The sequence below is a fragment of the Candidatus Thorarchaeota archaeon genome (assembly GCA_021498125.1).
Classification (GTDB): domain Archaea; phylum Asgardarchaeota; class Thorarchaeia; order Thorarchaeales; family Thorarchaeaceae; genus B65-G9.
Genome location: JAIZWL010000001.1, coordinates 1 through 57,671, shown reverse-complemented (window position 1 = coordinate 57,671; position 57,671 = coordinate 1). Strand labels below are relative to the sequence as shown.

The 57,671-nt window shown below is 47.9% G+C and carries 56 protein-coding genes, 4 tRNA genes, 1 other RNA gene and 1 pseudogene (1 of these 62 running past the window's edge); 28 read left to right on the top strand and 34 right to left on the bottom strand.

Going from position 1 to position 57,671, the window contains the following annotated elements:
* On the top strand, positions 1-265 hold the end of the coding sequence (locus tag K9W43_00310; GenBank protein ID MCF2135666.1) for a translation initiation factor IF-2 subunit alpha. It extends 530 nt beyond the left edge of the window; 265 of the gene's 795 nt are visible here — the last part of the coding sequence; the start codon falls outside the window, past its left edge; it ends in the stop codon at positions 263-265.
* 9 nt (positions 266-274) lie between these two features.
* Positions 275-451, top strand: coding sequence for an RNA-protein complex protein Nop10 (locus K9W43_00305; GenBank protein MCF2135665.1), 177 nt, complete (start codon positions 275-277; stop codon positions 449-451).
* Positions 452-620: 169 nt separating this feature from the next.
* On the opposite strand, the gene K9W43_00300 is transcribed toward K9W43_00305, so the two are convergent.
* The 4 genes from K9W43_00300 to K9W43_00285 form a co-directional block, all read right to left on the bottom strand.
* Positions 621-3,404: a glycosyltransferase family 39 protein gene (locus K9W43_00300; protein MCF2135664.1), complete on the bottom strand. Its 2,784-nt coding sequence runs from the start codon at positions 3,402-3,404 to the stop codon at positions 621-623.
* Positions 3,405-3,532: 128 nt separating this feature from the next.
* On the bottom strand, positions 3,533-3,928 hold the full coding sequence (gene gcvH, locus K9W43_00295; protein ID MCF2135663.1) for a glycine cleavage system protein GcvH: 396 nt from the start codon (positions 3,926-3,928) through the stop codon (positions 3,533-3,535).
* Between the two features lie 61 nt (positions 3,929-3,989).
* On the bottom strand, positions 3,990-5,138 hold the full coding sequence (gene gcvT / locus K9W43_00290; protein ID MCF2135662.1) for a glycine cleavage system aminomethyltransferase GcvT: 1,149 nt from the start codon (positions 5,136-5,138) through the stop codon (positions 3,990-3,992).
* A 149-nt stretch (positions 5,139-5,287) separates the two neighbouring features.
* A complete protein-coding gene (locus K9W43_00285) occupies positions 5,288-5,704 on the bottom strand; it encodes a hypothetical protein (protein ID MCF2135661.1) in 417 nt (138 codons plus the stop codon).
* A 108-nt stretch (positions 5,705-5,812) separates the two neighbouring features.
* Here K9W43_00285 and topA point away from each other — a divergent pair, with 108 nt between their 5' ends.
* Complete coding sequence (gene topA, locus K9W43_00280) at positions 5,813-7,918, top strand: DNA topoisomerase I (GenBank protein ID MCF2135660.1); 2,106 nt, start codon at positions 5,813-5,815, stop codon at positions 7,916-7,918.
* Positions 7,919-7,927: 9 nt separating this feature from the next.
* The gene (locus tag K9W43_00275; protein ID MCF2135659.1) at positions 7,928-8,164 is read left to right on the top strand and encodes a hypothetical protein; all 237 of its coding nucleotides are present in this window, start codon (positions 7,928-7,930) and stop codon (positions 8,162-8,164) included.
* Here K9W43_00275 and K9W43_00270 read toward each other — a convergent pair.
* Positions 8,133-8,471, bottom strand: coding sequence for a proteasome assembly chaperone 4 family protein (locus tag K9W43_00270; protein ID MCF2135658.1), 339 nt, complete (start codon positions 8,469-8,471; stop codon positions 8,133-8,135). The two genes, K9W43_00275 and K9W43_00270, sit on opposite strands and share 32 nt — an antisense overlap.
* Before the next feature lie 108 nt (positions 8,472-8,579).
* Here K9W43_00270 and K9W43_00265 point away from each other — a divergent pair, with 108 nt between their 5' ends.
* Positions 8,580-10,508, top strand: coding sequence for a DNA repair helicase (locus tag K9W43_00265; protein ID MCF2135657.1), 1,929 nt, complete (start codon positions 8,580-8,582; stop codon positions 10,506-10,508).
* Here the strand turns inward: K9W43_00265 and K9W43_00260 are convergent.
* Positions 10,487-11,263: a hypothetical protein gene (locus K9W43_00260; GenBank protein ID MCF2135656.1), complete on the bottom strand. Its 777-nt coding sequence runs from the start codon at positions 11,261-11,263 to the stop codon at positions 10,487-10,489. The genes K9W43_00265 and K9W43_00260 overlap by 22 nt on opposite strands.
* A gap of 66 nt (positions 11,264-11,329) precedes the next feature.
* Between K9W43_00260 and K9W43_00255 the strand changes: the two genes are divergently transcribed.
* From K9W43_00255 to K9W43_00245, 3 genes are all read left to right on the top strand, one after another.
* Complete coding sequence (locus K9W43_00255; GenBank protein ID MCF2135655.1) at positions 11,330-12,022, top strand: AAA family ATPase; 693 nt, start codon at positions 11,330-11,332, stop codon at positions 12,020-12,022.
* A gap of 34 nt (positions 12,023-12,056) precedes the next feature.
* On the top strand, positions 12,057-12,617 hold the full coding sequence (locus K9W43_00250) for a CDP-2,3-bis-(O-geranylgeranyl)-sn-glycerol synthase (GenBank protein ID MCF2135654.1): 561 nt from the start codon (positions 12,057-12,059) through the stop codon (positions 12,615-12,617).
* Between the two features lie 136 nt (positions 12,618-12,753).
* Entirely contained in the window at positions 12,754-13,602 is an 849-nt protein-coding gene (locus K9W43_00245) for a CBS domain-containing protein (GenBank protein ID MCF2135653.1), read from the top strand.
* Between the two features lie 30 nt (positions 13,603-13,632).
* Here K9W43_00245 and K9W43_00240 read toward each other — a convergent pair whose 3' ends face one another.
* Positions 13,633-17,178, bottom strand: a complete 3,546-nt coding sequence (locus tag K9W43_00240) for a DNA polymerase II large subunit (protein MCF2135652.1) — start codon at positions 17,176-17,178, stop codon at positions 13,633-13,635.
* A 166-nt stretch (positions 17,179-17,344) separates the two neighbouring features.
* On the opposite strand from K9W43_00240, the gene K9W43_00235 reads away from it, so the two are divergent.
* Positions 17,345-19,111 carry a hypothetical protein gene (locus K9W43_00235; GenBank protein ID MCF2135651.1) on the top strand — a complete coding sequence of 589 codons (1,767 nt, stop codon included), beginning with the start codon at positions 17,345-17,347 and terminating at the stop codon, positions 19,109-19,111.
* A 48-nt stretch (positions 19,112-19,159) separates the two neighbouring features.
* On the opposite strand, the gene K9W43_00230 is transcribed toward K9W43_00235, so the two are convergent.
* Both K9W43_00230 and K9W43_00225 read right to left on the bottom strand, forming a co-directional pair.
* On the bottom strand, positions 19,160-20,401 hold the full coding sequence (locus tag K9W43_00230) for an aminotransferase class V-fold PLP-dependent enzyme (protein ID MCF2135650.1): 1,242 nt from the start codon (positions 20,399-20,401) through the stop codon (positions 19,160-19,162).
* A gap of 4 nt (positions 20,402-20,405) precedes the next feature.
* Positions 20,406-20,639 (bottom strand): hypothetical protein, encoded by a 234-nt coding sequence (locus tag K9W43_00225; GenBank protein ID MCF2135649.1) that lies wholly within the window; start codon positions 20,637-20,639, stop codon positions 20,406-20,408.
* Positions 20,640-20,809: 170 nt separating this feature from the next.
* Between K9W43_00225 and K9W43_00220 the strand changes: the two genes are divergently transcribed.
* From K9W43_00220 to engB, 4 genes are all read left to right on the top strand, one after another.
* Positions 20,810-21,061: a transcription elongation factor gene (locus tag K9W43_00220; GenBank protein ID MCF2135648.1), complete on the top strand. Its 252-nt coding sequence runs from the start codon at positions 20,810-20,812 to the stop codon at positions 21,059-21,061.
* 200 nt (positions 21,062-21,261) lie between these two features.
* Complete coding sequence (locus K9W43_00215; protein ID MCF2135647.1) at positions 21,262-21,501, top strand: hypothetical protein; 240 nt, start codon at positions 21,262-21,264, stop codon at positions 21,499-21,501.
* Entirely contained in the window at positions 21,501-24,344 is a 2,844-nt protein-coding gene (locus tag K9W43_00210) for a DEAD/DEAH box helicase (GenBank protein MCF2135646.1), read from the top strand. Before K9W43_00215 ends, K9W43_00210 begins: the two co-directional genes overlap by 1 nt.
* Positions 24,316-24,942: a GTP-binding protein EngB gene (engB, locus tag K9W43_00205; protein MCF2135645.1), complete on the top strand. Its 627-nt coding sequence runs from the start codon at positions 24,316-24,318 to the stop codon at positions 24,940-24,942. Before K9W43_00210 ends, engB begins: the two co-directional genes overlap by 29 nt.
* A 13-nt stretch (positions 24,943-24,955) precedes the next feature.
* Here the strand turns inward: engB and K9W43_00200 are convergent, their stop codons facing one another.
* Together K9W43_00200 and K9W43_00195 are read right to left on the bottom strand one after the other, a co-directional pair.
* Positions 24,956-26,053: a hypothetical protein gene (locus K9W43_00200; protein MCF2135644.1), complete on the bottom strand. Its 1,098-nt coding sequence runs from the start codon at positions 26,051-26,053 to the stop codon at positions 24,956-24,958.
* A 105-nt stretch (positions 26,054-26,158) separates the two neighbouring features.
* Entirely contained in the window at positions 26,159-26,545 is a 387-nt protein-coding gene (locus K9W43_00195; GenBank protein MCF2135643.1) for a hypothetical protein, read from the bottom strand.
* Between the two features lie 62 nt (positions 26,546-26,607).
* Between K9W43_00195 and K9W43_00190 the strand changes: the two genes are divergently transcribed.
* Both K9W43_00190 and K9W43_00185 read left to right on the top strand, forming a co-directional pair.
* Positions 26,608-27,423 (top strand): metallophosphoesterase, encoded by an 816-nt coding sequence (locus K9W43_00190; GenBank protein ID MCF2135642.1) that lies wholly within the window; start codon positions 26,608-26,610, stop codon positions 27,421-27,423.
* Positions 27,424-27,456: 33 nt separating this feature from the next.
* A tRNA-Pro gene (locus tag K9W43_00185) sits at positions 27,457-27,533 on the top strand.
* A 41-nt stretch (positions 27,534-27,574) separates the two neighbouring features.
* Here the strand turns inward: K9W43_00185 and K9W43_00180 are convergent.
* Both K9W43_00180 and K9W43_00175 read right to left on the bottom strand, forming a co-directional pair.
* Complete coding sequence (locus K9W43_00180) at positions 27,575-28,042, bottom strand: RecB-family nuclease (protein MCF2135641.1); 468 nt, start codon at positions 28,040-28,042, stop codon at positions 27,575-27,577.
* Positions 28,035-29,000 carry a DNA cytosine methyltransferase gene (locus K9W43_00175; GenBank protein ID MCF2135640.1) on the bottom strand — a complete coding sequence of 322 codons (966 nt, stop codon included), beginning with the start codon at positions 28,998-29,000 and terminating at the stop codon, positions 28,035-28,037. The genes K9W43_00180 and K9W43_00175 overlap by 8 nt, the downstream gene beginning before the upstream one ends.
* A 146-nt stretch (positions 29,001-29,146) precedes the next feature.
* On the opposite strand from K9W43_00175, the gene mvk reads away from it, so the two are divergent.
* The 4 genes from mvk to K9W43_00155 are packed head-to-tail and all read left to right on the top strand — an operon-like array spanning position 29,147 to position 32,993.
* Complete coding sequence (gene mvk, locus K9W43_00170; protein ID MCF2135639.1) at positions 29,147-30,088, top strand: mevalonate kinase; 942 nt, start codon at positions 29,147-29,149, stop codon at positions 30,086-30,088.
* Positions 30,089-30,107: 19 nt separating this feature from the next.
* Positions 30,108-31,415 carry a UbiD family decarboxylase gene (locus tag K9W43_00165; protein MCF2135638.1) on the top strand — a complete coding sequence of 436 codons (1,308 nt, stop codon included), beginning with the start codon at positions 30,108-30,110 and terminating at the stop codon, positions 31,413-31,415.
* Between the two features lies 1 nt (position 31,416).
* Complete coding sequence (locus K9W43_00160) at positions 31,417-32,604, top strand: aconitase X catalytic domain-containing protein (GenBank protein ID MCF2135637.1); 1,188 nt, start codon at positions 31,417-31,419, stop codon at positions 32,602-32,604.
* Positions 32,601-32,993: a DUF126 domain-containing protein gene (locus K9W43_00155; GenBank protein MCF2135636.1), complete on the top strand. Its 393-nt coding sequence runs from the start codon at positions 32,601-32,603 to the stop codon at positions 32,991-32,993. The genes K9W43_00160 and K9W43_00155 overlap by 4 nt, the downstream gene beginning before the upstream one ends.
* Here the strand turns inward: K9W43_00155 and rpsB are convergent.
* From rpsB to K9W43_00120, 7 genes are all read right to left on the bottom strand, one after another.
* Positions 32,990-33,625: a 30S ribosomal protein S2 gene (rpsB, locus tag K9W43_00150; GenBank protein MCF2135635.1), complete on the bottom strand. Its 636-nt coding sequence runs from the start codon at positions 33,623-33,625 to the stop codon at positions 32,990-32,992. The two genes, K9W43_00155 and rpsB, sit on opposite strands and share 4 nt — an antisense overlap.
* Position 33,626: 1 nt before the next feature.
* Positions 33,627-33,842 (bottom strand): DNA-directed RNA polymerase subunit N, encoded by a 216-nt coding sequence (locus K9W43_00145; GenBank protein MCF2135634.1) that lies wholly within the window; start codon positions 33,840-33,842, stop codon positions 33,627-33,629.
* Positions 33,843-33,855: 13 nt separating this feature from the next.
* Positions 33,856-34,254, bottom strand: a complete 399-nt coding sequence (locus K9W43_00140) for a 30S ribosomal protein S9 (protein MCF2135633.1) — start codon at positions 34,252-34,254, stop codon at positions 33,856-33,858.
* Position 34,255: 1 nt separating this feature from the next.
* On the bottom strand, positions 34,256-34,708 hold the full coding sequence (locus tag K9W43_00135) for a 50S ribosomal protein L13 (GenBank protein MCF2135632.1): 453 nt from the start codon (positions 34,706-34,708) through the stop codon (positions 34,256-34,258).
* Between the two features lie 10 nt (positions 34,709-34,718).
* Entirely contained in the window at positions 34,719-35,081 is a 363-nt protein-coding gene (locus K9W43_00130; protein ID MCF2135631.1) for a 50S ribosomal protein L18e, read from the bottom strand.
* A 14-nt stretch (positions 35,082-35,095) separates the two neighbouring features.
* Positions 35,096-35,896 carry a DNA-directed RNA polymerase subunit D gene (locus K9W43_00125; protein MCF2135630.1) on the bottom strand — a complete coding sequence of 267 codons (801 nt, stop codon included), beginning with the start codon at positions 35,894-35,896 and terminating at the stop codon, positions 35,096-35,098.
* Positions 35,897-36,150: 254 nt separating this feature from the next.
* Positions 36,151-36,648 carry a 50S ribosome-binding GTPase gene (locus K9W43_00120; protein MCF2135629.1) on the bottom strand — a complete coding sequence of 166 codons (498 nt, stop codon included), beginning with the start codon at positions 36,646-36,648 and terminating at the stop codon, positions 36,151-36,153.
* A gap of 233 nt (positions 36,649-36,881) precedes the next feature.
* Here K9W43_00120 and K9W43_00115 point away from each other — a divergent pair, with 233 nt between their 5' ends.
* The 4 genes from K9W43_00115 (at position 36,882) to K9W43_00100 (ending at position 38,799) form a co-directional block, all read left to right on the top strand.
* The gene (locus K9W43_00115; GenBank protein ID MCF2135628.1) at positions 36,882-37,871 is read left to right on the top strand and encodes an iron-containing alcohol dehydrogenase; all 990 of its coding nucleotides are present in this window, start codon (positions 36,882-36,884) and stop codon (positions 37,869-37,871) included.
* 105 nt (positions 37,872-37,976) lie between these two features.
* Positions 37,977-38,348 carry a 50S ribosomal protein L7Ae gene (gene rpl7ae / locus K9W43_00110; GenBank protein MCF2135627.1) on the top strand — a complete coding sequence of 124 codons (372 nt, stop codon included), beginning with the start codon at positions 37,977-37,979 and terminating at the stop codon, positions 38,346-38,348.
* 24 nt (positions 38,349-38,372) lie between these two features.
* A complete protein-coding gene (locus tag K9W43_00105) occupies positions 38,373-38,597 on the top strand; it encodes a 30S ribosomal protein S28e (protein MCF2135626.1) in 225 nt (74 codons plus the stop codon).
* Between the two features lies 1 nt (position 38,598).
* Positions 38,599-38,799, top strand: a complete 201-nt coding sequence (locus K9W43_00100) for a 50S ribosomal protein L24e (GenBank protein ID MCF2135625.1) — start codon at positions 38,599-38,601, stop codon at positions 38,797-38,799.
* Positions 38,800-38,858: 59 nt separating this feature from the next.
* On the opposite strand, the gene K9W43_00095 is transcribed toward K9W43_00100, so the two are convergent.
* Entirely contained in the window at positions 38,859-39,524 is a 666-nt protein-coding gene (locus tag K9W43_00095; protein MCF2135624.1) for a nucleoside-diphosphate kinase, read from the bottom strand.
* A gap of 150 nt (positions 39,525-39,674) precedes the next feature.
* Here K9W43_00095 and infB point away from each other — a divergent pair, with 150 nt between their 5' ends.
* Entirely contained in the window at positions 39,675-41,468 is a 1,794-nt protein-coding gene (gene infB / locus K9W43_00090) for a translation initiation factor IF-2 (GenBank protein ID MCF2135623.1), read from the top strand.
* Positions 41,469-41,579: 111 nt separating this feature from the next.
* On the opposite strand, the gene tuf is transcribed toward infB, so the two are convergent.
* The 3 genes from tuf to K9W43_00075 all read right to left on the bottom strand — a co-directional run bounded on the left by tuf (position 41,580) and on the right by K9W43_00075 (position 43,703).
* Positions 41,580-42,887 (bottom strand): translation elongation factor EF-1 subunit alpha, encoded by a 1,308-nt coding sequence (tuf, locus tag K9W43_00085; GenBank protein MCF2135622.1) that lies wholly within the window; start codon positions 42,885-42,887, stop codon positions 41,580-41,582.
* Positions 42,888-43,043: 156 nt separating this feature from the next.
* Positions 43,044-43,445 carry a hypothetical protein gene (locus tag K9W43_00080; GenBank protein ID MCF2135621.1) on the bottom strand — a complete coding sequence of 134 codons (402 nt, stop codon included), beginning with the start codon at positions 43,443-43,445 and terminating at the stop codon, positions 43,044-43,046.
* A 39-nt stretch (positions 43,446-43,484) separates the two neighbouring features.
* Positions 43,485-43,703 (bottom strand): hypothetical protein, encoded by a 219-nt coding sequence (locus K9W43_00075; GenBank protein ID MCF2135620.1) that lies wholly within the window; start codon positions 43,701-43,703, stop codon positions 43,485-43,487.
* An 81-nt stretch (positions 43,704-43,784) separates the two neighbouring features.
* Between K9W43_00075 and ffs the strand changes: the two genes are divergently transcribed.
* Both ffs and K9W43_00065 read left to right on the top strand, forming a co-directional pair.
* Positions 43,785-44,096, top strand: an RNA gene (ffs, locus tag K9W43_00070) — signal recognition particle sRNA.
* A gap of 157 nt (positions 44,097-44,253) precedes the next feature.
* A tRNA-Ser gene (locus K9W43_00065) sits at positions 44,254-44,339 on the top strand.
* On the opposite strand, the gene K9W43_00060 is transcribed toward K9W43_00065, so the two are convergent.
* The 9 genes and pseudogenes from K9W43_00060 to K9W43_00020 all read right to left on the bottom strand — a co-directional run bounded on the left by K9W43_00060 (position 44,318) and on the right by K9W43_00020 (position 55,130).
* Positions 44,318-45,250 carry a DMT family transporter gene (locus K9W43_00060; protein MCF2135619.1) on the bottom strand — a complete coding sequence of 311 codons (933 nt, stop codon included), beginning with the start codon at positions 45,248-45,250 and terminating at the stop codon, positions 44,318-44,320. The genes K9W43_00065 and K9W43_00060 overlap by 22 nt on opposite strands.
* 168 nt (positions 45,251-45,418) lie before the next feature.
* The gene (locus tag K9W43_00055; GenBank protein ID MCF2135618.1) at positions 45,419-46,078 is read right to left on the bottom strand and encodes a 30S ribosomal protein S7; all 660 of its coding nucleotides are present in this window, start codon (positions 46,076-46,078) and stop codon (positions 45,419-45,421) included.
* Between the two features lie 10 nt (positions 46,079-46,088).
* Positions 46,089-46,532 (bottom strand): 30S ribosomal protein S12, encoded by a 444-nt coding sequence (locus K9W43_00050; protein ID MCF2135617.1) that lies wholly within the window; start codon positions 46,530-46,532, stop codon positions 46,089-46,091.
* 111 nt (positions 46,533-46,643) lie between these two features.
* Positions 46,644-47,078: a NusA-like transcription termination signal-binding factor gene (locus K9W43_00045; protein MCF2135616.1), complete on the bottom strand. Its 435-nt coding sequence runs from the start codon at positions 47,076-47,078 to the stop codon at positions 46,644-46,646.
* A 10-nt stretch (positions 47,079-47,088) separates the two neighbouring features.
* A complete protein-coding gene (locus K9W43_00040; protein ID MCF2135615.1) occupies positions 47,089-47,376 on the bottom strand; it encodes a 50S ribosomal protein L30e in 288 nt (95 codons plus the stop codon).
* 155 nt (positions 47,377-47,531) lie between these two features.
* A complete protein-coding gene (gene rpoA2, locus K9W43_00035; protein MCF2135614.1) occupies positions 47,532-48,698 on the bottom strand; it encodes a DNA-directed RNA polymerase subunit A'' in 1,167 nt (388 codons plus the stop codon).
* Between the two features lie 64 nt (positions 48,699-48,762).
* Positions 48,763-51,485: pseudogene (locus K9W43_00030) on the bottom strand (DNA-directed RNA polymerase subunit A').
* A 1-nt stretch (position 51,486) separates the two neighbouring features.
* Positions 51,487-54,861, bottom strand: a complete 3,375-nt coding sequence (locus K9W43_00025; protein MCF2135613.1) for a DNA-directed RNA polymerase subunit B — start codon at positions 54,859-54,861, stop codon at positions 51,487-51,489.
* A gap of 163 nt (positions 54,862-55,024) precedes the next feature.
* A tRNA-Lys gene (locus K9W43_00020) sits at positions 55,025-55,130 on the bottom strand.
* Positions 55,131-55,829: 699 nt separating this feature from the next.
* Between K9W43_00020 and K9W43_00015 the strand changes: the two genes are divergently transcribed.
* Positions 55,830-55,968, top strand: a tRNA-Asp gene (locus tag K9W43_00015).
* A 24-nt stretch (positions 55,969-55,992) separates the two neighbouring features.
* Here K9W43_00015 and K9W43_00010 read toward each other — a convergent pair.
* A complete protein-coding gene (locus K9W43_00010; GenBank protein ID MCF2135612.1) occupies positions 55,993-56,700 on the bottom strand; it encodes a hypothetical protein in 708 nt (235 codons plus the stop codon).
* Between the two features lie 85 nt (positions 56,701-56,785).
* On the opposite strand from K9W43_00010, the gene K9W43_00005 reads away from it, so the two are divergent.
* Positions 56,786-57,671: hypothetical protein (locus tag K9W43_00005; protein MCF2135611.1), on the top strand; the 886-nt coding region annotated here is incomplete at its 3' end.

Below are 57,671 nucleotides of genomic sequence, written 5' to 3'. Positions count from 1 at the left end.
CGAGATTGATGGTGAATTGACCATTACAGTCCCCGGTCCAGAGGGAGTGAATGTAATTAAGAAGGCACTCACTGAAGGGCTCACACTGGGCCAAAAGTATGAGAAGTCAACTGTAGAGATCTATACACTGGGTGCTCCAAGATATAAACTCAGAATTGTCAGTCCAGATTACAAGGAGGCCGAAGATATACTTTCAGTAATTCTGGAAACCGTTAGCAAGAGCGTTGAAAGCGACGGGGGCACATTCAAGTTTTCACGAAAGTAGGCGACATAGATGACCTTGCTCTTGAAATGCGCACACTGTAAAGAATACACACTTGATGAAAAACGTTGCCCGTATTGTGGTGGAGAAGTATATAGTCCACTTCCAGCAAAATTCAGCCCTCAAGACAAGTATGGTGCGTATAGACGCGAGGCAAAGAGAAAGGCAAGACAACATCAACATGATTGATGGAAGATTTTGAGAACTGATCACCGACATACCAATTAGTAAATGACATACTGTTTTGAAGATGTCTTGATGGCCAGAAATATTGATTCCTACAGAGATCATTGATTTATAAGAAAAAGAGAAGAGATGGCAAGGCGGAGTGACCTTGCCAGTGTATATGTGTATTCCACTAGTATAACTCGATTGGAACCCAGAAAGTATTCCAGTCGGATGCATATGTGGGTTCGCCAATGTTAATGTTATTCCAGAAGAACAGCCGAATACGATAATTCATTCCCTCTTCCATCATAACATCCTGTGTGTCCGTAGCATTCAGCGGGACAAGAAACTCAACCACACCCTTACCATAAGCAAATTCCGATGCGGTTGCTCCCGTGGAATCAAGATTCCATGACCCATCAAAGCTTACATGCCCATCATAGGCATCATGACCGTCATAATTGACAGCTCGGATGTCTGAATAGGTTGTGCCACTAAGTGGAGCAATCTGGATGCCTAAAGAGTCCCTGAGATTATCAAAGGAATCCATCTTGATGCCGTAGTACATATGGGTACCATTAGAGCGCGTATAGACAGTTGCTTTGTAGTCACCTCCAAAGATGACATCATAGCTGCTATAGCCCTTCTCAGCGGTGGAGAGGGAGCCATCAAGACTCATATCGCTGAGGGAATCCTTTTCAATCTTCCAGTCTGCTGCTGACCTGTTAAGGGCCTGATCAAGCAGGGTATAGTCGATTTCGTATATCTTCACAAGACCGTACTCTGCACTCACATGCACAAGCTTGAAGGCATTATGAAGATTGGTTGGAATATTTTCAACCCAACGTGTATCAGGATCTTTGAAGTATCCTTGGAAATCGACAGCCTTACGAGAATCAGAGAGGCCCATGTTATTGGCCTCCTGTTCTGAGCGTGGCTCACCATAAAGCATGAGTTTGTAGATTGTGGACTGGAAGAAAGCATCCTGTGTGTACTCGGTTTCGACAGTATCAGGAGTATTGGGATTGTCACCAAGATAGGTGGCATCATCTATCATACTCGAACCGAATCTGTCCTCCGCGATCCGGACCATCCATGGCCACTTGCCCTCGTCACCACCAAATCCGGAGATTCGGTGGCCCCAGTAGACAAGTACATGGGTGGTATTCCACTGCCGGAACACACGCAATGACTCTGTCAGATTGAGTGCCATCATCGCGTACCCCATCAGCGCAATCTGTGTTCGATTATGCGTGGAGTTATCAACAATAGTACGTCCATCCCCTGCACTATTTATCCAATATCCATAGTCCCACCAGCTAGCTATTGTAGCGGATGGTGGGAGAACATTTCGTACGAAGTTCATAGCAGTCTGCCAGTCCGTGTACTTTGCACCATCAGAAAGCTTGCCCGATGCAAATTCAGGACGCCCGACCTGTGTAGATGTATAGTTCACTCCACCAAGTACGGCCATCGAGAGGACAATCGCAATGAAACCATAGGTGATGAGAGCCTGTTCTGATGTGAGAGATGAACTGACACGGAACCGACGCCGTTCAAAGACCGATGACTGTGTTACGATCTTCGCAAACGGCGAGAGAATATTATTTACAGCCACAGCGGCCAGTACCGCCACTCCAGGAGCAAGAATAAGCCCAAGCCGAATCATGCTACCCGTAAAGTAGACTGAAGTGAGCCCATAAAGAAGAATCAGCCAATCCTCATCGTGTCCACGCTTGAACAAGAAATACATGCCCAAGGGGAAGAAGAAGATGAGAACTAGTAGAGTATTATAGAATGTAGACCATGGGCTAGGAAGATGCTCTGCAACAGAAGCAAAGATTCGCTGGTCCAGTCTATAAAATGGGTTTATGACTGTAAGGAACTTCCCACCAAGAGTGAGGAACGGATTCGAAGAAGCCGTTCGAATTGTTAAATCTGAATTATTTGCGTAAATGAAATAACCTGAAACAGCCACAGCGGGCATAATAAGAGAGAGAAGAAGAGGCTTCATATGTGGTGAGAGAGCAGCAGCAGTGGTCTCACGATAACCACCAATCCGAGTCCAGATCTCAAAACCCGCCAGAAGAACACCTACGCCAATTGGCACCAAGAAGGAAAAAGTTGTGAGTTTATCAAAACTGTTACGTGGCACCAGACAACCAATAAAGAATCCTATAGTCATAGTGAGCGTATAGGTCGATAACAACCGACGACTGTATTTCCCAGCAATCAGCATAAGAAATGCATACATTGCAAAGAGATCAATCAGAAAGTCTGATGCACCCCAAGAGGCAAGAAGATAGCCGACGGATACTCCTGCACCCACAGCGGAAGCCAAAGAGTCACGTTTTAGGGCCCGTACAAAGAAGAACAGACCTAGGACGATGGCAAGAACGCCCACACATTCATTATCAAAGAAACCCACAACAGTTCTCTGGAGGAATGCAGGCATATATCCCATAAAGAGAGCACTGAGCATTCCGACAGTGTTGTTGTAGAGTTCACGACCAAGGAAGAAGGCGACAATTGTGGTGATTGCACCGAGTAGAGCGGGCATCACAATTGACACAAAGGTGACATCGACTCCGAGGCCCAATGCATTAGCTGCAAAGTAGAGAAATGCACTTGTGAAAGGTACACCAACATATGCGGCTGTTGTTATATCATGCCCAAATGGAACCCAAGATGTGTCATCATACCATGAGAAGAAGGCACCATAGCCATTTTCGGTAATATAACGGGTCACTTTGAGTTGGAACCATGGGTCGAACGCACGTACGATTGGCTGGGCATTGATCATAGGAAGCAATCGTAAGGCGAGCGAGGAAAAGAAGACTATAGTCATAGTGACCACAATCATTACGGATCCTCGGGAGATCTTCGCCTTTGGCTTGTGAAAGACCTGTTTGAGGAAGCGTTCAGAGGATCGTTTGAATCGTTTGAGCTTGGTCATACCTAGTGCGCTCTCCATACAGACTCGAATCACCCGCAGCAGTCTGTAGAGTATCTAAAAAGGTTGCGTTTGAGAGAGCGCTGTACTATCATCCAACAAAAAAGAGGGGAGAACGTCTCCTAATGAGAGGTCTCCTCAATCGAAATCTATTGCGCAATCAATTCGGCGTAAGCCTTACTATCCATCAGATCCTTGAGTTCAGCATCTAGGTTTGATGGCCTGAGCTTGAATAGCCAACCTTTGCCATAAGGGTCTTCATTGACAACTTCAGGAGCATCTTCAAGCTCGGAATTCACTTCCACAATCTCACCACTAAGTGGAGAGAGAATATCGGAAGATGCCTTCATAGACTCAACTAGACCACACTCTTCACCAGCTTTGATGACCGAGCCGACCTCGCTGAGTTCAACATAAGTGATTTCATGCAGAGAGTGCTGAGCATGATCAGTAATACCAATAGTGACAATGTCACCCTCGACTTTGGCCCATTCATGGTCCTTGCTGTAATAGAGTCCATCGACCACTTTTGTTCCTTCGCTCATTAGAGTCCACCTGTCTTGATGCCCTGCTATATTTCTTTAAATCACTTACCATAGCCGAAACTCATTCGCTTTTTCGTGTGGCGCCATATCGATCGGGATCATAGAACGGCCAAGTCTTGACCTCTGCACGCCGTATACGACCCTTAAGATCAATCTGTATGACATCACCATCAGAAACTAGATCGGGTTTGATATAACCCATTCCAATGCCCTTTTGTAAGATGGGCGACAGACCACCACTGGTAACCACGCCAACTTTCTCATCATTAATGAGAATATCGTACCCATGCCGGGGGATACCTCGATCAATCATTACAAAGCCAATACGCGTCTTTGTTACACCTTCTTTTTTGTGGCGTAAAACAACATCGTAACCTATGTAGTGAGGGTCTACTTTGAACTTGACCGCATACGGAACTCGCGCCTCAATGGGTGAGGTATTCTCGTCAAGCTCATTCCCGTAGAGCACAAAGCCAGCCTCCAATCGAGTAGAATCGCGTGCCCCCAGCCCACAAGGTTTCACCCCAAACTCGGCCCCAGCAGAGAGAAGCCCCTCCCAAAAGGAAATGGCTTTCTTTATGCCAGCATCATTGAAGGGTGTATCCAACAAGAGTATTTCCACGCCAGCCTCGCCAGTGTATCCAGTCCTGCAAAGGTAGCAAGTACTACCAAGTAGATCCATTTTTGTGATACTTAATCGTGGAAGTGCTGAGATATCAGTTCCCGCAATCTGCGACATCATGGCTAAAGACTTCGGGCCTTGTACAGCAATCATAACTATATCACGGGATAAATCTGAAATGTGAACTTCAAAATCAGAGGCGTGCTGTTTCATATGGTTCCAGATCTTAGGACCGTTGCCAGCATTAGTGACCCAAATGAACTTGTCATCCTCAATATGATAGAGCATTAGATCATCATGAATTCCACCATGCTCGTTTAAACAGGTAGTATAATGCCCCATATGCTCCTTGAGCTTTCGCACGTTATTAGAGGTCAGGGTCTGGAGAAATTCGACAGCCTGAGGACCTTCAACAAGAAATCGGAACATATGAGTGGTATCAAAGATGCCAACGGAGTCCCTTACAGCCATGTGCTCTTCACGTATGTCCGTATAGCGCACAGGCATTAACCAACCCGCAAAATCAATGACATCACCATGGGCCTTATGCCATTCATAAAGATGAGTTCTCTTAGGTTCGCTGCTCATAATATCACCTTGCTGCATCACTTCTATCGCATATTAGCAAGGTTTTATTTTCTTCCATAGCAACAAGTAGGGAGCCAGCTCATATTACTTCAATAACTCACCATGAAAAATAAGAATAAAAAGAGGGAGTGCTGCATCGAGTGCAGCAATCATCCAATCTTGAGCCCAAGAAGATATGTCATAATAAGATAGGCCACACCTGCAAGCAGAGATCCAAGCACCATTAATCGAGTGGCATACCCCGGCTGGAATACATATTTTGAGGAGTAGTATAATAGACCTAGTCCAATTGTGCCGATGAAAATCACAACTGAGGCCACTAGTCCTTCTAAGCCTAGCTGTAGATCGAGACCCCTAATTACCAAAATAGGTTCGCCATTCTGCCCACCAGCAATGGGAGGCGGATTTTTTACAAGTGTATAGATATTCCCACCAAGGATAAACAGAACAAATACAAACATCACTCCAAAGACTACAATATCAGGAGGACGAGTTGGCGCTCCAAAACGTGGTCGAGCCAGACGCACCTGTGGTTTTACGATGAACTTTGGCCACCAGAGTTTCATTGGGGGTAACCTCAGGGAGCGAGATGGCGGACGGCTTTTAAGACTATCGCGAGAAGTAGTGTTGTACTATAATAGCAACATTCCGAACCAAGGCTGGAGGGACTGCCTTTGGCACGAATCATGGTAATCTCTGAGAAACCTATGGCTGCGGAGAGAATCGCGTACGCCCTTGACGAGAAGCATTCACCTCAGACAATCAAGAAGAGAAAGGCCTCATACTTTGAGTGTAAGAGGGGCGGTGATTCCATATTAGTTGTCTATGCGCTAGGTCACCTCTTCGAGTTAAAACAGATCGAGAAGGGATGGACGTATCCAAGATTGAAAACGCAATGGGTTCCAAAATATGAAGTTGATAAAAAGGCAGGTGCGACAAAGACCATAATCAATCTCATCAAACGGCTCTCTCGAGAAATAGACAAATTTGTGATTGCAACAGACTATGACATTGAAGGCAGTCTAATTGGATACTTGACTCTAAAATATGCATGCAAGAGCGACCCCAACAGGGCCAGCCGCATGAGATTCTCAACATTGACAAGAGAAGAGATTGAGCAGGCGTACAGGGATATGTCGGACAGTCTCGATTTCCCAATGATCGAGTCGGGGTGCACTCGACACTTGGTCGATTGGCTATATGGGATCAACCTCACACGGGCACTCACATTAGCAATTAAACGTGCTAGTGGATGGTTTAAGATCGTGTCAACTGGGCGAGTTCAGGGACCAGTACTCGCATTTGTTGCAGAACGAGAGAGAGAGATCAACACATTTGTCCCAGTACCCTACTGGACGATTGATGCCATTGGTACGTTCAAAGATAGTAAGGTGCAACTCGAATATTCACGCCGGCGCATCGACATATATCAAGAGGCCAAAAAGATCGTTCAAGACCTCACGAACCAGATGCTTACTGTCAGCAAGATCAAAAGCACAATTATCTCTGTAGCACCACCAATACCATTCAATCTTAGTGGGCTTCAGAGTGAAGCATACAGACACTTTGGATTCAAGCCGAGCAGAACACTGGCACTGGCGCAACGACTCTATCTTGATGCGTTGATATCATACCCTCGTACATCAAGCCAGAAAATACCACCCAATATTGACACCGGGAAAATTCTCTCGGATCTTAGGGCACAAAAGACATACTCTAAGCTTGTAGACATAGTTCTCAGGGGAGGACGCAAAACCCCTATGCAGGGGAAGAAGGATGATCCGGCCCATCCTGCAATCCATCCCACTGGAAAGAGACCTGACAGACGCCTTACTCCAAGTGAGAAAAAAGTGTATGATTTAATTGTCTGCAGATTTCTTGCCTTATTTGGTCAAGGTTCAAAGAGAGAGAGCACAAGAGCAGATCTCGAGTATGAAACACATACATTCTATCTGAGAGGAAAGCGAATACTAGAACCAGGATGGATCCTTCTCTATGGAAAATATACAAGGTTTGAAGAACAAGAATTGCCTCAGATAGAAGAGGGCGATTTGGTCAAGATAGAATCGATTCGAACGGATGAGAAATACGAGGCGCCTCCGGCCAGATTCAACCCGTCCAGTCTTCTAAAACAAATGGAACGTGAGAACCTAGGAACAAAAGCAACACGGGCAGGAATTGTCGATTCTCTCAAGTCACGTGGCTATACGCTCAATGATCGATTTGAGATCTCCACACTAGGGTATGCGGTCTTTGAGACCCTTGAAAATCACATCCCAAAAATACTCTCGGTGGATTTTACTAAACACCTTGAACAAGAGATGGAACAGATTCGTGAAGGAAAACGATCTCGGACAGAAGTATTAGACGCTGCCAAGATGGAGCTGCTAGATATCCTTGATAACTTTCGCAATCAAGAGAAAATAATTGGGCAAGAACTGGTAGAGGGCTTACAACGATACTGGAGGGAGCAACAGGAGATAGGACCATGCCCCAAGTGTGGTGAAGGAACCCTTGTAATTGTTAGATCTCCGAAGACAGGAAAACGATTTCTTGGATGCTCAAGATACAAGGAGGGTGGTTGTGACCAGACATTCCCCTTACCCCAGAGAGGGACCATAGTACCTCTTGATAAAAAATGCGAGTTTTGCGGGTATCAGATAATCAAGATAGTCTCCGGTCGAAGAACATGGGAAACGTGCATTAATTGGGCCGAGTGCCCCGGCCGGCAGAAGGATATCGCGGCCTTACAGGAGAGGAGGACTAAGCGGAAGAAATAGGAGAGATCCATGATGAATAGATGCCCGATATGCAACAGGATTTCAGAGGATGCAGATAATGGGTTCTGTCGTTACCATCTTGAAGCAAAAAAGAACCTCGCGACCAGCTATGAGAAATGGAAGCGCGCCTTAGACATCTCATGGGAGGAGTATCTTGACAGAGTGATAGAACTGGATGGAACGGGCAGCTGGGTCAAAGAGATTGTTGAAGTTCTTAGGACAAAAGATGCGAGTTCAGGGACCTAAGTATCTCCATGACCAGAGACCGGGTGAGATTCTTCACGGATATGACAACAAGACAAGATTGATTGGACCAGACAGCTATGCGTTCAGCAATTGTGCGTACCAGAGCAGCCTCTTGATCCATGCCAAATAGACTACTGGAACTGGGTTCTGATCCTCCAAGAGCAGGGGGGGATGCCAATGCAATTGGGCCAAGGCGGGGTTGGGAGGAGGAAGAGATGAAGACAGAGAGACCATTCTCAAGCTGCATTATCCTGAGAAAGATCTCGGTCTCACCAATAGACACTGTAAAATCCTCAATTCCTTCCACTATAAACACCATCAACATTGTCTGCAAATGGCAATTGTGCCATAGTATCACAGTCTTACAAAGAGGTCAACCTTATCAATATATCATCTGCTGAATTGGATGAGGACCATGTCGAAAAGAACTGCCTATTCAAACTACTTTCCGTACAAGTCATTGAGACCGGGACAAGAAGAGATGATGCGAACAATTGAGGAGGCAGTTCGTCAAGGCAATCACATATGCATAGAGGCACCAAACGGATTTGGAAAGACGTGTGTCACTCTCTCAGGTGTATTACCATGGATTAAAGAAAATGATGGGAAGATCTTGTACTGCGCACGCACACACAGGCAGTTGGATCGAGTGGTAGAAGAGCTCTCGGTAATACAAGATAGAGAAGATGTTTCAGGAATTTCATTTCGTGGAAGGCGCCATATGTGCATCAATGAATTTGTCATCGAGAACGCAGGTTCGATCGCCCCTGTCAGTGAAGTCTGCGGCCATCTCAAATCAGCAGGAAAATGCCCCTTCTACGAGAAACTACGAAATATGGGATCGGCCGAGGATTTGTTATTAGATATGCCAAAGCGTGTCCTGACAGCTCCCGACATCGTCAAATATGCCAAGAAACATGAGATCTGCCCGTATGAGCTGGCAAAGAAGTTAGCAAAGGCCGTCGATGTCATTGCATTGTCGTATCTTTACGTCTTTGATCCATTCATTCTTGAGACTTTCATCCCCGAACTAGAGGTCCCTCTTGCAAAGACTGTACTCATTGAAGATGAAGCACACAATGTCCCCACAACAGCATTAGATTCAGCCAGTGATGCACTGACACTGAGAACAATTCGACAATCAATGACTGAGGCAAATACATACAATGACACAATTTCCAAAAAGTTCGGACGCGGCCTGACCAAGACGATATTAGAGACCTCAGAGAATATGTCTGATAACAGTGAAATGTTAGTTGATCCAGTTAGTGTATATACAACGGCGATCAAATACGCAAAACTTGAGGGGACTGGAAGACCACTCCCATATATGAGGGACCTGGGATTGAAAATAAAGAAAGGCCTAGTTCGAGTGGGCAAATTCCCGATATCGGCCATTCATCGAGTGGCAGAGTTCCTCCTCAGATGGCTGGACTACTCCGAACGTGATGACTTTGCATTTATTCTATCGTCCAATACTTCGATGAGGGGGAACAAACGTGTGGCCTTGGAATTAGTCGCGCTGGATCCAACTTCAGTGACAAGTCCAATCCTCAGTCGAGTACACTGCGCAGTGGCAGTATCGGGGACGATTTCACCACTGAGAGCATATGCGGAGATGCTTGGGTTAGGATCATCGGCCAAGATTCGTGCATTCCAGAGCCCATTCGCCAGACGCAACAGACTTGGAATCGTTGTTGAAGGACTTGACACATCATATGCCGGAAGATCGCAAGAAACATACAAAATGATGGTTGATCATTGCGTGGCTGTTGCCCATGCAACCCCTGGAAACACCGGAATCTTTGCCACAAGCTATGCGATTGCAAAAGCACTGATTAAAGCAGGTCTTGGAAAGAGGCTGAAAAAGAAGATATTCATAGAGCAACAGGGAATGAAAAATACAGAGAATGACGATCTGATCGAGAAATTCAAAGAACAGGGAGATGGGCCTGGAGCAGTGCTTCTTGGTGTACAGGGAGGACGAAATTCTGAAGGGGGCGACTTCCCAGGCTATACTATGAATAGTGTAATAGTAGTAGGTGTTCCCTATGCGCGACCCACTCCACGGATAGAGGCACTCATCAAGTATTTTGATGATCGATTCAGGGGCAAAGGTCGTGATTACGCATATGTCCTCCCCGCAATGACAAGAGCAATACAGGCTGCTGGACGACCGGTGAGAAGACTTGATGATAAGGGAGCTATAGTATTGCTTGATCAGCGATTTGCAACCCCCTATCTCAAGAGATTTCTTCCAAGATGGCTCTCAGAAGTGACCGAAGTCCTCCCAAATGATCCATCAATAGTGGCCGAACATGTTCATTCCTTTTTTGAAGAATAATTCGCAACAGCCTCATCAAGAGACATTGTTCCTGATAGAATTCTGTCAGCAATCTCTGTAGACAACATGGCACCACCAGTCAGACGCTGAAAAAGACGCTTCAACAAGCGGATATAGCCCTCCTTATGCTCTAATTCTAATGACATCGTTTCGGCCGAGCTTCCGGGGCGCTGGGCAATTAGCGCAGCTGAGGACTGATCATTATGGGAACCACTGGTAAGTGTTGTATGATGTTCGTCAACAAGTTCTACAACAAACCGCTTAGACCGCCAATTCAATGTGCGAAGGAATAAGGTTGCAAAAAGGGGCGAGCCACGACCAACACGAATGACCAGTTCACATGCGGCAAAACGATGGCGCAAAATGGAGGCCCACCGCGTTGTCACCGAAGCGGCGGCGCTAGGTGTAGAAGCCGGAAGAGAATGAATCAGAATCCCGTCAACGACTAATGCAATACCAAAACGAAGACCAGGATCGATTCCGATTACCGCAAATAGAGGAGTGTGTATTCCATGAAGACGAATCAATGTAGCAATCAGAGCACTCTCAATATCATCACTATCACGAATAAGAACAAAACGCTTGGAGGAAACATCCCGTTCAATGTGGTCGCTCAGTACTACAGATGCAACCTCACAAATTGCATCATCAAGATCACACATCAAGAATTGAATGCCGAGCTGATTCAGGCGATCTAATAATAGAAAGCGAATCGTGGGATTCTCAACAGCCACAACAAGCCTCGGCCATGACATGTTTGTTCCTCAAGTAGCTACGCTTATCAGATAATCGTATTAATTCAGTGTTTGGCGAAGGATACTATGAAGCTTCCTCTTGGTGTACCCTGCGTTGACGGTCTCCTTGGGGGTGGACTTGAAACAGGAAGGTTCACTCAGATCTATGGAGAGGCCGCAGCAGGCAAGACGACTCTGGCACTCATAGCTGCAAGTGCCGCACATAAAGAGGGGCTTAATGTGCTCTTCATCAATGCGGAAGCGGGATCACCAATTGAACGGTTAGAACAGATTGCAGAGACATCCTTTTCCCACCTTAGTGATACCATTCATGTACTCACACCGAAAACCTTCGAGGAACAAGGAATTCTTCTAGAGGATGCAGAGATTTTCATGCGAGAGAATACGCGATTAATAATTGTAGACACTCTTACTCGGTTATATAGGGCCAGTCTCGAGGGGAAAAAACGTAACTATGAAGCACATAGAGAATTAAATAGACAGGCGGGAATACTGAAGGGTTTAGCAAGACATCATGATGCCATTGTATTAGTCCTGAATCAGGTCCGGGCACATATGGGAGGGCAATATAACGAGTTTGAACCTGTTGCAAGAAACATAATGGAGTATTGGGCTGATACCACGCTCAAGGTATCAATAGGCCAGAAGAGTGGAGAACGCACCATCGAACTGATAGCTGATGGGTACAGTCCATCATCTTGCCATCTGATTCTCACTATGAACGGTTTCGCCGAAGGCCTGCAGTATAAGAAACAATGATATGGCCTGAAGAAATACCAGACAAGAGAAAGTGATGTACAAGGAACTGGCATTAATTGAACTTGCGATTTGGTTAGGTCTTCCTGCATGGATCGCAAATGCAACCCCAGTCATCTTTGGCGGTGGCAGGCCCATAGATGGGGGGCATCTATTTCGAGACGGGAGAAGACTTCTTGGCGATGGGAAGACTGTGAGAGGATTCATAGTCGGCGTCGTTTTTGGCACAATTACGGGGACACTTCAAGCTGCTGCCGTGCCATATATCGTACCAGTACTAAGTCAATATGTCACAATCACAACTGAGATGGAGACAGTACTTTTCATAAATGTCCAAGCTGCCTTCGCAATGTCAATTGGGGCCCTTCTTGGAGACATGGTAGGCTCATTCATAAAACGGAGAATTAACCTCCAAAGTGGGGGGCCAGCACCAGTATTGGATCAATTGGGATTTATCATTCTCGGATTGCTTATTGCCGCCCCTTTTATCAGACCCAATCACATCTTTGTGATGATACTCATTGGTTTTACATTGTTAATTCATTATATTAGTAACGTGATGGGATATCTCTTGGGATTTAAGAAACATCCATGGTAAACTACGACCATTTTACTAGACATATTGTTGAAAGATATATTAAAAAGGAGTGGTATGAGAATGGAACAAAAGCGTCCAGTGGATATTCCCTCTCAATGGGCGCTGGCAATCTTCTCGATACCGGAGTCGCAGCATTATGAAGGTAGTCGATTGTATGCAATCAGACGTAGTACACATCTCTGTGCCAGGCACAAGGGAAGATGTTCTGCGGATAATGGCTGAAAAACAGATTAATGGCCTACCAGTTGTCAAGAAAGGCACAAAACACCTTGTGGGTATAGTGACAAGGACGGATCTGCTCAGGAAAGCAGACGAGGATCAGATTGCCATGCTTATGGTACGAGATCCCACAACTGTCACGCCTGACACGGACATCATTACAGCAGCCAAAATTATGTTTGAAAACAGTTATCGAAGACTCCCAGTAGTCGATAAAAATGAATTAGTAGGGCTTGTATCTGTACCAGATATCCTTGGAGTACTTCTTGAAGACTCTGAAAAGTTTAATCAGATGCAAATCAGAGATTATATCAAGCGTCAGATTGTTTCTGTATGGGATAGAACGCCGCTACCTTTAGCATACATGATCTTGGACATGGCAGGGCAAAATGCGCTTGTTGTACTTGATGACGCAGGGGGCGTAACAGGAATGATCACTGCCAGCGATTTCATACGGCTCTCGGAAGAAACAATCGAAGATAATATTTCCACAACATTCAGTGGAACAGAGAATGCAGTAGATTGGGGATGGACTTCAAAAGAATTTCTTGTTGTCACTAGAAAGCTATTGAAACTCCCAGCAGTCGAGGTCGGCCAAGTGACGACTAAAAAAATCATTAATGTGACCGAAGTGACATCGGTTTCAGAGTGTGTAAAGATACTACGCAAATACGACATAGATCAGGCACCTGTGCTCTCAGCGGCAGGTAATCTGATTGGGATGATTGAGGATAGAAACCTGCTAAAACTTGCCATAGGACTGTGAAACTTCAAGTGACCTGAACAAAATACGCTGTCAGAAATAATCTGTAAGCGAAGTCTGTTCGGAATAGAAAAGGGTACTAAGAGACACTTCAATAAGTCGAATCCGCTCTTTGAGATAAGCGCTCAAATTGTATTCCTCAATCATCTTCTTAGCCACACCCATATACTTCGAGATATTCTTCTGGCGTACAGTAAGAGAGAGCGGTGCACCACATACACAAGTTCCAGAGAGAGGTATACGACGATATACACGATGACATTTCAGGCATTGTATTTTTTGAGTTGAATAGGCCCGTAAATTCCCACGGATATCACGAATAAAATGGTGTGCTAGAACACGCTCAGCCACATCTTGAGCATCTACAGCACTGATCAATCGAGCCAACTTGAGTTGCGCATCGAGTTTCTCGACCATACTACCAAGTGTCTTATAGCGTGTATTCCGAGGACCAGCATCAAATGATGAAGTCCCATGAGTAAATGCAAATCCCTCATATTGAGCCTCTGTATCAAGTCGCCGAGCAATTATATCCACAAGACCTTCTACTTCTTTGGGATGCTTCCCCTCAGCCACCTTGTCATAAAACTCGGCGGGGTATCGATCACAGATTTCCATATTATGACTCTCATCATCGACCTCTTCCGGATTAAGAATCACTGAGAGAACAAGTGGCGCATCCATGAAGCCACCACGGCCAGCAGGAAGAAAAGACTTTGAGAAGTTGAGTAGTGCATCGAGAACGAGAATAACAGCATCCTCGTCCCCATCACAATTTCTGCGCTTTGCGGCATGCCAATATGGATGGGCATAACAGACGCTTGCATTTGTAAACCCAATAATACGTCCGATAATCCCAGCAGAAGTATGTGGGGCCAGACCAATGACAAGTTGGCCTATGATATCATTGAACGCCTTAAATTTGTAATAGCGCTTGAGGCCGTAGATTTTTTCAAGACTATCATCCACGAACTTGCCCACACGTAGAAGATAATCAGCACAATTTTCGGGGACAATAATATCCTGTACTTTTAGTTCGACCACTTGCTCATCGGATTCTAGAGGGTTGCCCATGTAATCAGTATGGTATCCCAAGCTGTGTAATTTCTCGATAGAAACACCAATCTCTCGGGGAATGAAATGAGTGAGCGGCGCATCGGTTGCATCAAATCGTGCAGTGCCATCCCGATAGCAATAGACCGAGTGCTTGGCACGTAGTATTCCTTTTCCAAGATACTCGGGAATCTTTAGGCTATTGGTCAGACCTAGAACCCCCCGAACTCCATAGGTCTGGGGCTCCCCGATCTCTTCTTTCACTCGTTGCAAGACACTCTGAAAATCAAGAGCGTATTTTTTTGTGGCACGAATCAGATTGATATCATGGCTTCGTGGGCACATTCCAGTGCTCTCATCAATTGGCAGACCACAACCTTCCTGGGAGCAATAACGGAGAATGTTTGTGTGTACTCCACAGGTAGGGCATCGCGATTCGAAGGTCTCATTGCCACAACTCGGGCATATACGTGTGACCATCTCAACTGAAACACCTGAACGGCCTTTAGATGAGAGATCAACAGAGGCCCCATCACTGGACAACGCATACTGATGATCAATCTCTTTTGCAACCCGCTCAAGATTACGTTCGCTTCCCAGATCTCTACCTACGGGAAACAGCGTCTGCACGGGAGGGCGCATACGACGCTCTTCGGCTTTTTCGGGGCGACCCATACGAGCCCCAATTGCAACACCGAGTCGATCACGGAGTGGTACATGAGCCACAGAGGAGATCATCGCAAGAGATGATTCACCGGTCATTGAAGCATCCGCATCACCCAATTGAGCAAGTATTGAAACGGAGGGATCTGAAAGAATGATATGGGTTCGGTCGGAATCATATGCATGTGGAACCCCTAGTTTTTCTAATAACGCCTTAAACTCATCAGACGAGGGCAACAAAATTTGAGACCCATTTGAGGTGGAGTCTATTGTCATCGAATCTAGTATCCAATCCCTCAATCTCACCAGCTCATCGGGAGAGAGAATCGCCCAACGATAGAGGTATCGTGGGTGCAAGGGAACGCCGAATGTAGTAGATAGGGAAACGGCCTGTTCGGCAGTAGGATGGTGTTTGAGGGGCTCGTGGATCCATGTGGAGAGTTCTTCTGTTGAGATCTTACACTTCTTGAGGCGCCTTTGAAGGGATGAGGGGGATATATCAGCCAGCACACGCTCTAAATCATGAGACCACCATTCTTCACAATACCCTGATGGAACTAGAGGATGATTATTTTCAAGGAACTCTCCAAGAGCAATTAGAATGTCACCCAGAAAGAGGATTTTTCGTACGCGATCTCGTAGACGCATTGCATCGGTGACAGTATTTACTTGAAGCACAGTTCCATCATCAAGAAGGACTATGGGGCCTTCGATTGTATCGACCGGAGCAACAATAGACCCTTTCCCGGGTCGTTCGGTACGTATGTGAGTCCCTGTGGCAAGGAAGTCATCAACAATATGCATAGTTGCAGGATGAATGCCAACCCCGGCAAGTCCCGTATTACGAGACCGGCCGTATCGTAACCTGAATCCACCAGGACGCATGGGGTGTGTAAAGACAGGCCGCCCACCAATCACATCGGCCAGATAATCCGGTTTGGGGGCAATTCCCTTTTCTTTCGACTCGTCATCAGACTTCTCGGCCTTTTTTGTCTTAGAGAGACGAAGTGCAATCTCATTGAGCCATTCCCAACCAGGAATCTTGACACGATCCACGATACGTGCAAGTTTGGCTGCACGCCCCACAACTCCGTCGTTAAGGACCAGAACAGCGCCTCCGCGGACCCGGTTCGTCTCGATTCTGGGAAGATCACGGGTGCCAGATACCTCAAACTCTTCTGTAGGCTCGCCTGTCAACATAATCGGCAAGTGTTCAGCTGCGTATCGAATCAGGTCTTCGTGAATAGGATATTGTAGATGAACAGCGCGAGAATAGAGTTCCACCTCTTCAAAAGCACGATCGACCTCTTCAGGAGTAGAGGTCAATGGAGGAAGCTCCAAGACTTGACGAACATAGTCAGCAACAAGTACTGTGACGGCCGCCTCAGTACCACCAGCGGCACGTATCGGCCCAGCCAAATAGAGCGCCAAATATCGCTCATCCCCGGAACCACGAATGCGAACTTTTGCGATCCCCTCAAGGGGAGCTGCCGTAATACTCTCTGTGAGAATTGCCAATGCGACTCGTACTGCCTTATCTGCAGCCTTCTCGCGGTCCTCAATCCCCCCAAGGTCACCAAGAGCAATCTCTTTTGCGACTTGAAAAGCCACCTCTTCTCGGGAACTGTCTTCCTGTAATTCGCGTATCCGTCTTGCAACCCCAACTGGGCCTTCAAGGGTCGCCTCAACCCTCGCTGCAACATCGTGGGCTGGAGGGATTTCCACCTTGGTCTGAGGATCAAAACCCATTGAGCGGGCGGCCTCAGCAATCGTATAGATCTTTTTTATCTCCTCGTTGAGAGAGTTGAAGTATACGCCGTAATGGGGGCTATGAGTGGGTAGGCTTAGTTCTTCATCAGTCACAATCGGTCAGGGTGTATGTTAGGTATCGCCATTTGAGCTTTTGGACTGGTGAAATAGCCAACGATAATAAATGGGAACATCGAACTCGCTGTGACCGAGCAGTGAGGCTTTAAAGCAATGGACAACAATAATTCTTGTACGAGACACATGAGAGGATGAACGACCCGTGCTAACACTTGAACAGACAATCGAACTGATTTTGAAGCATCGCTCCGAGTTAGATCGCAAGGCGGTCATGGAGATGATCCAAGAAAAACGGGAACAGATGGGTCCCGATCTTGTAAATGAAGAGTCCGCCGCCATGATCGTAGCGCGGGATCTGGGAATCGATCTCCAACAACTATCACCCCGTCCAAGAATGAAGATTGAAGAGATCACCGAGGGCACTCGAAGTGTCACGTTGACCGCAAAGGTCGTTGGGATTAATACAGTCCGTGAGTTCTCCCGTTCTGGTGGAGGCACAGGTAAGGTCACAAGTATCACGATTGCAGATGATACAGGAAAGATCCGAGTCGTTCTCTGGGATGAGATGACAAAAGTAGTGTCTGATGGAGTAGTAAACATAGGCGATTGGATTCAGATTCGTAATGCCTATGTCAAGCGAGGCCTGAGAGATACATTAGAGCTCAATCTCGGGCGCATGGGTGGCTTCAAAGTACTTGACGAGTATGAGGCTAAAGAGATCGATATAGATGTGAAAGCTGGCGAGTCCACCAAGATAAAGGACCTTCAAGAGGGCATGTACGACATTACAATCTTATTCAGTGTTCAACGAGTCTTCGGATTATCGACATTTACTCGCAAGGACGGAGGGGAGGGAAAGGTACTCAGTGTTATTGGAGCGGATGAAACAGGTACTACACGAGTTGTGTTCTGGGATGCATTTGCTGAACAGATGCAAGAAGCACAGGAAGGCGAGGTCATCAGACTCTCTGGAGCATATACACGCAAAGGGCGTTATGGAGATGTTGAGGTTCATGCGGGCAGAACATCCACGATTGAACGTAATCTTAAGGAGTCCATTGATGCAGTGGCGCCAACCACTCCAACATTTGAGGAAGTGGGGATGCAGCCCATTTCCGAACTTTCTACTGAGATGAGAGATGTAGATATCGAGGGGAAGGTCGTCAAGATATTTCCTGTTTCAACCTTTGAACGAGGCGGCAAGGAGGGCCAAGTTCAGAATATCTTAGTCACTGATGGTACTGCAACGGTGCGTGTTACATTCTGGAATGATGACGTGACTTCAATCAAGGCGCTTGAAGAAGGAGATGTTGTCAGAATAAAACACGGATACGTCAAGGATGGATTTCGGGGCGGGGTCGAGTTTCATGTCGGACGCAAAGCGGAGATCGAGATCAATCCTGAAGGATCCGGCCTCAAAGACTTGGATGTATCACGGATAACAATTACGTCCACACCTATGCCAAAGACGGGTAGAGTACTCATCGAGTCCCTAGATGAGAACAGTGAGGGCAAAAACGTCGAGGTGAGCGGAATTATCATGGCGATCTCCCAGAGAAGTCCAGTATATCCAGCGTGTCCTAATTGCAAGAAGAAGCTCGAAGAAGAAGGGGGCCAGTTCAAGTGTCCCGCCTGTGGAGATGTTGCAGCACCAGAGTATAGGATGCTATACAAGGTGACTCTTGATGATGGCTCAGGCTCGATCCCTATCACACTCTTTGGCGAGGCGGGAGAACAATTACTTGGGATGAACGCTGCTGAGGCTCAAGATCTAATCTCAAAGACGGGAAATCCTACAGAGCCTTTTGACAAGAACGCTCATCGAATACTTGGAGCCAGAGTAGTTGTAAAGGGGAGAGTGACCCGTTTCAGAGACTCAACAGAGATTGCGGTTTCAGCACTATTATTCCCAGATCTGGCAGCAGAGATAGATAAAGAATCAAAAAGAGTAGAGGCATTAATGGAATAAATGAACCATTAAGGCCTCAGACACCATATAGAGCAAAAGGTGAATATGTTAGGAGCTCATCTCAATCAAGCGGCGCATTCCTTCAAGGAATACCTCCACATCGTGTTCATTGTTATAGAGATAGAAACTCGCCCGGGCAGTTCCAACACTGGGGAGAATACCTTGTTGATAATGGAAAGGATGAACACAATGCGCTCCGCTTCGGACCATTACAGCATACTCATCATTGAGAAATGTTGCAACATCATGAGCTGAACTAACAGTATCGACTGTAAAGGTGACAAGTCCAGTCTTTTTGGATACATCATCAGTACCTAAGATGTGCACATGATCCAATTCTTTAAGACCGGAGATTGCAGCGGCTAACAGTTTACGTTCGTGCTTTTCTACCTCATCCATTCCAATTGCCGAGAGATAGTCAGCAGCGGCACCAGAACCAATCGCTCCGGCATAATTTTGGAGACCCGCTTCAAATTTCTCAGGAGGAGGCAAATACTCGGGGATGATCTCTCCATTTTCATAACGGACATCCGCAACAGTATCACCACCAGTGAGAAACATATCCATATCTTTGAGCAGGTCTAGTTTCCCATACAGGAGCCCCATTCCTGAGGGCCCGCACATCTTATGAATCGAAAGGACCGAGAAATCAACATCGAACGCCTGAACATCCATGGGATGATGAGGTGCATACTGCGCATCATCGGACAGTACAAGGGCACCATGATCATGGGCAATCTCAACAATCTCGCGTAGAGGCGCGACTGTGCCTGTAACGTTGGAAGAGTGAACGACTGAGACCAAGCGCGTATTACTATCAATTGCTTCTTTCCAGTCTTCGATATCAAAACTCCCATCATTTTGTGCTTTGACAATATCCACTTTGAGACCGTCCCGTTTTGCACGTTCTATAAACGGAAGAGATCCACTGTGATGCTCAAGGGAGGTAGTAACAATCTTGGTCCGATCCGAAAACCGGAGGCACCGGGCAACAATGTTAATGGCCTCGGAGGCATTTCGGGTCCATATGCATTCTTCTTCTTGTGGTGCATTGATAAATCGCGCCATCTTTTCACGAGCCAGCGTGTAGGCCTCAGAAACCTCTTTCCCAAGAGTATGAATGCTTCGACCACCACAAGCAGGAAACTTCTCATAATATTCGTTCATTGCAGAGACGACTTGGCGTGGCTTTAACGACATACACGCGCTGTCCAAGTATACGATTGGCTTTCCATTGATGACTCTCTTTAATACGGGAAAGTCATCTCTAATCTTGTCCCAGTCAGTCAAGATATTATTCCCTCACTAATGACCAGCGATAGCCGCCCTTCCCGAATTTTTTAGTTATCAGACCCTGTGTGACAAGCTCATTTGCTGCTGCAACGAAAGAATCGCCACCAGCGCAATCGTTACAGAGATCTGAGAAATCTTCTTTTCTGGCAATCTCCAAAATCTCTGATGTCGTCAAAGACTCAGCAGTTTGGAGGATGCGTAAGACACATTGAGCGTTTTTTGAGAGGTCGGACATAGTCAAGTGAGCGGGATATATCAACAATAAGAAATCTTCTGTTTAGACAACTATGCGTAAATCAAACAGAAGTATACTTAACACAATGCTTAAATGAACTCTTCAAGTGGTTGAAATTGCTCCTTTTCACAGAGCTAGTTGGACTGTGAAAAATAGGTAAGGTGTATAAATTGGGAAGACGACGCAGACAAAAAGTGATCCGAAGACCACAGAAGAGAATCCCCGATGTCTATCCATGTCCTGAATGCGGTAACACTGCAATTAAGATCGAACTCTACCGTGACAATGGCATGGCCGTGGTCAAATGCGGATCATGTGGACTTGAGATGGTCATTGATGAGGTCAACTCTCTCACAGAAGCAGTTGATGTGTATGGGAGCTTCATCGATAGATTCTATGAGGAGCGAAAAGTCACAGCATAGTACAACAGTTAGTTGTCAGTAATCATTATAAGAGAGCTAATTTTGGAAGTGCGTGATTGACATGCAGGCAGAAACGACCACTCAGATTGTCACGATTATACTGGAAATATTAGGTATTGTTGCCCTGCTCTTGATTCTTGGATATACAGTATACGGTGAAGACACAGGCGAGGAATAATTCCCCCAAGAGGGGTGTTTTTTTGGACGGCCAAGATACTGAGTCTATCTGGGCCTCGTTCGAGAGAGCCGCAGCCCACTTTTCAAATATTGGCGAAATGGAACAAATTACCAAGCAGACGATTTTACAGGCTCAGAGTATTAAAGAACTAATTAAGATGCTACAAGAGAGGTCACAGACATCTAGAATTACGTTACAGACCGATATTCGAATCTTGATCAATGAAATAGAACATGACCTCCGAAAGAGGAAGCAACGCTAATGGATGTGTTTGCAAGTCTTGATTCGCGGATAAGTCAATTTTTGAGCCATCAAGGAATAACTAGTCCCACAGATATTCAACAGAAAGCAATTCCATCCATTTTGGACACAGACGAGAATCTTTTGCTTTTGGCCCCAACTGGCACTGGTAAAACAGAGGCTGCATTATTACCGTTACTTCATCAATTATTGACGATAAAGGAAAAACAGGGAGGTCTCTACGGATTCTATATCCTATATGTGACACCATTACGTGCTCTTAATCGGGATGTGTTTAAACGCATTGAGGGATTATGTCACCACATTGGCCTTACTGTATCTGTACGCCATGGTGACACAAGTCAGTACTTCCGTAGAAAGCAGTCACTTAATCCACCCAGCCTGCTAATCACAACTCCCGAGTCACTACAGGCAATCCTACCGGGGAAGAGATTACGATATAATCTCAAGACCGTCTTTACGGTGGTTGTGGATGAGGTCCATGAACTGGCAGATAGTAAAAGGGGAGTTCAACTTAGTCTTGCATTAGAGCGTCTAGAAAGACTAGTTGGGAAACCCATTCGTAGAATTGGTCTCTCGGCAACGGTGGGCAATCCAAGGGAGGTCGCCCTTCTTCTGGGAGGAATGCGACATCATACCAAAACCATCTGGGCAGGATACAGAAACAGAGAGTTCAAACTTCAAGTAGAGATGCCCACTCCGACCAAGACGGACTATGAATTAAGTAAAAAAATAGTCTATCCAGCACATTCTACAGCACGTCTGCGTCGAATTGTGGAGCATATTAACGCACACCGGTCAACAATCATTTTTACAAATACAAGGTCTTTTGCAGAGATCCTTGGGGCAAAGATGCACCTCTTAGATCCCGATTTCGAATTCGATGTGCATCACGGATCATTATCCAAGTCAATTCGCCATGCAGCAGAAGACCGACTAAAAACAGGACAATCGCGAGCAATTATTGCCACTTCGAGTCTTGAGCTGGGAATAGACATTGGATACGCCGATCTGGTCATCCAATATAGTAGTCCACGAGAGGTCTCACGCGCGCTCCAACGTACAGGCCGAGCGGGGCATGCGATTGGAAAAATCTCAGAGGGCATATTTATCTCAACTGTCAATATTGATGATATAACAGAGTCAGGAGTCATCTTGCGACGCGCGCGATCCAATAAAGTAGAACCTGCGGACATCCCGACTAATGCATGGGATGTGCTCTGCCATCAAATCGCAGGAATTCTTCTTGACATGGGGGAGATTGATGTGAGTGGCCTCTTAGAGATAGTGCAATCCGCATATCCATTCCATTCAGTCGATGAAGAGCAACTTGAAACCATCCTATCATTCATGATCCAACAGAAACTAGCACGACGCGAGAGCGACTCGGTCAAGATGGGATATAGAACACGGCAATATTACTACGAGAACCTAAGCATGATTCCAGACATTAGACAAATTACAGCAGTTGATAGTGTCACCCGAAAGAGTATTGGAGTTCTTGATGAGGATTATGTCGCAGATAATGTCGAAACAGGTTCGGTATTCATTATACGGGGCAGACCATATCAAGTGGTCACAATCGAGGAGAATGAAGTACTATGTGCACCTATCAGTGAAAAGGGATCAGAAGCCCCACGATGGGTTGGCGAGATGATCCCGGTCCCCTACGAGGTCGCCAGTGAGGTTGCCGATGTATGGAACAAGATTGCCACAGAGAATAGAGAGAAATCATTAGCCGAACTTACTACACGATATGGCCTCTCAGCAGATGCTTCAAGTCACCTGTATGAGATGATTTCTAAGTCCATGTCCGTATTAGGCGTCCTCCCGGATAAGAACAGACTTGTGATCGAGAGTTTTGGAGAGACAATAGTGATCCATGCCCCCTTTGGAACGATGACTAATGAGGCATTAGGAATTGTGATCGCATCGCTCCTCACAACACAGACAGGAATCGATGTTGCAGTGGAACGCGATCCCTATAGGATTCTTCTCACTGCTTCGGAGCTGCTTCATGCTGAAGATGTAAAGAGCATCCTTGGCGGATATAATAGAGAACAGGTCTCATTCATTCTGAGGCTGGCATTGCGTAAGACACAGACCTTTGCATCCCGTTTCATTCATGTTGCTCGTCGGATGCGAATCATAAAGAAAGATGCACGCATCAAAGACATTCCAGTCAAGTATCTCATGAATGCCTATGGCGAGACCCCAGTCTTTGATGAGGCTATGCAAGAGGTCTTACGCGAAAAGATGGACGAGAACCGAATGGGGGACATCTTTGAGGACATAGCAGCAGGAAAACGCAAGTTAGTGATTGTTCGAACAGAAGAACCCTCACCTCTGGCAAAATTGATTTTGGAGAGGCAATCCAGATTTGAGGTAATGGGGGAACTCACCGAGGAAGACGAGATCCTCAGATTGCTTGAAACAAGACTACGGTCAAGTCGACTCAGGTTGGTATGCTTGTCGGGGGACTGGGACTCGGTCCGTACCATATCGACTCTTGACGATCCAATCACATGCCCGTTGTGTGGTTCCAAGATGGTTGCAGTAACATCGACCAGTGACACAGCATTAAGGACCATTATCCGAAAGAGAAAAGGGGGAAAACCTCTATCAAAAGAGGAGGAGAAAAAATTTAGAGGCGCAATGCTCTCAGCAACAATGGTATCCACATACGGAAAACTTGCATTACTGACAATGGCCGGAAGGGGTATTGGCCCAACTACAGCCTCAAGGATTTTGACACCTAGTAGCGCCAAGGACCGACTGCAATTGTTGAGAGCCATAGCAAAGGCGGAGAAGACATATGCACAGACAAGACAGTTCTGGGATTGAAGAAGAAGAAGAGAAGCCACTTGTGGTGTTCGCTGGTAGAAGCAATGTGGGTAAAAGTAGTCTTATCCGGTTGCTCACGGGGAAAAAAGTGCGAGTAGGCAAGAAACCGGGAAGCACTACATGGGAGATCCCAATCGATATGGGGCCAGTCGTATTCATTGACATCCCAGGTTTTGGCTTCATGGCCAAACGCAGTAAATCAGAAATCGAGGAGATGAAGACAACTATTGTAAAAAAACTTGAATCATGGAGCGATCGGTTAGTACTCGCTGTACTCATTTTAGATGTGTCCCTGTTTCGGGAGATTGCCGAACGCTGGGAGAGCAGAGGGGAGATTCCAATCGATATTGAATTCTACACATTTCTCAGCGAGATATCGCCACAGGTCATAGTTGTAGGAAATAAGATAGACAAGGTAAAGAAACGAGAACAACAGAGAACAATCGAGTATGTGACTCAACGATTAGGAGAGGAAGTCCCTGATAGGCCACTTAATCTTGTGATCACATCTGCTACAAAGAGAGAGGGCATATCAGACTTGAAGTACAGAGTTGAAGAGGCACTAAAAAGAAAGGGCATTGGGAAACTACCATGGTAGTTCCCCGTGAAACTTATCGTATCTTTTTAAACGCATAATAAGCAATTCCCACAAGAAGGATGGCTGATGACAAGACCAGCATGGGGAAGATTGCACTTGGAGGCTCAACAAAATCTGCTGAAAGCCAGTTGAGCATGTTCATGAATAGCCTAGAATTATCGGCCATGTAGAACCATTGAGTCTCGGAACGCGAGTCCGATTCGGGCAAGTCAATAGGACGACCTGAGAACATTATTGTTGACCCAGAAACAATGACACGGCTTCCATTGAACTCAAACGCAGCAAGCCAGGGTGGAAAAGTACCATTTACTGCTGAATACGAGAGAGGATGTGACTCGTACTCGGTTGTATTTGGGAATGAGATGTTCGCAAAAGTAAAGGGACCCTTTCTGTACTGCGCGAAAGATGTGTCATATCCATGCGCAATGGCACAAGAGGCATCGATTGGCTTCAACGTAGAGGTCATGAGAACAAGTTCGTTAATGTCATGGAAGATTGGATGGTCTGCGTCCCAAGTACTGCTATCGAACTGGATAAGCTGCGGATTTGTGATATTGAGGGTGTGATTATAATCAAACATAGAATCAGACCAATGCCCGGTCTCAGTTGAGTTGACACTGAATCTGACCGCGGTGATATTGAGCTGATCCAGAAACCGGTTGACTGCAACATTATCGCCAAGATCTCTGAATTCTAGTTCATCCCAGTAAGTAGAGTTCTGTGCAATTGCGGGATCGCCCATGACTAAGAGCGAACTTCCATTATCAAGCATTCGAGAGATTGCTGTTATCTCGTCTGAATCAAAGGGATACGTGGTATCAGGGGAAGCCTCGATCAGAATGTCAACCCCATTTAGAACCGATTCGTTGATCGGACCATTTGAATGAACTCGAACAATATATCGTGTTGTGGCATTCACCATATCAAGCATCAATTTTAGACCTTTTTCTGCATCATCAGGTGGAAATTGTGGAGCATGACTTGCATCATACAATACTACCACTGTGTCCAATGACGCTTGGGCCTGTACCTTGACAGGCATCGACGATGCAATGACGAGAAGTGAAATGATTACTGCAAAGAACCGGGTTGAATTCCTGAGCCTTGACATTTGCGTTTTCCGACCTTCCTGCTCAGACTGCAATCTCCAGTTTGATAGCGGTTTTAAACATATTCCTCAATTACAAAATGTACTAGGCCACAGCAATAAGTTTGGTCAATCAGTCCGGCGCCATTGAATATAGAGTGTTCTTCGTTCTCTGTCACTTTGATCAATTATTTTGTAGTGGCCCCATAGTTGGGCAATTTCTTGCGCAAGAAGATGGTAGCAAAAATCCATACTATGTGCAATTACAACATCCTGATAGAAACTTCTGCAGCTGCAGTAGACATCAGGAATGACCATGTAGTCACGACGGCGACCTTTGACAATCCATGTACTCGTATTACTTGGATGGAATACATATTTTGTGACCCGCCCCTCTTCGACTGCTCTCAATGCACGCACAAAACGGTCCCCATACTTGTTACGGAAATATAGTACTGCCTCTTGACTTGGACTGCCCCCGACAAGCATCTGGGTCTCTTTCGCGCTAAGCACCATCGGCATCAGATGTAATGGACCAATAATTGCGTTAAAATGTTGCAGTTGAGACCAATAATACGATGAAGATCATATTCGAGGACCGTGCTATGCTCATCTCAGGCACGGCAAAGACGGTACTATTGATCGCGGACATCCATTTAGGATATCATATTGAGATGGAACACCGAATAGGAGCAGTCTTCCCACCACAGCATCAGGAGATACTTGAACGCATTAGAAGATTGATCGACAAATACAATGTCCAGACCACCTATATCTTAGGAGACCTCAAGCATAGTATAGGCGCTGATGAGTCGTATAATTGGGAGGCCATTCCAGAGTTCATCAAGAGGCTCCAGCGATCATCGGATCTTGTAATAATCCCTGGAAATCATGATGGAGATCTCTATGCATTGCTTCCGCGCCAGACATCTATTGCGGACATACACGGAATAATGGTAACAGAGGAACCACCATATATTGCTGCGCTCCATGGTCATGCGTGGCCGTCAGAACAGGCATTGGCTGCAAATATTCTTGTCATAGGTCACAACCATCCCAGTATTGGAATTACGCGAGTAGCAAGAACACATTCACAGGTGCCTATTAGGAGAAGTGCAGGATCACTACCAGCCATCATTAAGACACGTCTTGAGAAAAACTGTGTCAGACAGCATATTGGTGCGGATAAGATTCAGGATGACCCAGTTGGAACGCTAATCGTCCTTCCCAGTTTCAATACGCTCGCTTCAGGAAATAGAATTAATCGGCCGGATATGACTTTACAGGGACCACTCTTTGAGAGAGGCTGCGCTGAGACCCACACAGCAGAAGTCTATAGTATAGATAATGTATACCTTGGCACTATCGAGTCGTTAGTCGAGTCAACGAAATGATTAAATGACTCTCAAGTAGTTGCCACTTTCACAGGGTCGGTGGTCTAGCTTGGTATGATTCTTGGTTCGGGACCAAGGGATCGTGCGTTCGAATCGCACCCGGCCCACCATCTCCTCTTTGTTTTAGCCAAGATTTGAATAACCATGGAAATCATGAGCGTTTCAGAGAGTGGAGTATAATTGACGCAGTGGCTGCTGGACCAATATCAATGCGTGAGTCAAGAGAGACACATTCCCCAAGATCCATCTCTTTTCTTGAAAAGGAACTTGGACTCCCAGACAGAACGATCATGACTGGCTCACCAGAGGAGACCCGCTTACTGAGTTCGTCTAGCTGGATACGAGACTTGGTCAACTTGGGGGAGACCAAGAGCAAGGGGCGGGTAATCTCTAAGAGATCGATCACATCTGGAAGGTCAGGAAACACCATGAAGTTTCCTTTTAGCTTGAAGGCAAGCTTGTTCGCATCAGGGACTCCAGTCTGCGCAGCAGTCCCCTCAGATTTTGATACGATAAAATGAGAGAAGCCCAGACCATACACGACCTGAGCCGTGTCGATTACCTTGCTTACTGCATGTACATTGTGAAGTACTACAAAGACGTTTTTGAATTCAGTCAATATGCATTTGAACCTCCTTTGATATAAGGTGCGAGATGAGTGGTGGAACACTCTCTCCTACTTGATTGTACTGGCTGTCCACAGGACCGGAAAAAATGTACTCATCAGGATAACTCATGAGCCTTGCATGTTCCCTCACTGTCAGAAGGCGATCTTCATAGGGATGAATGTAACGTGAGAGTCCATTTATCGAGGTAGCCACCTGATTAGGGAATAGCCGCACCCAGTTGGGGATTGTACGCCCTCTCGATTTAAAGTGTTGAGCGCCTCGACCTCTCTTTGCCTTACGGACCAATTTTTGTTTGCTGTCTGGCAGAATACGTAAGGTATGATTAGGAATGTCCTTAGGCATCTCAAAGAGAGCATCAACACCTAAGGATGGAAGGTCACCAATGGCCCCCATAACGGTCGGAGATCTTTGCTGAGGCAATCGTAACGGGATATTACTGATAAAAACACGCAAACGCTTTGATGGTAGGCCATGGCGTTCGGCACGTATCAGATTGAAAAACACATCATCAATTCCCACACGCTCCAGCTCGTGACGTATTATCTCACGACCGCCGGCCCGAAGGATGGCGGCCACATTCTCAATGACAAATACTGTCGGTTCAAGATCTCCGATTATTCGAATCGCATCAAGAAGCAGACGCGCAGTCCCCGTACCATATACACGGTCTACAGCAGGTTGCTCGCTTGTAGGATTTGCAAGGCTATACTCCTCACATGGTGGGGAGGCAATAATGATATCTGGGCGTCCCCCGAGAAACTGTTCAATTTGCTGAGAGTGCAGCACACGAATGTCAGCCTGTAATGTTGTTACCGATGGCTGATTAATGGCAAGCGTGGCAAGCGGATAAGGATCTATATCGATTGCCAAGTGTGTTGAGATGGGGGGCTGGAATCCTAATGAGAAACCGCCAGCCCCACAGAATAGATCCAATATCCGCAAGCGCATGAGGGAATCCTCCCGAGTATTGTAGGGGAACAAGTAACGTGAGCCTTATGAACTGCCACATATAGTACGATGTGGAAGATTGTCAGAGTATTCAAATGTAATGATTAAATACGAGTGCGCATCACAATTCTGTTGAGCGTGAATGTATGGGTACCGGTACTGGCAAGGGTAAGACTATACTCTTTGGAGAACACTTTGTTGTGTATGGATATCCCGCGATAGCTGCCGGGATAGCAGATGAGACCATTGCAAAGGTGACTAGAAAGAGCACACCGGGATGGAGCATTGATGACAGGCGGCCAGAAATGCCAGGCTATAAAGAAAAGAAACTGGACGAACAAAAGGTCTCCATTGAAAATGTGATTGGCTTTTGCGGTATTGATCTCTCGGAACAGGGGATTCATATCGAGCTTGGAGGCGAGTTAGTCTGTGCCTCGGGGATTGGCGCAAGCGCTGCAAGCTGTGTAGCAATAGCAAGAGCTCTTAATGATGAATTCGATCTTGGATTTGATGATGAGAGGATCAATGAGGCTGCATATGAAGGAGAAAAAGGGTACCATGGGACTCCATCAGGCATTGACAATACAGCCTCAACATTTGGCGGACTCGTCTGGTATGTACGAGATTTAAGTGGAGGGCCCCCACTTTTTGAAAAGATCAAACTGCCCAAGGCGGTAGATCTTGTAATCGCGGCTACCGGGTTGACCGCCAGCACAACAGAGGTTGTGGGAGATGTACGTGAGAAGAAAGAGACGGACCCGGAGTGGTTTAAGGGAGTTGCCTCCGAATACGACAGACTAGTACAAGATGCACGTAAGGCACTTCTTGATGTGGATCTTAAGAGGGTAGGAGAACTCATGAACAGGAACCATGAGTTATTACAGGATCTGACCGTATCATGTAAGGAACTGGATGCCCTTGTCACAGTTGCAAGAGAGAATGGGGCTCTTGGCGCCAAGATGACTGGTACGGGAAGGGGTGGAAATATGATTGCGTTGGCTTCGGACAGCGCGTCTGTCACTAAGATTGCGGATGCCTTAAAGAAAAATGGGGCTGCCGCAGTATGGATAACATCATTTGGACTGTAACCAATATGTGGTGGAACTCATGATACTTGAGAGATACATTGAGGAACTCCGAGAAAAGGGGTCATTGAGAGTAGTCACTACACCAATCTCACGAGAGCTTGAGATTGCAGCAGTACTCAATTCGATGGAACCCACACCAATACTCTTTGAGAATGTAAAAGAGAGCGAATTTCGGGCGGTGGGAAATCTGTTCTGTACAAAGTCGCAAATTGCGGACTATTTTGGAATTGGAGTTGAACAAATCATCCCAACACTTACTGAGGCTATTGAGAATAGAAGCCCACCAGAGGTTGTCACAAACGCCCCCTCTCAAGAAGTGATCCAAGATAATGTTGACTTGAACAAGATACCAATTCTCATCCACAATAAAGTGGATGGAGGCCCATATGTCTCTTCGGGCGTGATGGTCGCCGGTGATTCCGAATACGGTCAAAACCTCGATTTCCATCGAGCAATGCAGATAGACAAGAACCACATGGTCATCCGTGTTGTACGTGGCCGCGACTTCCACAAGTTTCTTTCACGTAACGGCGAACTCGATGTGGCCTTCTGTATCGGGAATACTCCAGAGGTCTTGATTGCAGCGGCCACATCCGTTGAAACAGGGATCAACGAGTTAGAGATAGCCAATGCGCTCAGACCGATTCAAGTTGTTAAAGCAAAGACCTCAGACCTCCTAATTCCAGCAGACACAGAATTTGTATTTGAGGGCCGTGTGTTTCTAGAGGAAAAACATGCAGAGGGGCCATTTATCGATCTCACAGAAACAGTAGATGTAGTAAGAGAAGAACCAATCTTTGAGGTCCGAAAGATAACCCATCGTAAGAGCGCCATTTGGCAAGCACTGCTCCCAGGAAAACTTGAGCACAAACTGTTAATGGGAATGCCACGTGAGCCAACTGTCTTCAGGAAAGTGAAGGAGAGAGGCGTTGATGTACAGGACGTATACATTACACCTGGAGGAGCGAGCTGGTTACACATTGCAGTCAAGATACGCAAACAGAATGAGGATGATGGGCTTCGCGCCGTAGAGGCCGCGTTTGCAGGGCACCATAGTGCGAAACATGTATGGGTCTACGATGATGATATTGATATATACAACGAACAAGAACGCGAATGGGCAATGGCGACAAGATTCCAAGCAGATGTGGACTTGCTCATCAAGGATAAGGAGCCGGGAAGCTCGCTTGATCCAAGCGCCGAACCTGGGACCAAGATGACTACGAAAGTCGGGTTTGATTGCACCAAACCGATGGTGACAAAGGGGAAGAGCTTTGACAAGGCAAAATTCCCAACTGTGGACTTGAAACAGTTTGTAGGTGAGTGAGATGGTTCTCGAACTGACTAAAGAAGAGCAGGAGATGCTGGAGGGAAAACATGGGAAGGCCACACGCAAGGCCATGGAGATCATCACAACACTTGGTGAGATTTATGGAGCGACTCGACTAATTCCCGTATCCAGTGTACAGATTGCAGGAGTATCCTACCATAATTTAGGCGAACCGGGTCTAGAGTATCTCGATGAGATGGCAGAAGATGGAAAGGTACGAGTACTTACCACATTAAACCCGGCCGGAATGGATCTTACAGAGTGGAAAAAGCATGGTATTCCCGAAGACTTTGCGGCCAACCAACAGCGAGTTGTTGAGGCCTTCGCTAAAATGGGAGTCATCACAACATGTACCTGCACACCATATCTCATCGGAAACTTGCCACATTATGGCGAACATGTCGCATGGGCTGAGTCATCAGCAGTTTGCTTTGCTAACGCAGTAATAGGAGCAAGGACTAACCGAGAGGGAGGCCCAAGTGCCCTTGCAGCAGCACTCACTGGTCGCACAGCAGAGTACGGACTCCATCTGGATGAGAATCGCCATGCCCAAGTCAAGTATGAGGTTCAAGTAGAACTAAAGGGGACGGATGATTTTGGTCTGTTAGGAGAAGTCATTGGCGCACGAACAAAGAAACAAGTCCCATTCATCACAGGAATCAAAAGCGCAACAACAGAAGAACTGAAGTCCCTGTGCGCGTCCATAGCAACTTATGGAGGACTGGGGATATTTCATATCGAGGGAATCACACCTAACAAGACACCCATTCCGGAGAAGGTCGAGATTGTTACTCAGGAAGATCTTGATGAGGCTAGGTCGGCACTTGATGACGAAGATGCTGAGATTGACTTCATAAGCATAGGTTGCCCACATGCAAGTATCAAGGAGATCGCCAAGATAGCGGAAATGTTGGAGGGTAAACAGGTCACAGAGGGTAAGACGGTATGGATAACCACTGCAAGACCGACCAAAGATCTTGCAATCAAGATGGGATTTTATGACAAGATTGAGAGCGCGGGAGCATTCTTAGTGAGTGATGCCTGTTGCGCGGTTGCCCCGTTAAAGGGCCGATTCAAAGGACTGATGACTGACTCCGCAAAGGCATGTTTCTATGCAAGAGGGAAAAACAAGTTCAAGATAAAGATACGAACTGTTGAAGAATGTATCAGGGAGGCGACATCATGAAACTGCAGGGAAGACGAATATTCAAGGGAAAGACCACAGGGGAGATCCTATTCACTGATGCAGACATATCATTTTATGGTGGGTGCGACCCGGATACAGGGGAGATAGTTGAAAAGGATCATCCACTTGAGGGACAAAGCGTTGCGGGAAAAGTGCTGGTCTTCCCAACTGGAAAGGGCAGTACAGTGGGGTCATATGTCCTCTATGCGTTAAAGAAGACAGGGAAAGCACCTTTAGCGATCATCAACAGGAATACAGACCCGGTTATTGCTGTAGGTTGCATCATTAGCGAGATTCCTGCAATAGACAAGATCGATATTGAAAAATTAAAGACGGGACAAAAAGTGGAGGTGGACGCCGATAAAGGCGTCATCACCATATTGAGCTAGAACCTCTGAACTTGTGGCTCAAAGTCCTCATGCGTGAAAGCGGGTTCGGCATCCTCAGGGATGTCCCCACGTTCGATCAACACCTGGCGAGTCAGGAGATAATATACCAGTGCCAATGCTTTTCGCCCACGATTATTAGTGGGAACAACGAGATCCACATTGGTGGTAACATTATCAGTGTCACAGAGAGCAATAACAGGCACTCCAATGCGTGATGCCTCGGTCAGAGCCTGTTGATCAGTACGAGGGTCGGTCAGTATGACAAGATCAGGCTCAATGTATACTCGTGGACCCGCAATATTGGGATTGGTCAAGGTACCGGGGACAAAACGATCCGTAAATGCATTAACACCGATATATGACGCAAAGGTCTCCACGGGTTTCTTACCATAAAGCCTGCCAGACACCACTGCAATCTTGGACGGGTCAAATCGTGCAATGAACTTGGCTGCAACACGCAGTCGTTCATCGGTCTTTCGCACATCCAGAACATAAAGTCCCACAGGTCGCTGTCGGTAGACAAAAGGCTCCATGTCTTCGGTCTTCACATGAGTTCCGATATGGCACCCTGCCGCAAGATAGTTGTCCAATGATGTCAAAAGGTCGGTTTCGCTAATCTCAGCCTCACTCAAACTATTGTGCCTCCTCAACCTTAACTGTGGCAAATGCCATGAAACTATCAATGATGTCAATATGTGCTAGAAGCATTCGCCTGCAACAGTATCGATGCAGCCCCAGACGATCAAGAACTTCTCCAGGATCTGCACCCTGTCGGACCTCACGCCTGAACTCCTCGTACTTGTCGGCCACAACTTTGCCACAAGTAAAACATCGAACAGGAATAATCATTTTCTATAACACCTCACCTGTATGATTTCTGATATCTGGACCTTGCCGAGGGCCCACCAAACTTCTTGGGTTCAGTACGACGAGGATCACCAACAAGCATTGTTCGATCATGCTCCAACATTCGAGAACGCGCCTCGTAATCCTGACTGATCTTAATCAGACCAGTAGCAATCGCCATCCGGACAGCATCGGCCTGTCCCATGAAGCCACCACCACGAACTCGAACCTTGATGTCATACTTTGTCCAGTTTTCGCCAAATAGGAGCAATGCCTCCATGATCCGAGCTTTTGCCACTTCTGGTTGCAATATCTCTAATGGTTCCCCATTAATTCGGATACGGCCCTTGCCCTCTTTAATTGTGGCCTTGGCCAACGAGGTCTTTCGTTTACCAGTTGAAACTATAACACGCATCTTAAACTACCTCCGGGTTCCTCCAGCCAAGCTCGTAGCAGAGGTCTCCAATTGTAATATGCTTTCGTGTAAGGCTTGTATATCTCGCTCCTTCAAGAATAATCTTCTCTGTGCCAGAATATTCATCAGGTACACCAATATAGACCTTCACCCGTTTGTATGCCTCTTTCCCACGTGGCCGGGGATATGGGAGCATCCCTCGAATCATTCGTCGGACCATTTTATCGGGTCGTCGGTGATGGAATGGTCCCTTCCGAGGATTATAGGAAGTCCGAATATTTCGCTTCTCCTTATACGCATCAATGACTGTCCTTTTGTCGCCTGTGATTATCGCCTTTTCGGCATTTACTATGATCACAAGATCACCAAGTAGGGCGGCCTTTGCAGCTTTTGCGGCTAGTCTACCCACAACCATATTTTCGGCATCATAGACCTTAACTCTTCGTTCACTCATCAAGACCACCTCAGGTAATAATAGTCACACCGCTTCCTGCGGGTATTTTGGTCAGCAGTTCATCAATCGATATTAGTGAGCCACCAGCACCCACTATAATTGAGCGTGCTGTTGCAGAGGCATTAAGAGCTGCCACAGTGACCTTGTGGGTAAGAACTCCAGCCCCAAGCACTTTGCCAGGAATCACAATGATGTCCCCATCTTTTGTGTACCTATCGATTTTTCCTATGTTGACCACTGCACGTTTTCTTGCTGGCCGGGCTATCAGCTCAGCAACTCGCTTCCAAATCTTGACACTATGCTTTGTTGAAGTCTTCCTCAACAAGTTAAGTAACGCACGTGTGTTTGGATCAGTTGAACCAGATCGAACCATCTGTATTTCCGCTCCTACAAAGAGTTTGCAAAGTCAAGAGCTGTGCGAAACCTCTCCCTGAGAAGCTCGACTGAGCGTTCTATGATCTCTTCAGGGGAGAGAGCTCCGGTAGATTCCACTTTGAAGAGAAAGCTATTTGGTTTCGAATCGATTGTGATCGCACCGGGTTCGCACTCTCGGACACATATCTCACAGAGGCTACACGCAAGTGTATTCTGGGTAGAGATTACACCACCATCCAGATTGAAGATGTTCTTTGGACAGACTTCGACACAGGCACCACACTTGGTACACTTCGATTTGTCCACACTAACGGCGGGAACATACTTGTAAGCAACTGTTGAAACTGGTTGAAACTTGGCATTCTCCCGACCAGTTCCAAGACGAGCGTACGCCTCAATAATTAGGCTCTGCCTAGGAGCGAGCTTCACGAGGGGAATTTTGTCTATGGCGGGTACGACTTTGGGATCTTGGGACTGCAGGTCACCAGAATACACCATGACCTCTTCGTCCCCAGCCTCAACCTCAAGTGTCAGAGTGCATTGACAAAGACTACAGCCTTTACCCTCACAATCACACTCCTCAGGACGATTGTAGTCATCAAGAGGCGTGACAAGGGGGACCAAACCAAGCCGGTGTGCCAACATCTCGTCATACATGACGCTTGTGTTCTCAAGGATGAGCACTTCATCTATTGCCATCGAAGGCAGACGGGTCAACATTGTTCTGCGTAATGCGTTCGCAAATGCTACATCGACTCCTTCGATGAGGAAGTGGCACACATTGTCTTCCATGTGTATGATTGTGATTTCCACTCTATCACCAAACCTAGAGGTTGTACGTGTCCACCCAAAAGACACTATTCCCGAACGGACTCGCTAAGGACCATTTGGCCAATTAGCTCACTCGCCCGTGTCCTGGGTAATGGTGCGTTGCCTTGACAGTACATAAAAGCGTTGTCATAGGCAAAATTATGCGTGATACGTCAATGATAAGCTCCCACAGATCACTCTAAAATTTCGTTGAAACGCGAATCTGGGGGAGCCATCAATTCCGGTCAGTATGCGGGTTATGCAGCCATCTGGACCATGTCTCTGAGTCCATCAACGATTAGACGGTAACCGTGGAGCCGCTGCTTGGGATCAATCGCAACCATTCCATAGGTCGGTACACCTAACAAGTCCTGTACCGATGCAGGCTTCATTGAACCAGAAATATCCTGCTTGTTTGCAATTGCAATCACTTGTTTCCCAACAAGAAATTCCCTGTATTTTTCCAATAATTGGCGGGTCTTGAGAACAGCCTTTGGTGTACTCTCTGTGACTACAACGACCATTTGGCTCCCCTTCATGAGATCAGGCCACATAAACTCAAAGTGAGTCTGCCCACCCATCTCAATGAGAGAAATCTTTGTTGTATTATCCAGTGTAATTGTCCCACAGTCCATTCCGGCTGTAGGATTGTATTTCGAGTCCAGTTTAGTCACATCATCGGTAAGGAGACGAATCAACGTCGATTTACCCGCATAACCAGCACCCATAAGCGCGACCTTGACGTATCGGGTCATATTCAGCAACTCCAGCGTAGTATTACGATTTTGTCTACCAACATTGGAATATCAGCTATCGTGTTACGATAGTAACACTCACTTCATATATGGCTCAAGTCGAATCTTGACTCCATATCGCATCCACTCGTAGGTAGATAGTTGTCTGAATAATTTAAGGCCAACACTGAGATCATGCCATATATCGAAGCTCTTAACAAGAGGAATGAGAATAATGCGGATGGTCTGATAGCATGGCAATTGTAGGTCCAGAGATAGTAGTCATTAAGAAGGGAGCTCTTCAGGCACTACCAGAGATAGTGGCAAAATATGGCCAGGCCATGTTCGTATCAGATGCAATCATTTTTGATAAATACAAGATGATCTTGGATGATTTTCTTGATGTGGACCCGACATGGATAATGGTGGATGACCATCCAGAAAAACGAGAACCTTCAGCCACAGCAGATGTTATTGTGGGATTTGGGGGAGGAAGAAGTATTGATACTGCAAAACTCATTGCTGCTGAAACGGGTCTTGAGTGGATATCAGTGCCAACAGCCGCATCACATGATGGGATTGCAAGTGAAGCAGCCTCAGTCAGCCATAACGGATACCGATACTCAAAGAGATGCAAGCTTCCGATTGCAGTCATTGCGGACTTAGAAATCATAGCGCAAGCCCCAAGAGCCCTCTTTCTTGCAGGGACGGGAGATATTCTCTGCAAGACCTCAAGTCTTAGCGAATGGAAAATGGCAAACGAGATTCATGGGGAGTCGTTCAATAAGGAAGCCTTTGAACTGACTAAACATGCACTAGACACGGTACTATCTGATGAGAGCTTGGAAACTCTAATCATGGCGGAGATCGATGCCGGAAAAGCGATGTATCTTGCGGGGAGCTCACGACCATGTTCGGGGACTGAACATGCGATCTCTCATGCAATGGAACGAAGAGAACATAACCTTCATGGATTACAAGTGATCTTTGCAACTCCACTCTGCCTCCACTATCTCGAAAAAGCAGGATATTCTCTCTACGACCCTCACGAGATTCGCAAGATAATGGTCGCAAGAGATCTGCCCCTCACGCTGTCCTCTATGTCAATTACTATGGAACAATTCCTTGATGATATTCATCATGCACTTAATATCATGAGAAAACGCGAAAGGCATAGTGTTCTCGAGGGAGTAGCAGATGATGAGCTTCGCCGGATGATCAATGAACTATATAGTGAAGAGTAGATTCACTTCGACAGTTTTAAAAGACAAGGGCATGACAGCGACAGGAACTCACTCTATGTTGAGTGAGGGTCATACCAATGAAGTGTAAGACAGAGGTACTAAAAAATGCCTAAACCAAGTTTTGTAGATTGGGAGCCTACTGAAGAGCTTCAGAAGAAGGCACTTGAAGCCCTTGAAGGAGCCAGAGGCTCAGGACGAGTTAAGAAAGGAATCAATGAGACCACCAAGTCCATCGAACGAGGCACTGCCAAGCTGGTGCTCATTGCTGAAGATGTAGAACCACCAGAGGTGATCATGTATCTGCCAGGCCTCTGTGATGATAAAAAAATCCCCTACATCTTTGTGAAAGGTAAGAAGGATATTGGAGCTGCCGTGGGTATTGAACGACCAACAGCAGCAGCCTCCATTCTCGTTGAAGGAAAGGCAAAGGACCTTGTTGCGGATGTCGTTGAAAAGATTGCGGCACTACGCAAATAAGACGTTGCTAGGTGATGGATTTCAATGAGCAAGGAAGAAGATAGAGAGCCAGCCATTCCTGCAGAGGTCATTCAGCTCCTTGGAAGGACTGGTGTGACCGGTGAGATCACACAGGTCCGAGTGAAGATCCTCGAGGGGAGAGACAAGGGCAGAGTTCTCACAAGAAATGTCAAGGGCCCTGTCAGGCTAGGCGATATCCTGATACTCCGTGAAACAGAGCGTGAGGCTCGAAAGATGAGGAGGCGATAAAATGGTTGGTACGCAAAAATGCGCCTTCTGTGGCAAGGATATCGAGCCAGGAACAGGTATTGCGTTTGTCCGCACAAAAGATGGCTCTGTGAATTGGTATTGCTCGAACAAGTGCAAGGTGGCTGCACTCAAGCGAGGAATGAAACCAAGAGATACCAAATGGACTGCAGGCTATCAGAAAGGTGGAAAGACCAGCAGATAGTTCCGTAGTCAATAATCGCAAAAAGGTAGTAGAGGTGGCAGTGCGCCACCTACTGCCACTTATTGTTTCTTTTCAACTTCTTCTTTAACTAGAGCAAAAATAGCCTCAGCCAGTGCCTTGACTTCCTCGTCATTAATATTGCGAGCGTCAAGACCAAGAAGGTCTTCAAGAGAATGTAGGACATCATCAGATACCGAATTTGTCTCGATTGCCTTAACGATGGTCTCACGAATCTCAAGAGTATGATCGACCCCATCACTCGCATATTTTTCAATATAGGCCATGACTTCTGCATCAGCAGCATCAGACTCTACGAGCCCTCCCTCCTTTGTCCAGAGAGCAATCTCATTGGAGGCGGTCTCAGGAGCATCTGAGGCATGAGCAATGTTGATCCCACCCCAAATACCGTATTTGCCTCTCAGGGAATCTGGTGCTGCCTTCTGGACAAAAGTTGCACCTAACGCATCTCGAATGCCCTGTATCACATTGTCGGCCTCGAAAATCAAGACCAACACACGAGCGGATGTGATAAACTGAACGAGCCACGGAAAGAAGGGTTTGTCTTTGTGTACAGCATAATGTTGCTCAGCAAGAGCTTGAGAAACTTCCATCTCCCTGAATGCACGAATAGTAAATCCTCTATCACGGAGTGCCTTGATGACAAGGGCACCGATCTTTCGACGCACAGTCCCATCAGGCTTGATTATTACTAGAGATCGTTCCATTATGGTCACCATTAGTTATGACTATGCCACTCGCAAAGTTTGTGTTATTTTAGAGTTGTGACAATGCCATAAGGCCAAGAATACACCGTAAGGCAACTTTCATAAACTACAACTTGTCAGTCGCAAGCAACTCGTTGTGAGGCGCCCTCGATGCCACAGTCAGACTCAGGAACCCCAAAACTACGATCCCCAATAGTCACAGTCCTTGGGCATATTGATCACGGAAAGACCTCCCTTCTTGACAGGATGCGTGGAACTGCTGTACAGAATCGCGAGGCAGCCGGAATCACACAACACATAGGTGCATCATTTTTCCCCACCGAGACTATCCTTTCTGTGTGTGGAACATTACTAAAGGCTGTAAAGACCAAACTCGAGATCGAAGGCCTATTGTTCATCGACACACCCGGACACGAGGCGTACCTCAATCTTCGAAGACGCGGCGGCGCAATTGCGGACATTGCCATCTTGGTCATCGATATCAATGAGGGGCCACTGACACAGACTTACGAGTCGTTGAAGATCCTCCGCTCCGGAAAGACTCCTTTCTTAATAGCTGCAAACAAGCTGGATAAGGTTCCCGGCTGGAAACCTCATCCCGAACTACCCTTGGCGGCCGCCATCAAGGCACAGAGTAAGAGTGTTCAAATGGAGGTCGATAGGAGGCTTTACGAGATTGTGGGGGCCCTATCCGCCAACGACATCTTATCCGAACGTTTCGATAGAATTACTGATTTTACTAAAAATGTAGCAATCGTACCCACAAGTGCCAAAACTGGTGAGGGCATTCCTGAGCTATTAATGGTCTTAGCGGGTCTCACGCAGCAGTATATGAAAGATAGATTACTTGTATCTACAGGACCAGCCAAAGGGGTTGTTCTTGAGGTTCGAGAAGAAACCGGTCTTGGCGTGACACTCGACACAATCATCTATGATGGGGTCCTTAGAAAAACGGATACAGTTGTCGTCGGAGGGCTCGAAGAAGTCATTGTTGCAAAAATACGCGCACTTCTACTTCCAAAGCCGCTTGATGAGATCAGAGACCCTCGTGAGAAATTCGCACATGTGGATGAAGTCCATGCAGCGGCTGGTGTAAAGATAGTCTCGCCGGATATTCACGGTGCAGTTGCAGGAGCTCCCGTTTTTGGTGTTGAGGACCTTGAAAAGCTCGAGGAGGTCAAACAGAAAGTCCAAGAGGAAGTCGGGGCTATTAGAATTCACAGAAACTCCTCAGGAATAGTACTGAAGACCGACACACTGGGATCCCTAGAGGCAGTCACTCAATTTCTTCAAGAACGAAACGTCCCTGTCAGAGTGGCAGATGTGGGGCCGATAGTCAAGCGGGATGTTCTTGAGGCAAGTGCGGCTGGGGACACAGACCCTCTAAACGCGGTCATTTTGGGGTTCAATGTCAAAGTAGCACAGGGCATTGAAGACCTTGCTGCTGAATATGGAGTTGAGATCTTTCTCAATGAGGTCATCTATCGACTCTATGATGATTACAATGCATGGTTAATAGTCAAACGCGAACAGGCTAAGGCCGAATCACTTGCGCATATCATCCGCCCGGGAAAGATAGATGTCATTCCAGACTATATCTTTCGACAAAAAGATCCCGCAATTGTAGGAGTGCGTGTTCATGGAGTCATCAGACCCAAGGTTGCATTGATGAATGCAGAGGGTAAGAGAGTAGGAACGATTATGCAGATACAAGACCGAGGGGTGAATATCGATGAGGCTACTGAGGGTATGGAAGTTGCAGTCTCGATTCGAGGACCCACGATTGGCCGCCAAGTCAAGACGGATGAGACCCTGTATGTCGATATTCCCGACAAACACATTTTTGCCCTCCGTAAAAAGTTCAAAGAAGACCTATCTCAAGCCGAACTAGAGATTCTCGAAGAGATCACCCAAATCAAGAGAAATAGTGGGGCATTTGTATAAGATACTACTCAACTTCCGTCGTGAGTAGAGTAGTAGTAGTAGTAGTAGTAAAACAAGAAAAAAGAAGCGGAACACGGGCCCATTAGGCCCGGTTCAGTATGTTGTACACAATTATTTGGCACGTGGAGTGATATCGAGAACGACACCGACTGCAACGGTCATTCCCATGTCACGTACTGCAAATCGTCCGAGCTGTGGGAACTCCTTGTACTTCTCAATGACCATTGGCTTGAGGGGTACAAGTTTTGCCAACATGGACTCACCCTTCTTCACAAAGTCGGGGTTCTCCTCAATGACTTGGCCGCTTCGTTGGTCAAGTTTCTTCAGGAGCTGATCGAATCTACAGGCAACCTGTGCAGTGTGTGCATGGATGACTGGAGTGTAACCAACAGTGATTGCAGTTGGGTGCTGAATGACCATGACCTGCCCTGTAAAGTCGGCTGCAACTGTGGGGGCGGAATCAACAGGACCAGCAACGTCGCCACGTCCTAGATCCTTACGTTCGATACCACGCACATTGAAACCGATGTTATCACCAGGAATTGCCTGAGGCAACTGCTCATGGTGCATCTCGATTGACTTAATCTCACCAGTCTTGTTCGGAGGCATGAAGATGACTTTCATCCCAGGCTTCATGACACCAGTCTCGACACGACCGACTGGCACGGTACCAACACCCTTGATAGAGTATACATCATTGATTGGCACGCGCAAGGGCTTGTCAACTGGTTTGGGTGGAAGCTCGACAGCGTCTAGAGCCTCAAGCAAGCAGGGTCCATCATACCATGGGGTCAGGTCGGGGGTCTTCTTGCTCAGGTTGGCAGCATCGAGGGCAGAAGTGGGGATGAATGGGATCTTATCGGTCTTGTAACCGATGCTCTTCAGGAATCCCTCTACCTCTTCCTTGACCTCTTTGTAGCGGTCCTCGCTGTACTTGACGCTATCATCGTCCATCTTATTGATACAGACGATCAAACTGGGCACACCAAGGGTCATGGCAAGATACGCATGTTCCTTTGTCTGACCACCGGGACCTATTCCAGCCTCGAACTCACCTTTCTTAGCCGACACGACCAACAATCCTACGTCGGCTTGGGACGCACCTGTGATCATGTTCTTGATGAAGTCTTTATGGCCGGGTGCGTCAATAATGGTATAGTAGTAGCGGTCAGTCATGAACTTGAAGAACGCAATGTCAATTGTAAGACCACGTTCACGTTCTTCCTTGAGACGGTCCAGCGCAAAAGCCCATGCCCAGCTGGGCCGCCCAAGTTTCTCTGCTTCGGCCTTGTACTGTTGGAACGTTCGTTCATCAACAGCGCCTGTTTCATATAGGAGCCGGCCAGTCATCGTGCTTTTACCATGGTCAACATGGCCAATGACGACGAGGTTCAGGTGCTCCTTTTCTTTCTTGGACAAGGCATTAATTCTCCTTTCGCGTTTTTAGTCGGTCCTCTATACAGGACAGACTCTGCCCTTCACTTCGGGGGTTGCTTTTAACGCTTTCGACAAAGTACATTGTCTTCAAGACACACTGCGTGATGGCATTCCTCTACCGGAACGGATAGCAAGCGCTCATTCGATAAAGAGCCGAACGCCACAAAAGGGACACAAATAGACGTTCTCTTCCTGTTGAACTGCATTGATAATGTCAAAGGTCATGTCACAAGAGGGGCATCGGTAGAAATCAGTACCTTCCACTCTCAATGCAGGGGCGGCATGCTTTTCCAGAATCGCAAAGATCGCCTCATCCTCTGCAAGATCAACTGACCGACTGTGCTTCCTTGAAAGACAGATCATGATGACAAGCAAGAAGCCGGGAATAATCATAGCAGGAAGTGTGAATGAGGTATAGGAATCAGAGCCAGGGTGCGATGCACCAAGTAGTGCGAGAGCGGTCATGAAGATAATAACAAAGATCTTAGTCCATGTGACGCGCCAATCGCGCTTTGCAGGGCCTCCCGATTCCGCGTTCATAGCAACCAGCCTCTAGGAGCAGCAATCCAACCAGCTTTATCAAAGAAAATCTTGCTGTATGTAATGATGATTGTGCCAGTGAACCAGCCAGTAGAGAAATACAGCAGACACTATGACCATCACAATAAGGGGAAAGGGCGCAATTCGTGAATCGGTAATGAATATCAACAATGCTCCCGGAGAGATTAGGAGCAGAAGAACAGCGATCACCAGTACGCGCCTCGAACGAGAAGAGTCGTCTTGGAATTTAAACAGCATCGAATACTCACCTTATTGGCCATCTACTGTGTGTATGTCCCTTGGCAATCTTTTTAGGCGTATCGAAGAGTTATCATCATGCAGCGGGTAGGGTCGGGTCGTTTGCCGCGACCTGTGACCGGTATGGCAATAGCCGGGACCAGTAACCAACGCCGAGGGCGAAACCGGACTCCCGTGTGCCCTCGTACCGGACTATGACGAGCGGTCTCTGAAGTCTGCTACGGTCATAGCGGTAGTCGTAGGACTGCCGGGATTGGCTTAGACTTCCGAACCGGGTCAGGCCCTGGCGGGAACAGCCCTAAGGAAGAGTAGTGGAGCCTCAGAGGTAGCCGCTTCGAGAATGGTGCGAGATCCGCGCCGGGGGGAAGGACGTCCGAGGCCGCGGGGCCGCTGCACCTTGTATAGCAGATCATTCGTATTTTTCAAATGACTGCTGCAGCATGTCAATAGACAAATGATATGTACTAAATGAGCTATAATGCTCTAGCCTCCATGAAAATCTATGACTCACGATAATGTTTAAGAGAGAATCATTGTCGCTCTTGCTATAGCCGGGGTTTCCTAGCCTGGTAAGGAGCCAGCCTGCTAAGTTGGTGTGCTCCGCACACGAGGGTTCAAATCCCTCCCCCGGCGCCATCCAATTCTTGATAATCGTTGGTGGCTGAGAGATTTGCCAAGGCCACTCCCAATAATGTCAGACCTCCACCGACAAATTGTAGAGAGAGAGCGGGTTCCCCAAGAAAGATTATTGCAAGGAGGACACCCCATACAGCGATCAGACTAAGCCCGATCTGCACAAGAGAGGCCTCAATGTACCTCATTGATTCATAATAGAGAATGAAGGCAACAACAGTATTGATGATTGCAACCCATGCTAGAATATACCATGCCCCCAGACTGATTGAGAACACAGTCAATGGATCTTCAAGTAGTAGAGCTGAGAGCCACATAAAGGGAATACCAATAAGTGTACTGTAGAAGGTCACAGCCACCGAATCCAGACTTCGGACAGCGATTTTCCCAGAAACCCCATTGATTGCAAAGAGCAATGTTGAGATCACCACAATCGTGTCACCAGCCAGACGAACTGCCTCAACCGATCCGGTCATTGGAGTACCACCAAGAACGATCAGGGCCATCCCCAAGAATGCAGATACCAAGCCGCCAATCTTCTTAGGAGTGATTGATTCGCCAAGGATTATCGCTGCAAGGATGAGAGTAAATACAGGGCTCATGTTGATGAGCATCAGGGTCTCTGCGGCAGTGGTCATACTAAGGCCAATGTATTGAAGAACTTGAGAGAGAAACGGCCCTGAAAACCCGACCACCAGAAGAATCTTCCACTCAGAACGAGTCTTAGGAAGCGGAGGGCGGCCCTTACTATACAAGACCAATACAATCAGGAGAAAGGGAAGGGCCAGTGTATAACGAAGAGCGACAAAATGAATGGGAGGGACCTCCCAATAGACAATCTTTGCAAAAATTAGTGAGGATGCCCAAGCCACAGTGGTAATGAGCAGAGCCAACCAAGCAAATACCTGCCGCACGATCTACACACTCATCTATTGTCGCTCGTCCGCTTCCATCAAGATACTTTAGTCTACTGGAGCAGTGACAGATTCACACCAGTCACTCTCTGACCAAGTTTCAACACTTGATAAAACAAAAAGAGGAAAGACGGACTGCACCGTTTAGTGCAGCCGTTGTCAGCCAGATTATCGGGCTGAACGTGCAACACGTTCGCGCTCGTCTTTGCGAGCGATTGCAAAGCTTGCAGGGTCGCCCTTGTAGGCAAGAAGCAACTCATCAACTATGCATTCTTCAAACGATTTTGCACTATTATGAGCATTACGAGTAGCACCTACTGAGAGATACCGCAGGGCAAGATCAATTCTTCGTTGTGGAGCGACATCCACTGAACGAGGATATGCCATTCCACCATAAGAGATACGAGTGGTCTCTTCGGCGGGTGCTGCATTCTCGATTGCGGTCACAAGGACTTGAATAGGATTTAGACCAGTACGGTAATTGATGATCTCAAATACACGACGGACTACACCAATCGCGCGTATCTTCTTCCCAGCGCCACGGCCAGTGCGGGTCTTTTTCTCTTTTCGTTTCCCAGCGTTCATCAATTTGTTGACAAAACGTTCAACAATAGGCACTCTGGACTTGTGGAATCGACGATTAGCATGACGACCAGAGGTATGAGGAATGAGAACGGGCTTGAGTGAGATGTATCTCTGTAGGCCAATGTCTTTGATCTCGACCTCGGCGGGATCCCACTTGCCAAATAATAGGAAAAGAGAGGGCTCGCGTGGTGGCCGCTCGAACTCGTCACCTTGCATTTCATCGATACGTTCTTCTTCAGACATATGCAACCACCTATCGAATTGGTTTTTCGGCCTTGCCATAGATCAGTGATTCGAGGCTCACACCATTGACCTTGAAAACGCGCCAGCGTACTCCAGGCAAGTCCCCAATTGCTCCACCCATAGCACCACCAATACCCTCAACAATGACAGTATCGTGTTCATCGATATATTTGAGACCGCCATCACCCGGAACAAAGGCCGTGATTTGCTTACCATTCTTCGATAATTGTACACGGACACATTTTCGTATGGCTGAGTTGGGCTGTTTACTCTCCACGCCCACCTTCTCAAGGACAATCCCTCTTGCCTGTGGTGCACCTTCAAGAGGATCAGTCTTTCTCTTGAGCTTTAACACTCTGCGCTTGTTGCTGGCCTTTTTCCAGCGAAATCGTTTTCTCTTTGAGCGAAGCGGTCTTGCCGCAAACTCGCCCAGCGGACTCTTCGAACCTGTCACGTAATCTACCTCTGATAAGATTCATAGTCTACTCTATGGGTGGTCAGTGCATCGCCCTGTTCTATCCTTAAAAGCATTATGAAACGGGAGAGAGAAAAGAATTCAATAAGATCATACAATCAAAACATTGTCCAGACCGAAATGACGTTTTGCCAGAAGACGAGCCCGCGCCACATTACGGCCATCCCGACCAATGGCAATGCCTCGGTCCTCAGCCTTCACCGTGACGTGTGCAACAAGATGCCCACGGCGATCTTCCTGTATCTTGATGTGTTCTACGCGCGCGGGGGCAAGGGCGCTCTTTATGAACTCCTCTGCGGTATCGGCAAGTTCCACAACGTCAACATGTTTTTCAAAAGCATCAGAAACAGAGAGAATCGTTGAGCCACCTCTTCCTATGGCCTTTCCTAGCTGACGGGGGCGAACCACAAAGATGAGTCGGTTGCCTGTGTCGTCCTGAATCACATCAACAGCAGACACACCTGTGATACGCTCAAAGGTTGCAATTAAGGCCATGTCATCCATGGATAGCCGTACTCGAGGCAAGACTACCGCCTCACACCATCTCTAAGATCTTAGAGTCGCCAGGCTCGATAATGGCAATAGCTGAAACCATAAAGGGCTTTCCAACGATCTCGCCCAAGTCCCAAGAGGTGCCATTAAACCTGTAGATCTTCGTACCGCTCATCTCCGCATATCGTTCGATATCGGAAGTCTCATTGGCGGGGCAATTAGCCGCAATGACAACGAGCTGTGCCTCTCTCTTCTTGAGCGCATCAATGGACGACTTTGCGCCTATTTTACATCGGCCTGTACTGACTGCACTTGCAATTGGTTGATTCATGCTCAACGCGAATACCTCATTCTTCTATGATGTTGTGGTTCTGAATATAGTCCAGAGTGACCTTGTGAAAAATGCCTCTGGTTTTAACGGTTGCGCCATGTACGTACGTGGACAGGCAGCCGAAACAGAGGCACATAATCGGTCACTCCATAGTTCTATGGGGTCATGAGCAGGTCAATGGCCCCAGTCCCGAGAGGAATAAGCTGGCCAAGAATAACATTTTCAGTGATTCCCTTGAGAGGATCAACCGTGCCAGCAATGCCAGCTCCTAATAGGTGATTGATTGTGACCTCAAAGGCGGCCCGTGCCAAGGCACTGTTCTTTGAGCCCGAGATACCATGACGACCAATCTGATGAATCTCACCCTCCACAGTCATCATGTCAGCCACCAGAATGATATGACGAATATCAACGTCCATTCCCTGCTCATCAAGCACGCTCATTGCCTCCTTGATGATTGCATTACGGGTGGCCTCAATCCCTAACACCTGAAAGATCTCGCTCAGGTTGTTTGTATAGACCCGATGCGGATTCACTCCCTCTATCTCAAGTGCGTCTTGGAGATTAGACCCCTCAGTGTAGAGAATATACTCGTCACCCTCTTTTCTGATGACAACATGCGTCACACCCTGTATCCCTTTGACCATGACCTCTCGGATCTTCTCACTGAAGCGCTGAAGCTCGGTGAGTGTGTCATTGAGCGGATAGACAAAAATCGTGTTCCCATCAGTCTCCACCTCGCCCTTATTCTTGATCTTGGCCTCTATTGCCGTCGAGATGTCCTCTGCAACGAGACCTTTGTCCTCCATCAACTCGGGATCCAGACGGATGTCAATGGCCTGCCTGAGAAGGTCGATGGAGATATTGCTGGCAACGCTCTCAACAAGAACCATCTCGATATTACGTGCCACTGCCCGTGCAGCATCTTTATCACCTGCAATCTCGGGCACAAGATGCACTCTCATTGTGGGGGTACTAGGTATGTTCCGAGCATCAACAATCTCGATGAGACGTGGAAGACCCTGCGTGACACTCAACTCTGCGACTCCTGCATAGTGAAAGGTTCGTAGAGTCATCTGGGTGCCTGGCTCGCCAATACTCTGAGCAGCAACGGTCCCTACTGCCTCGCCGGGCTCTACAAGGGAGCGTTCGTAAGAGTCCACTACATGGTCGCAAATCTTATCGAACTCTTTCTTGGTGAGTCCGTCAATCTGCCGGAGCTTGGTCTCAAGTTCTTCGAGCACTCGGGGAGGGAGTAATCGCGCTTCTCTTATTTTTGTGAACCGCTTCTCCATGTGACTCTCGATTGGATTTTGGGTCATCTTTCTTTCATTCCTCCGTTACTACGATTTCGTCCTTAATCTTCTTCTTCCTCGTCGCTCTCTATTACTTGATCCTGCTCTTACCGAGCACTTTCTCGATGGCAATATCAATATTGACAGCCCGACCATGGTCAGACTTACTCGGGTCCACTCCATCATCTCCAAACTTGAACTGTACAACTCGCCCGCTGGCGGTCCGTACCGTGCCATCTGATTCCACCTTCAGGTCTTGCAGTGCGGTCATCAGCCGTCGCTGCATGTATCCGGAGGTGCTTGTTCGTACTGCTGTGTCCACAAGGCCCTCTCGCCCTCCTGCTGCGTGGAACCAGTATTCTATTGGATCAAGTCCACTCTTGTAACTCGAGGTCACAAAGCCTCGTGCTCGGGCTCCAAGATCACCCTTCTCAAAGTGCGGCAGGGTCCGCCCCTTGTATCCACGTTTGATTCGCTCGCCTCGTACGGCCTGCTGCCCTACGACTGCAGCCATCTGTGAGAGGTTCAGTCGTGAGCCTCTCGCTCCAGTCTGTGCCATGATCACAGCCGAGTTCTCCAACCCAAGGTGCTCTCCTGCAACCTCTCCGGCCGAGTCTCGCGCCTTTGCAAGAACCGCCATGATACGCTGCTCGAGTGTCTCCAGTAGGGTCTGCCCCGGGTTCGGGTCCAGCTCACCACGTTTGTACGCCTCGATGAGTTTGTTCACCTTCTCATCGGCCTCACTCAGTATTACCTTAATCCGCTCAGACGCCGCCTTTGGAAGCGTCACGTCGTCCAGCCCAAAGGAGAACCCACGATCCGTGATTAGCCGCACCAGTAGCCGGCCAACCGAGTCCATGAACTTCCGCGCCGCTGTGGGACCCTTCTCCTTGATGATCCGATGGAACAGTGAGTCAGGCTCTCCGGCCCCAAAGGCCTTCTCATCCACGACTCCAAACTCCAAGTTACCGTCGCGAATCACTACATACGCATCGTATTCGCAGTCTTCCTTCGTGCAGACATCACACTTCTTGCAGATGTTCGCCTTGAACGAGATGTTGATCCCCTCTGGGATGAACATGCTGAAGATCTGCTTCCCAGTCCATAACTGCACTGGCGCCTTGATTGCTGGCTCCGGCAACTTCCCTGCAAACTCCGTCACCGCCATCAACTGGTTCACCCGGTCCAGCGTGTATAGACTCGACTTCCGCGTCAACAAAAACGCCGCCGAGATGTAGTCCTGTAATGCTCCTATGATCGGACCACCGTACCGCGGTGACAGGATCTGCTCCTGCACTCTCATCAGTACCCGTGCCTCAGCCCGCGCCTCCTCCGACTGCGGTACGTGCAGGTTCATCTCGTCCCCATCAAAGTCTGCATTGTACGGCGGACATACGTATAATGATAATCGAAATGTTCGGTACGGCATCACCCGCACCTCGTGTGCCATGATCGACATCCGGTGCAACGACGGCTGTCGGTTGAACAAGACTATGTCACCGTCTGCCAGGTGCCTCTCCACTATGAACCCCGGCTCCATCGTGTCCGCTATGATCGTCCGGTCCTTCACAAACCTCAGGTCCACTCGTCTCCCGTCCGTCCGGATCAGATAGTTCGCCCCCGGATGCCTCTCCGGCCCCCGGATCACTAACTCTTTCATCTCCTCTATGTTCCATTCCGTCACTCGCTGCGGTATCGTCAGTATCTTTGCTATCTGTTCTGGCACTCCTACCTCGTTCATGCTCAGGTTCGGGTCTGGTGAGATCACCGTCCGTGCAGAAAAGTCCACTCGCTTTCCGGAAAGATTGGATCGGAACCGTCCCTCCTTCCCCTTTAGACGCTGCGCTAACGTCCTCAGAGCTCGCCCGCTCCGGTGTCGCGCTGGTGGTATACCGCTCACGCCATTGTCAAAGTACGTCGTCACGTGGTACTGCAACAGCTCCCATAGATCCTCTACGATCAGCGCTGGCGCTCCTGCGTCCAAGTTCTCCCTTAAGCGTTGGTTGATCCGAATGATGTCTATCAGTTCACAGTTTAGGTGGAAATCACCTAACAAACATTTAATGGTATTAATGTTTGTTTGAACAAACCCTTGTGTGATAAATCATCCTCTGATCGAACCCCGCTCTCAAGAGTAATGGATGGACGGACAGTAACAGGAGGGACTGGCAAGACTGTCAATATTGCCCACTCAAGCCGGGCTGCACTGGGATTGATGCCCATGAGTCGATACTCGCGGTCGGAGATGTTCTCCAATCGTTCGCGGATATCGATAGGTGTAAGCCGAACTGAACCGGTCTCACCGACCTCATAGATTGAGGTGGGCTTCTCCAGTTTGAGCTTGAGTTGTTCGGCGCCGCAGTGAGGGCAATTCTTGGCCTTAGCCGCACGCTTGAGAATCTCCTTGGAGAGGACGGCGGTACGCTCGCCAATCTCGGGATACCGCTTGAAGAGTTGCTCGAACTCGACAATCTCGTCCTCAGAGAGGAGGAGGCGGTTGCAATGCCGACAAGTGGCACGCAAGACTTTGTGAATGACTTTGGCATAGCCCTCGTGCATGACTGGTCTGGCCAACTCGATGTGGCCAAAGTGACCGGGACAATTGCCAACACGATTCCCGCAGGTCCGGCACCGCTGCCCGGGATCAATCACGCCAAGGCGCGGATCCATGATTCCGCTGGAGATACTGTAGCCGTCCTCGTCGTAGGTATCGGCAACGACGATCTGGGCAACAGACATCTTACGGATGTCATCAGGGGAGAGGAGTCCGAACTCAACGGCATCGATTTTTTTAATACTGAGTCCAGATAGCATATTAAATCAGCTCCTTGAGTCTCAGTCTACAGGCGAGACCGAGAGACATCATTTCTTGGATGAGAAGTTTGAAAGCATAGGAGACGACGACACTACTGATCTTGGCATTTGGCCCACAGATGGGGCAGTAGTACGTGTCCTTGTTGCGGTCATAAACGCCTATCAGGCCGCAATTCTCACAGACGAGCATGTTACTCTTGTCAGACTCGTCGAGTAGCCTGCCCTTGAGGAGGATAGCAGCACCATGACCAATGAGGACATCGCGTTCCATCTCACCAAAGCGCAGACCACCTTCACGTGCTCGACCCTCAGTAGGCTGGCGCGTCAAGATCTGAACGGGACCTCGCGCCCGGGCATGGATCTTGTCAGCGACCATGTGGTGCAGTTTCTGATAGAAGATAGCACCAATGAACACAGTAGTCTGAAGTTTCTCGCCAGTGATGCCAGAGTACATGGTCTCACGACCGGAGTACTGTAGGCCGTGTTCGTGGAGTATCTTGTAGAGTTCTTCCTCCGAAACCCCACAGAACGGAGTGGCATCTTGTTGCACACCCTCCATACAGGCAGCCTTCCCGGCGATCATCTCGAGAATCTGGCCAATGGTCATTCTACTGGGGATAGCATGTGGATTAATGATCAGGTCAGGAACGACTCCATCCTCGGTGAAGGGTACGTCCTCCTGTGGGACGATATAACCGATAACACCCTTCTGGCCGTGACGAGAGGCGTACTTGTCCCCAAGCTCGGGGATACGTAGGTCACGGACCTTGACCTTCACCAACCGGTTACCATCAATGGTCTCGGTGAGGATCACACGGTCTACAACACCCGACTCGCCATGGCGCACGGCCACAGAGGTCTCACGACGGTTCGGAGAGGAAATCTCAAACTCGGAGAACTCCTCGAGAAACCGTGGGGGTGAAGTCCGACCGATGAGGACATCGCCACCCTGAACCTCGACCTCGGTCTCGATGATCCCATCGTCACCAAGGTTACGGTAGGCCTCAGAGGCACGATAGCCCCTCACGCTCCGGTCAGGGATGGTGAACTGGTCTTCCTGGCCTCCGGGATACTTGCGCTCCTCACTCTCATAGACACGGACAAAGGTGCTTCGGCCAAGGCCTCGATCTATAGAGGCCTTATTCATGATGAGGGCGTCTTCAATATTATACCCCTCAAAGGACAGAATTGCTACAATGAAATTTTGCCCGGCTGGTCGCTCCTCGTAGCCGATCGAGTCCATGGCACGTGTTTTGACCAGTGGAACCTGTGGATAGTGGAAGAAGTGTGAACGTGTGTCGGCACGATAGGCAAAGTTCGATGCAGGAACACCCACAGATTGTTTGACCATTGCCGCCATGTAGACGTTACGTGGCGACTGGTTCCGCTCGGGGAAGGGGATCAGTGCTGCCGAGATACCAAGAATAGTGGAAGGCACAATCTCCAGATGGGTTGTAGAGGAAGTAATATCATCAGGATACATAGCAATGAGCGTATTCTCTTCCTCTTCGGCATCAAGGAATTCGATTATGCCATTACGAAGAAGATCCTGAAAGCCCCACTCGCCGTCCTCAATCATTCGCAGATGCTCGTCTGTGAGCCTGCTCTTCCCGTTCTCCACCACGACCACAGGACGGCGAACTCGCCCGGCATCACAATTGACCTGCACCTCGTGTGTGTCCTCGTAGTATGCGATGTTGACCTCATAGTCGATCTCGCCTGCACGCCGTTTCTGGCGCATTGTCTTGACAAGGACCTTAGGTGCAGGATGTATACCGATGAGCCGGCCATTGAGAAATACATCGGCCCAATTGTCACCGCGTTTACCACGGCGATGCTCAATCGACTCCACCTCCGCCTTGAAGAGCACTCGCTCGACGGCCTCTTCATTTGTACCGACAGAGATGTAGGCCATCATTGCAAGGTTTTTCACAAGACCACAGTTTGGGCCTTCGGGGGTCTCACTTGGACAGATCTTGCCCCAGTGAGTGGCATGAAGATCACGCGCCTCGAAGTGGGGTTGTGAACGGGAGAGAGGCGACACGACACGACGCAGATGAGATAATGAAGAGATATAGTTCGTACGATCAAGTAATTGTGAAACTCCGGCCTTTCCACCGACCCAGTTACCGGTGGCCAGAGCATGTTTCAATCGCTGCGTGATGACATCAGCCCTGACTGCCGTACGAATATTTGGTTTACGGCCGCGGACTGCGGTTCTCTCGAGTTGATATTTGATGTCACGTGTTAGAGAATAGAGAGCGACACGAAAGAGGGACATGAGGAGGTCGCCACTGAGCTTAAGCCGCTTATTGGCATAGTGGTCTTTGTCATCGGGTTGGCGTTTCCCAAGAACAAGCTCGAGAAGACGCTCGACCATCTGGCCCAAATAGTAGGCCTTTTGCATGCGATGCTCGGGATCCGTACCGATGTGTGGAAGTAGATATCTATCGAGGACCTTCTCGGCACGTGCAAGACGATATTCCTTAGTCTGACCCACTGCTACTCGTTTTCCGATGTAGTCTAAAGCGTTCTCACGGGTCGAACCGGAGCCCTCCTCAGTTCCGGCATTAATGGGTGAAGACTGTTCAATAGTGACAATGAGTTCATTTTGTATCTCCTCGTCATCTGAAATGACCTCTACGATGTCACGATCTGATTCGAGTCCTAAGGCCTTCATCAGAATGGCAAGAGGAATCTTTCCGGGCACAGACGGGAAGGACACTCTGAGTTCGCCGGTCCGCTTTCGCTCGATGGTGACAGGAGCTCGAAAGCCACGAGCGGTGGAGAATACTTTTGCAATGTGCGAATAGCCTGACGATTTGCTGGCCGCCTCTATTAGAATCCTATTTGGCGCCAAGTCTTCTTGGGTGACAAGAACGCGCTCGGAACCGTTGATGATGAAATAACCACCGGGATCTTTTGGATCCTCACCATGTTTGATGAGGTCCTCATCGGACATGCCATGCAGAAGACACTTCTCACTTCGGAGCATTATGGGGAGATCGCCGATATAGATTTTGAGCGTCTCAAGCCGTGTTGTCTGCGCCCCCTCGGTCTTGACCGGAGTCATGTCCAGATACAACTTGCTGGCGTACGTCAGATTTCTGATCCGCGCCTCTAGAGGATAGAGAGCATGCTCGCTCCCGTCAGCCTCTCGAATGGATGGCGGTTCGATATAGATCTTACCCAGTTCCACATAATAGCCCTCGACCTTGGGGGTTATCTTCGCAACACTGTCAACGACTTCTTGCAACTCATTATTAACAAACCGATTAAACGAGTCCAGATGCTGACCCACAAGGCCTCGGTCCTTGAAGTATGCCTCTATGATCGGCCAGTACTTCTGACGTTCTTCTGTGCCCAAACTTGTCACCACTCATCCTGATAGTGAGGAACGGAGATCCTACTGCGGACTACTTTGCTTCCCATTGCTTCGACCCGTAGAAATTCAGGTTCTGTCATAGACTGCAATAGCCGCCCCGTTCTCTCTGCCTGGCATTTCACTACACCCCATCATTCTGACCACTCTCACAGTGTGGCGGGCTCGGCGGGATTTGAACCCGCGACCCTTTCCCTGCCCGACACAGTGGCCGGACATTCAGGTTAAAAGCCTGCTGCGCTACCTAGCTGCGCCACGAGCCCTGCCGTGTGTGTTTCGATCCATGCTCCGACAGATACCAAACTAAGTGTACTCCTAGCTTGATGGGGCTGTCGAATATGGTCTTGCATGATGGGAAGCAGCTCTGCCTGAGCAATGGAGGGGAATTCTGTAAACATAAAAGCATTGCGATAAAGCCTGATATTTGGAGAGTCAGCTTATCTGTTCTGGCCGTTCTGACCACGTTCCTTTCATCCACGCGAGCCGTTATAAATCTTGGTCGAGTCCGTTGTTCGACCGTGCGGGGATCAAACACTCGCCAGCCCATGCCCCCAGCAACTGCACGGAGCAGGGCGTAGCGATACTTGAATCGGGCATCCAAGTACGGGAAGACTATGACATGTCACACGATTCTTGTCTGTGAGTGTGGGATCGGACTATTTTAACTCATAGAACCTGTGATGCGCCGGCCGTGCGTTCACAGTAGAACTGTCCGCTATGGCGTACCGAACTCATAACTTGGAGAGGCCATCGGCATTGAAGGATCTTCGACTGCGGATTTTTTACAAGGCCTGACTCTTTCAGTCCTGCGCCTAAAATGATCCGACTTCCAATCCTCACTGCAATCGCTAAATTTCTCCAATCACCTCCGCCCTTCCGACTTCGTACCGTCCGACAAGTTTAATAGATTTTCAATTCGTCACCTCATCGTCAACTGTTCGCGTCGGACCATCCACTCCGGTGCCCCTGTAGTGTAGTCCGGCCAATTTCCCAGATTCCCTGGGAAGTCCGATATAGCATTCAAGACTGTCACGCGCTCGCCCGTGGCGGTCGTAGCGGGCTAATCTTGAGACCCGGGTTCGAATCCCGGCGGGGGCGCCATCCTCTTTCTTCACACACGACAATTCACGCTTCCAGCAATTTGACACCATGCTCACGAAGGAAGCGTTCAAAGTTCAGCCTCAGAGCACCATCCAGATTAAAATCAAGGCGCACGCCAGCCCTCTGAAGGGCGCGATCAAGGATCTCGCCGATAGATTCGCGCCAGATGCCAGTTGCGCGGAGGTCACTCAGTAGGAGATCCAGAGGGATTCGCACCCTGACCTGTTCCATCCGATCCCAGAAGGTGACCACGATGCCCTGCCATGGTGACGCCACGACCTCAACCAGTTCGTGCGTTTCGCCGGTAAAGAGGCGTTCAGAGGGGCGAACCACACTCTCCGGCACTTCATGTTCGGATTCGAGTTCATCATCTGGGACCCAGTCATAGTCAGGGCCATCATAGTCTACCTCATCATAGTCAGGACCATCCTCGTTCACCGCATCATAGTCAGGGCCATCATAGTCCCCGGAGTCATAGTCACCAAGAACGGGATAGCGCGCTCTGCGCAGGATCTCCACGAACCTATTGAAAGTCAGCGCCCAGGCAGGCAATCTGAGACCTCCAATACCTCTCAGCTCAACCTGATATCGATAATAGCGATCATCATCTACGTCATAGAAGCCCTTACTCTGAGCGAGCAGGATCACTTGCCTGAGATTCAGAGTGATCGATTCGATACGACTCAGACTGCCTACACCGACGCCGACGCCCGCGCGAGATGATATTCGCACCTGCCATGACCCAGAGACATAATCAAGACCAGTACTCAGAGGCTCAAAGACAAGGGTCGCGGACGGTCAGACGGCCAAGGAGGTGTTGGGCAGAGGGACAGGACGAAAGATACAACGGATAGATCTGGATATTCTCGATACCCATTTTACGAAGTATGTGGGACTGATAAATGAGGTCCTCTCTCGTATATATAGTGATGATGCGCTGTTAGAGCAAATAGGAACTGCACTGATCGATGAATATGGTCATGGCTACGTAGTTCTGAAACGTGAGAGGCCTCTGGCATACAAAGATAATGAGGAGATCCGAGAGAAGACATATGAACGGCTGTATCGGAACGCACTAGAGCAGGCGGCAAGAATTATCCAGAGTGACTGGATGAGGCGACAGTTAGTAATAGCAGGACTGGAAGTCCTGAACAACGATCGTGACCTGCTCAGACGGCTCTTGGGCAACAAGTATGTCCCACGAGAACTCATTCACCTGATGAAGGACTCCCTCAAGAAGAAGAATGGAAATTCGTATTACTATGCCCTCTCCGCAGCACGACAGCTGAGAAAGCGGCTCGACCATGTGATCTTGGAGAGTCGTGAAGAACCACTGGGCTGGCGGAGTTCTCAACGCAGACGTGTATCAAAATATGTCAGAGAAGAGGGATCAGTGCTGGAACTAGCAGCCTCGACCATCTGTTCCTGGTTACAGAAAGAGTACCCGTTCGAGACCCCGCTCATGCTCTCGACAGTCTGTGATTTTTCAGCGTCCACCGAGAACATGCCCGGACAGGGCTACTGGTTCAGCCTCGACAGGGACCGCGAGAACGAGGTCCTCTTCCATCTGAAGCTTCCTCGCCCCATTCAGGGCCGTGACCATGAGTCCTCCCCCTATCGCGTACAGACCCTGACCCTCCGGTTTCTCGACTGGCTGGTCCGTGCCGCACAGAGAGATGAACGAAAGGCGCGGGATGCAGCCA

Coding starts and splice junctions, on each gene's coding strand:
- K9W43_00080 (MCF2135621.1), bottom strand. CDS start 43,445: ATGAACGCGGAATCGGGAGGCCCTGCAAAGCGCGATTGGCGCGTCACA.
- K9W43_00160 (MCF2135637.1), top strand. CDS start 31,417: ATGGTTCTCGAACTGACTAAAGAAGAGCAGGAGATGCTGGAGGGAAAA.
- K9W43_00285 (MCF2135661.1), bottom strand. CDS start 5,704: ATGAAACTCTGGTGGCCAAAGTTCATCGTAAAACCACAGGTGCGTCTG.
- K9W43_00175 (MCF2135640.1), bottom strand. CDS start 29,000: ATGCGCTTGCGGATATTGGATCTATTCTGTGGGGCTGGCGGTTTCTCA.
- K9W43_00130 (MCF2135631.1), bottom strand. CDS start 35,081: ATGGTTCGATCTGGTTCAACTGATCCAAACACACGTGCGTTACTTAAC.
- K9W43_00260 (MCF2135656.1), bottom strand. CDS start 11,263: ATGTCATGGCCGAGGCTTGTTGTGGCTGTTGAGAATCCCACGATTCGC.
- K9W43_00100 (MCF2135625.1), top strand. CDS start 38,599: ATGGTTGGTACGCAAAAATGCGCCTTCTGTGGCAAGGATATCGAGCCA.
- K9W43_00265 (MCF2135657.1), top strand. CDS start 8,580: ATGTCGAAAAGAACTGCCTATTCAAACTACTTTCCGTACAAGTCATTG.
- K9W43_00210 (MCF2135646.1), top strand. CDS start 21,501: ATGGATGTGTTTGCAAGTCTTGATTCGCGGATAAGTCAATTTTTGAGC.
- K9W43_00250 (MCF2135654.1), top strand. CDS start 12,057: ATGTACAAGGAACTGGCATTAATTGAACTTGCGATTTGGTTAGGTCTT.
- K9W43_00120 (MCF2135629.1), bottom strand. CDS start 36,648: ATGACCCGATACGTCAAGGTCGCGCTTATGGGTGCTGGTTATGCGGGT.
- infB (MCF2135623.1), top strand. CDS start 39,675: ATGCCACAGTCAGACTCAGGAACCCCAAAACTACGATCCCCAATAGTC.
- K9W43_00095 (MCF2135624.1), bottom strand. CDS start 39,524: ATGGAACGATCTCTAGTAATAATCAAGCCTGATGGGACTGTGCGTCGA.
- mvk (MCF2135639.1), top strand. CDS start 29,147: ATGGGTACCGGTACTGGCAAGGGTAAGACTATACTCTTTGGAGAACAC.
- K9W43_00300 (MCF2135664.1), bottom strand. CDS start 3,404: ATGGAGAGCGCACTAGGTATGACCAAGCTCAAACGATTCAAACGATCC.
- K9W43_00165 (MCF2135638.1), top strand. CDS start 30,108: ATGATACTTGAGAGATACATTGAGGAACTCCGAGAAAAGGGGTCATTG.
- K9W43_00135 (MCF2135632.1), bottom strand. CDS start 34,708: ATGAGTGAACGAAGAGTTAAGGTCTATGATGCCGAAAATATGGTTGTG.
- K9W43_00195 (MCF2135643.1), bottom strand. CDS start 26,545: ATGGTGCTTAGCGCGAAAGAGACCCAGATGCTTGTCGGGGGCAGTCCA.
- K9W43_00200 (MCF2135644.1), bottom strand. CDS start 26,053: ATGTCAAGGCTCAGGAATTCAACCCGGTTCTTTGCAGTAATCATTTCA.
- K9W43_00145 (MCF2135634.1), bottom strand. CDS start 33,842: ATGATTATTCCTGTTCGATGTTTTACTTGTGGCAAAGTTGTGGCCGAC.
- K9W43_00115 (MCF2135628.1), top strand. CDS start 36,882: ATGGCAATTGTAGGTCCAGAGATAGTAGTCATTAAGAAGGGAGCTCTT.
- K9W43_00140 (MCF2135633.1), bottom strand. CDS start 34,254: ATGCGTGTTATAGTTTCAACTGGTAAACGAAAGACCTCGTTGGCCAAG.
- K9W43_00225 (MCF2135649.1), bottom strand. CDS start 20,639: ATGTCCGACCTCTCAAAAAACGCTCAATGTGTCTTACGCATCCTCCAA.
- K9W43_00245 (MCF2135653.1), top strand. CDS start 12,754: ATGAAGGTAGTCGATTGTATGCAATCAGACGTAGTACACATCTCTGTG.
- K9W43_00305 (MCF2135665.1), top strand. CDS start 275: ATGACCTTGCTCTTGAAATGCGCACACTGTAAAGAATACACACTTGAT.
- rpoA2 (MCF2135614.1), bottom strand. CDS start 48,698: ATGACCCAAAATCCAATCGAGAGTCACATGGAGAAGCGGTTCACAAAA.
- K9W43_00190 (MCF2135642.1), top strand. CDS start 26,608: ATGAAGATCATATTCGAGGACCGTGCTATGCTCATCTCAGGCACGGCA.
- engB (MCF2135645.1), top strand. CDS start 24,316: ATGCACAGACAAGACAGTTCTGGGATTGAAGAAGAAGAAGAGAAGCCA.
- rpl7ae (MCF2135627.1), top strand. CDS start 37,977: ATGCCTAAACCAAGTTTTGTAGATTGGGAGCCTACTGAAGAGCTTCAG.
- gcvH (MCF2135663.1), bottom strand. CDS start 3,928: ATGAGCGAAGGAACAAAAGTGGTCGATGGACTCTATTACAGCAAGGAC.
- K9W43_00040 (MCF2135615.1), bottom strand. CDS start 47,376: ATGAATCAACCAATTGCAAGTGCAGTCAGTACAGGCCGATGTAAAATA.
- K9W43_00075 (MCF2135620.1), bottom strand. CDS start 43,703: ATGCTGTTTAAATTCCAAGACGACTCTTCTCGTTCGAGGCGCGTACTG.
- K9W43_00255 (MCF2135655.1), top strand. CDS start 11,330: ATGAAGCTTCCTCTTGGTGTACCCTGCGTTGACGGTCTCCTTGGGGGT.
- K9W43_00155 (MCF2135636.1), top strand. CDS start 32,601: ATGAAACTGCAGGGAAGACGAATATTCAAGGGAAAGACCACAGGGGAG.
- gcvT (MCF2135662.1), bottom strand. CDS start 5,138: ATGAGCAGCGAACCTAAGAGAACTCATCTTTATGAATGGCATAAGGCC.
- K9W43_00055 (MCF2135618.1), bottom strand. CDS start 46,078: ATGTCTGAAGAAGAACGTATCGATGAAATGCAAGGTGACGAGTTCGAG.
- K9W43_00275 (MCF2135659.1), top strand. CDS start 7,928: ATGATGAATAGATGCCCGATATGCAACAGGATTTCAGAGGATGCAGAT.
- K9W43_00105 (MCF2135626.1), top strand. CDS start 38,373: ATGAGCAAGGAAGAAGATAGAGAGCCAGCCATTCCTGCAGAGGTCATT.